This is a genomic window from Streptomyces sp. NPDC050211, from assembly GCF_040656035.1.
Taxonomy (GTDB): Bacteria; Actinomycetota; Actinomycetes; order Streptomycetales; family Streptomycetaceae; genus Streptomyces.
Genome location: NZ_JBFALC010000002.1, coordinates 1 through 57671, shown reverse-complemented (window position 1 = coordinate 57671; position 57671 = coordinate 1). Strand labels below are relative to the sequence as shown.

Here is a 57671-nt window from a genome sequence, read left to right as displayed (position 1 = left end):
CCGAGCGAGATCCCGAGTGCGAGCCGGATACGACGCCGATCGAAGGAGGCCGCCCGGCGCACACGCGCAGGCTTTTCGGACACCGAGCCGCCCACCGCGCCGTCCACCGGCCCCGCCGCCCGCCGCCGTATCTGCGGCAGCGCAAGCGCCAGCGGGAAGACGACGAGCACCGGGATGCCGACGAACACCCAGCGCCAGCCGAGGTGTTCGGTCACCGCGCCCGACGCGAGCGGACCGACGATGGACGGCACGACCCAGCTCGCCGCGAACGCCGCCATGATCGCGGGCTGCAGCCGCCCTGGGTAAGCGCGGCCCACGACGACGTACAGCGCGACGATCACCAGCCCGCCACCGAAGCCCTGCACGGCCCGCCCCAGGATGAACAGCCACATCGCGCCCGCCGTGCCGGACAACAGCAGACCGGCCGCGAAGGAGGCGATGCCTGTCGTCAACGCCCCGAGCGGCCCGCGCCGGTCCGACCACTGACCGGAGAGCACCATGCCGAACAGGCTCGTCGTGAAGTACCCCGAGAACGCGAACGCGTACAGCGGCACCCCGTCCAACTCCCGCGCCGCCACCGGCATCGCCGTCCCGACAGCGGTCGCCTCGAAGGCGATCAGCAGCACGACGGAGACGATCCCGACACTGAGCGCACGATAGGAACGGCTCAGAACGGTCTCGTCGCGCTCGGCGCCCGAGAAGGAGCCGTCGGGATCAGCAACGTCGGTGTCGCTCGGTTCGAGGGCGGTCATGGTCGCCAGCGTAAGGGCCACAACCCACGTTGACCCCTGTCGAGAGAACGGCCCCACCTCAGCCCTTGGTCGTACGACCGCCCCCACGCCCCCGTTTCATGAACGCGGTATGGCAGTCCCGTTGCACCACCCCCGTTTCCCTTGAGCCCCTCCCCCACAGCGCCCTACGGTCGACACATGAAGCAAGGCCGTGTGCCCGAGTGGTTGAGGGGCTCGCCTGCAAAGCGAGTTACGTGGGTTCGAATCCCGCCACGGCCTCCAGGAAGGTCCCGCTCAGATCCCGTCTCGGTTCTCTTCGCGCCGCAGCAGCCACAGGGTGAACGCCAGTGTGGAGAGGTCCGTGTTGAGTGGGTGGGGCAGGGCGTCCCGTTCGCTCCAGTACAGGACCGTCCCTGTCACGCCGTCGATCACGAGGCTGGTGTCGTCCGCGATGTGGCCGAGGCGTATCAGGTGGTCCGCCCCGGGCGGGAGTACGAAGTCGCCGTCACGCTCGTCCGTCGCGTACTCGGCGAGGGTTCGTGGGGGGACGTCCGTGTCCAGGGTGAATCGGGTGGCCTCTTCGGGCAGGCCCACGTCGCGTAGGAAGCGGCGGGTGGGTTCGTGGGTGATGGTTGCGGGGAAGTCGACGTCCTCGAAGTGGACGATCGCTGCGGTGCCGAACTCCTCGTCCAGTAGCCGTGGCGGCAGGTCGAGGGCCAGGCCGCTGCCGGGTTCGGCGATCCAGGCGAGGGGGCGGATCAGGGCGCCCATGCTGCGGAACGCCGGCATGGCAGAGCCTGTCCCCTCCTCCCAGACGGCCAGCAGCCGGCGGGAGGCCTCCGCCACCGCGCCCGGCCCGAAGCGTCCCGCGTAGGCCGCGAACTCGTGGCGCAGTCGCGCCAGTTCGTCGGCCGCCGACGCGAACCGCACCAGCGTGCGCAGCCGACCCTCCTGGCGCAGCTCGGCGAGCGACAGCAGTTCGTTGCCGACCAGCTGCCGGAGGCACGGCTCAGGCTGCGCGTCACCCCAGTCCCCATGGCCCGGCGGTGCATCCACCCCGAACGGATCCGGCTCGTCCTCGGTCAGGCCGGTCACCGCGATACAAGTCACGCTGGTCGTGCTCATGGAATCCCCCGTGCATGAAAGGTCGTTCAGTCCCCGAGTGGGGCGCGGCACCGTGCGGCAGCCGTCGTACGCGCGCGGTCACAGCCCGCCGTCCCCACATCCAGAACACTACGCCGCACCACTGACAACGGCCCGCAGCCCGGCAACGCCAAGGCTGTTGCGTCGCACACAGCCGCATACAGCCGGTCAGGAGAAGTAGATACCGCCCAGCACGACCACCACTGCCGCGAACACGAACACCAGCGCCCACACCAGCAATTTCCCTACGCTGGGCGGCGGTTCGTATCGCGGCGGACCGGGGTCGGGGGCCGTCACTGGCCGGTCACGACCGCGGCCTGCGGGCGGATCGGGAGGCGGTTGACGGGGCGGCCCGTCGCGGCGCGGACGGCGGAGGCGATGGCCGCCGGGGACGTCACCACCGGTACCGCGCTGGCGGCCTTCGCGCCGAAGGGGGCGACCACGTCGCGCTCCTCGACCAGTTTCACGATGCGGATGTCCGGCGCGTCCAAGGCCGTGGGCAAGGCGTAGCCCGTGAGGTCGGGATGGCGGATCAGGCCGCGTGCCGTGCGCAGGTTCTCCGTCAGAGCGATGCCCACGCCCTGTGTGACGCCCGCTTCGATTCGTGCCGTCAGCTGGGCGGGGTTCAGGACGCGCCCCACGTCCTGGGCTACGGCCAGTTCGACGACCCGTACCGAGCCGAGTTCGATGTCGACGTCCACGACCGCGCGGATCGCGCAGAAGGCGAGGCCCACGAAGGCGTCGCCCTGCCCGGCTTCGTTCAGGGGTTCCGTCGGGTGCGGGCGGCACTGGGCGGTGGCCCACAGTTCCTTGCCGTCCATCGCCTCGGTGACGGTGGTCGACAGGACTCCGTCGTACGACGTGATCTTGCCGTCGGTGATCTGCAGCAGCTCCGTGGACATGCCGAACTTGTGCGCCAGGGGCTGGAGAAGCTGCGTGCGGACCATCTTCGCCGCGCGCTCCACCGCGCCGCCGGACACCCAGGTGTGGCGGCCCCGGCAGCCCGCGCCCGCCGGTGGCTGGTCGGTGTCGACGGGGGCGACGTGCACCTCGTCGATGCCGAGCGTCTCCTGGACGATCTGCCGGGCGAGGGTGGTGAAGCCCTGGCCGGTCTCGACGGCCGCGCACAGGACGGTGGCGATTCCGTCATGGACCTTGACGGTCGCCGTGGAGACCTCGTCCGCGCCCTCCGCGCCGAGCATGTGGACCATGCCGAGGCCGTAGCCGACTCCCCGGCGCACCGCGCCCGGTTCGCCCGCGCCTTCGGGGCCGCCGGGCAGCAGCCAGTCCTCCTCGGGCGTGTCCTTGGGGAGCGCCGGAAGGGGGAAGTCCCGTACGGCCTGCAACAGCTCCGCCACCGGTGCGGGGCATGTCACCGTCTGGCCGGTCGGCAGGACGTCGCCCGTGGCGAGCGCGTTGCGCAGGCGCAGCTCCGCCGGGTCGACGCCGAGCTTCTTCGCCAGCTTGTCCATTTGGGCTTCGTAGGCAGCGGCGACCTGCATGGCGCCCTCTCCACGTACGTGGCCGGAGGGCGGGTTGTTGGTGCGTACGGCCCAGCCCTCGATGAACGCGTTCGGGACGACGTACGGGCCGCAGGCGAAGGACACCGCGGCGGCCAGCGCCTCCGAGGAGGTGTCCGCGTACGCGCCCGCGTCCAGGAGGATCTGCGCCTCCACCTTGACCAACTTGCCCTCGGCGTCCGCGTGGTGGCGGTACCGCAGCAGGGTCGGGTGGCGGTGGGTGTGGCCCAGGAAGGACTCTTCGCGCGTGGCGGTCAGTTTGACCGGGCAGCCGGTCTTCAACGCCAGCAGGCCGAGCGGGAGTTGGAAGCCCTGGTCCTCGCGGTCGGCGGTGGCACCGGGCACGCCGGTGACGACGACCTTCACGCGGTCGGGCTCCAGGCCGTAGCAGGCGGCGGCCGTGTCGCGGTCGCTGTGCGGGTCCGTGGACGCCAGATACAGCTCGACGCCGCCGTCCGGACGCGGCACCGCGAGACCCGCCTCGGCTCCTATGGGCGCGGGGTCCTGGCGGCCGATGCGGTACTGGCCCTCTACGACGATGTCGCCGGCCGCGTCCGGGTCGCCGTGGCGCAGCGGGATGTGGCGGATGAGGTTGCCGTCGGGGTGCAGCGCCTCGGCCTCGAAGGCCTGTTCCGGGTCGGTCACCGGGTCGAGTACTTCGTACTCGACGGTGACGGCCGCCGCGGCCATCCGCGCGGTGTCGGGGTGGTCGGCGGCGACGGCGGCGATGGGCTCGCCGTGGTGGCGTACGACCTCGGAGGCGAACACCGGGCGGTCGGCGCTGCCCCGGCCGTACCGGGGGGCGCCGGGCACGTCCTCGTGGGTGACGACGGCGCGGACGCCGGGCATCTCGCGCGCGTGGGACGTGTCGATCGACACAATGCGCGCGTGCGGGTGCGGTGAGCGCAGGACGGCCGCCCAGAGCAGGCCCTCGGCCCACAGGTCGGCCGCGTACGGGAACGTGCCCTCGGTCTTGGCGCCCGCGTCGGCGGGGTGCAAGGACACGCCGAGGCCGTGCGGGATCTCCTCGGGGGCGGGGGCTGCCTCCGCGGCCGTGGTCGCGGTGGCGGCTTCGTTGCTCACGCCGGGCCTCCGTCCTGTCCGTACGCCTGGTCGTGCGGCTCGAACGCCGACGGGTTGACGCCGCCGGCTCCCGGGCCCGCCTGGTGCGGGATACGTGCCTCGTTCGCGTCCGTCTCAGCGTCGGCCGCGCGGTGCGCCTCGCGTTCGGCCACGACCTCCTTGACGGCGTCCAGGACGCCGCGGTAGCCGGAGCAGCGGCACAGGTTGCCGCACAGCGCCTGGCGGGCCTCGAGTTCGGTCGGCGCCGGGTTGCCCTCCAGCAGGTCGTGCACGGTCATCGCCATGCCCGGCACGCAGAAGCCGCACTGCACGGCGCCGCACCGGGCGAGCGCCCGCTGCACGTCGGAGGGGTGTCCGTCCTCCGCCAGGCCCTCGACCGTACGGACCTCGCTGCCGGCCGCGGTGACCCCGGGCACCAGGCAGGAGGCGACGAGCCGGCCGTCGACCTGGACGTTGCACGCGCCGCACTCGCCCTGCGAGCAGCCGTCCTTGGCACCGGCGAGGCCGAGCCGTTCGCGCAGGACGTAGAGCAGCGATTCGCCGATCCAGGCGTCGGTGACGGGCCGGTCGACGCCGTTGACGCGCAGGACGTACGAGGCGAGCGGGTGTTCCTCGCCGGGCTGCGGGGGCGCCTCGTCCGGTGCCTCGGCCCCGGCGGACTCCTCACCGGCCTCCGCGTCGGCACGCGACTCCGACTCCGGCTGCGTCCCCCGCTCCGGCTCCCCGGGACGCTCCACGGCCCCCTCAGCGGCCTCTCCGGCCCCCTGGGCACCCTCGGACGCCTCGGCTGCCTCACGGGCCCTCTGAGCGGCCTGTGCGGCGGCTACGGCTCTCTCGTGCGCGGTCGGTGAGTCCGCTACGGCGGTTCCGTCCGCGGGCTGTTGGTCGTAGGCCCCGTCGGATGCGGGCCGGGCGGGTGCCTCGTCGTGCTGCGGGGCGTGCGCCTGCGTGTGCTGCGCGGCGTCCTCCCCGTGAGCGTCCGCGTGCGGCTGGGCGGGCGCCCCCGGGTGCTGCGGCGGGCGGTCCTCCGGGTGCTGCGAGGCATGGGGTTCCGGGTGCCGCTGGGCGCGCGCGTCCGTGTGCTGCCGGGCGCCTGCGTCCGCATGCGGCTGTGCGGCGCGCTCTCCGTGCTCCTCCGCATGCGGCTGTCCCGCGCGTTCTCCGTGCCCCTCCGCGTGCGGCCGAGCGGGAGCACCCCCGTGCTGCTGCGCCGGAGACCCCGGGTGTGGCCTCGTGTACGCCTGCGCGGACACCTCGCCGTGCGTCTGGCCGTGCGTCTGGCCGGGTGCGTCCACCGCGGCGTCGGCGGGAGGCGCGGTGTTCGCCGCGTCCCGCGCCCACGGCTGCCCGGCGGCCTCCGTCGCCCAGGGAGCGGCCGCGCCGCCGGGGAGCGTGGCCGGCGGTGTGCCGCCCCACTGCTCGACCAGGGACGACGTGGTGAACTCGCCCGATTCGTCCGGAAGCTCGCCTCCGGCGACGGGGATCGACCACTGCCCGGTCACATCGTGGCCCGGCGCCTCTGCCGTGTGCTCCGCCGCTCCCGCCGATCCGTCGACGGTCCCGAAGTTCCACTGCCCGGTCGCCCCAGGGTTGTACCTGAACCGGTCGCTCCCGGTGTCCTGGGGCACCGCGTTCGGGTCGGGCCACTGCACCGCCTCGGCGGGCGCCGGCCAACCGCCGGTGGCGGCGGGGTCGGCCGCTATCTGCGGCGGCACATAGCCGTGGCCGGGCGCGGCCAGCGGGCTGTCGGCGGAGGCCAGGAGGGCGTCGATGCCCCCTTCGGGGAGTTTCACGAAGGCGGTGGCGCCGTCGTCGTAGTCGCCCTGGGGCAGCGGGTCCCAGCGGCTGCCGCCCTGGGGCGTGCCCTCTCCGTGCTGGTCGTCGGTCACGACAGCGCCCTCCCCAGTGCTCGTCGGGCCAGCGCGGCGACGGTGCGCCGCAAGTGCAGTACGGCGGGCGGAAGCTGTTGTACGGAGCCGTCCTCGGCCGGAACCGGATCGGGGATGCAGGCAGCGGCGACGTACTCCCCGAAGGCGGCCAGCGCTTCGGGGACGATCGCGCGGCTGTTGTCCCAGTCGATCAACCGGGCGACCCACTGCTCGGCGTCCAGGGGCCTGAGCGGCATCGGCGCTATGGCCCCGACGGCGCACCGCACTCCGCGCCGGGCGGGGTCGAGGACCAGCGCGACCGACGCGACCGCGCGGCCGGGGCCGGTGCGGCCGGTGGCCTTGAGGAAGACCTGCGGGGCGTGCAGCAGGGGCACGCGCACGTACCCGATGAGTTCGCCGCCGCGCAGCATCTCCACACCGGCCAGCAGGTGCGACACCGGGATCTCCCGGCGGGCTCCGCCCGGGCCCGCGATGATCAGCGTCGCCTCCAGGGCGGCCAGTACGGGTAGCGCGTCCCCGGTGGGGGCGGCCGTGGCGATGTTGCCGCCCAGGGTGCCCGCGTTGCGGATCTGCGGCGGGCCCGCCGCGCGCGCCGCAGCGGCGAGCGCCGGGATCAGGGCGGCGAAGTCGGGGCGGCCCATGCGCGCATGCGTGAGGCCCGCGCCGAGCAGCGCGTGCCCGTCCAGGTACTGCCAGCCGCGGATCTCGCTGATCTTGCCGAGGCCGACCAGTGCGGCGGGCCTGAGCTGTCCGGAGTTGACGGCGGTCATGAGGTCGGTGCCGCCGGCCACGGGAACGGCGGCGGGCATGGCCGTGAGGGCCGCCACGGCCTCGTCCAGCGTCGTAGGCAGCGTGACGGCCTGCGCCGCCTGCGGTGCGCTCGTGGTCAAACCGGCTGCCCCTTCCCGCTGCCCCACCTGGTCCCACCTGTGTTGCCGTACGGTACGTGCTGACAGGGCGGACGTGGCAACTCTGGCACATCTTCGCAGGGCCCGAACGCGGGGGTCCGCTAGGAGGCATTCGCCCCTCTCACCAGCGAGATGGTCCGTTTTCGCACGACATCAACCGTGCGCGCGAATTGCCACTCTTCGGTGACACTTAGGGGCTTTTCCCATGACCTGTTCCCATGCGTGTTCCCATGCATGGCCCCATGGGCGCTCCCTTGCCTGTTCGGCTACCTGTTCGGCGGCGCCCCCTCGATGGGACGGCCCAGCACACCCGGCCGCCGCTGCCACGGCAACGGCCCTGTAGGCGGCCGGTAGGCGACTCCCAGGGCGTCAAGTCGCCGGTAGTGGACGGCCATCCGCCGCTCGAAATCGGCGAAGTCCCGTTCCGCGGGGGCGGGCAGGCCGACGCTCCAGGCCACCTCGGCGAAGGCCGCGAGCCTGGGGAACGTCTGGTAGTCCACGCGCGCGTGGTCCTCCATCACCTCGGTCCACACGTTGGCCTGCGTCCCGAGGACGTGCCGGGCCTGTTCCGGCGTCAGCTCGGGTGGAACGGGTTCGAACCGGTAGACGTCCTCCAGGGTGCGGACGTAGCCGATGGGGACCGGCTCGTCCGCACCCGCGTCCTGGCGGTGGTCCAAGTACACCTGCTGTTCAGGGCACATGACGACGTCGTGACCGGCCCGGGCGGCGGCGATTCCGCCCGCGTAGCCGCGCCAGGACGACACCGCGGCGCCCGGCGCCAGACCGCCCTCCAGGATCTCGTCCCAGCCGATGAGCCGGCGCCCGCGCGCGGAGAGCCACCGGTCGAAGTGCCCGATGAACCACGACTGCAGTCCGTCCTCGTCCGCGAGCCCGAGTTCCTTGATACGGGCCTGGACGAAGGGCGACTCCCGCCACTGCTCCTTGGCACATTCGTCGCCGCCGATGTGAATGAACTCGGAAGGGAACAGCTCCAGCAGTTCCTCGAACACCCCCTCGTAGAAGCGAAGGGTGTTGTCAGAGGGTGCGAGTACGTTCAGAGAGACGCCCCAGTTGTCCCAGACCGTGAGGGAGGTCGTGTCGATGACGTCGGTGTTGCCGAGTTCCGGGTACGCGGCGATGGCGGCCTGCGAGTGTCCCGGTACGTCGATTTCGGGGACGACGGTGATATGCCGCTCGGCGGCGTACGCGACGATCTCGCGGATGTCGTCCTGGGTGTAGAAGCCCCCGTGCGGCTTCTCCTCCCACAGCGGAGAGGCCCGGTGGCCGAATTTCGTGCGGGCCCGCCAGGAGCCGACCTCCGTCAGCCGGGGGTACTTCCTGATCTCGATGCGCCAGCCCTGGTCGTCCGTCAGATGGAAGTGGAAGACGTTGAGTTTGTGGGCGGCCATCAGATCCAGGTAGCGCAGGACACCGTCCTTGGGCATGAAGTGCCGGGCCACATCGAGCATGAGGCCGCGCCAGCGGAATCGGGGGGAGTCCCGGATCTCCGTCAGGGGCAGCCGCCACGTACGGCCGGGAAGGGGTGCGCGCCGGAAAGCGTCGGGGCCGAGAAGCTGGCGCAGCGTCTGGGCGCCCCAGAAGACGCCGGCGGGCGAGCCGCCCTGGATGTGGACGCCATGGGGGGCGATGACGAGGCGGTAGGCCTCGGCGTCGAGGCCGGGCCGGACGGACAGCTGGAGGACGTCGTACTGGCCCCCCTTCTTGGGCGGCAGCGCGAGCCCGGTCGCCGCGCCGAGCGTCGCGCGCAGCCATCGCGCGGTGCCCTCGGTGCCCGGCCCGGCCTCGATCCCGAAGCCGTCGCCGAGTTCGTAGAAGCGCTCGTTCCGCTCCATGTGTTGAGGTACAGGAACCAGTTCAGTCACGTCAGTCCTTTACCGCTCCGCCCAGCCCCGACACCAGCCGTCGCTGCACGAGCACGAAGAAGATCAGCACCGGAATCGTCATCACCGTGGACGCCGCCATCACACCACCCCAGTCCGGCTCGTCCGGCTTGTAGAAGACCAGCAGGGCCATCGGCAGGGTCGACTGGGAGGTGTCGCTGATGATGAAGGACTTGGCGAACAGGAAGTCGTTCCAGGCCGAGATGAAGGAAAACACGCTGGTGGCCACCAGCCCCGGGAAGACCAGCGGGAAAAGGATCTGCCACAGGAATCGCGCCCGGCTCGCTCCGTCGATGTACGCGGCCTCCTCCAGCGCCTCCGGAACGGCTTTCACGAACCCCCGTAGCATCCAGATCGCGAAGGGCAGCGAGAAGGCGATGTGCGGCAGGATCAGCGAGCCGAGCGTGTTCAGCTGGCCGAAGTCCCGCATGAGGAAGAACAGCGGGATCGTCAGCGCCTCCACGGGCACCATCTGGGCCACCAGAAACATGATCAGCAGGGTGGTCCGGAAACGGAAGCGGAATCGTGTCACCGCGGTCGCGGCGAGAAACGCGATGAGCGCCGAGGCGACCACGACCGTGCAGGCCACCAGCAGGCTGTTGACGAAGTAACGGCCGAATTCCTGCTGTCCGAAGACCCGCCGGAACGAATCCAGCGAGGGCGCCAGCGTCCACGGCCGCGGCTCGGTCGACTCGATCTCTCCGGCCGGTTTGAAGGCGCTGAGCACCATCCAGTAGAGGGGAAACGCGACGACGGCCGCGATCAGCAGCGCCGACACCTCGGCGGCCAGCCGCCAGGGACGCCGTACCAGACCACGTACGAGATTCACAGCTCCTCCCCCTGTCTGCGCAACAACCGCAAGTACACGAGCGTGACCGCCAGCAGGATCAGCAGCATCACCACGCCGATCGCCGAGCCGAGGCTGTACTGCGAGGACGCGAAGGCCTTTTGATACGCGTACACGTTCAGCACGAGGTTCTGGCCCGCGATGCCGCCGCCGTTCGTCATGACGTAGATCTGGGTGAAGACCTTGAAGTCCCAGATCACCGACTGAATGGTGACGACCACGAGGATCGGCCGGAGCATGGGCGCCAGCACCGAGCGCCAGATACGCCACTGCGAGGCCCCGTCCAGAGCGGCCGCCTCCAGCACCTCACCGGGCACCGCCCGAATCCCGGCGTACACCGTCACCATCACGAACGGAAAGGAGCACCACACCACTTCGAGCAGGACGAGGAAGAACGCACTGACGCGTTCATACGTCCATGAGTAGTCCCCCAGCCCCAACACCCGGTTCACCGGCCCGAAGTCCGGATCGAACAGCAACAGCCACACCGTCGACCCCGTGATCGCCGGCGTAGCCCACGCCCCCAACGCCGCCAGCATCAACACCAGCCGCGGCACGGCCCGCACCCGCGTGAGCAACACGGCCAGCGCACAGCCGACAGCAAGAGTCGACACGACGCACGCCGCCGCGAACAGCACGGTCGCCAGCAGCACCTGCCAGAACTGCGAGTCGGAGAACAGCTCCGCGTAGTTCCCGAACCCCTCAAAGGTGGTCGGTTCCCCACCACTGACCTGGGCCTGCGTGTACTGAAAGAACGAGATCAGCCCAAGCTGATAGATGGGATAGACAAGCAGCCCACCGAGTACGACGAGAGCAGGAGCGAGATAGAGCCACGGCGCCTTAGAACTCCGTGCACGAGGACGCCCATAGGGGCGCGGGGAACTGCGCGACAAGCCACGATCAACCCGCACACGCACACGCTCCCCACCCCCCGACCTGGTAGGCGCCGTCACCCCACAGACCCAAACGCCTCGTCCATCTTCTTCGCCGCATCCCCAGCCGCCGCAGCCACACCCTTCTTACCGCTGACGACCTCCTGGAACATCGTCGGCAACACCAGCGCCGAATCGATCTCCGCCCACGCAGGCGACGCGGGAACGAACTTCGTCCCCGCAGCCAGCGTCTGCGCGAACGGCTTCACATACGGCTCCTCCGCCGACACCTGCTGCCGCACATCCGCAAAGGTCGGCAAGAACCCCATCGCATCGAACATCGACGCCTGCGTCTTCTTCGAAGCAAGCTGTTCCATCAGCTCGACGGCCAGCGTCCGATGCGAAGTGGACTTCAGCACACCGATGTTGTTGCCCCCGGCGAACGCCGGCGCGATCGACCCCGCCTCGACACCCGGCAGCGGCACCACCGCGTACTTACCCTTCGCCTTGCCCGCCTCGACGGCCGTGTAGCTGAAGTCGCCGCCGATCGCCATGCCCGCCTTGCCGGCCGCGAACGCGGTGATCGTGTCGTTGCCGCCGAAGCCGGCGCACTTGGCGGCGGGGCAGTTGTCGTCGCCGAAGAGGGAGGTGTAGGCCTTGATGCCCTTCTGGGCGGCCGCGCTGTCGATGGCGGAGGCATACGATCCGCCCTTGCCGGTGGCGAGTTCGCCGCCGTTGGCCCAGATGAACGGCATCGCGCCGTACGTGTAGGCGCCGCCGACGACCAGGCCGTACAGCTCGGGCTTCGCGGCGCGGATCTCACGGGCCGTGGAGGCCAGCTCGGCCATGGTCTTGGGGACTTCCAGGCCCAGCTCGTCGAAGACGTCCGTCCGGTAGTACAGGGCGCGGACGCCGACGTAGAAGGGAGCGCCGTAGACCTTGCCGTCCACCGTGACCGACTGCTTCGCCGTGGGGTCGGTGTCCTTCGCCTCGGTCCAGTCGCCGAACTCCTTCGTGACGTCGAGGAGTCCGCCGTCCTTCACATAACCGGCCGTGTCGGTGTTGCCGTACTCCATGACGTCGGGAGCGGACTTGGGGTCGTTGAAGGCGGCCTTGACGCGCTGGGCGCGGGTTTCGATCGGGATGTACTCGACCTCGACCTTCGCGCCTTCGTGCGCCTTCTCGAAGTCGGTGACGACGGCGTCGACGACCTTCTGCTTCGGCTGGTTGCCGACCTCCTGGAAGAGCCAGACCCGCAGCGTGCCGGTCTTCTCGTCCTTGTCGGAGGAGGAGTTGTCGGACGTCTGGGGTGCGCAGGCCGTGACGACGAGGCCGGCGAGGAGGAGCGCGGGGAGTCTGCGGGAGAGCTTCATGGAGTGATCCTCCGGGGTGCGTTGCAACATACGCAATGATGGTTTCGCTCTGCACAACACAACGGAGGCTAGGGACTGCATGAACACGACCACAAGAGGTCTCAACCACTCTGTGACCAGCAAACGCACCCTGTGCAACGCGCGGACAGCACAAAGGCCCCCAGGGCACGCAAAACGTGCGCTGGGGGCCTTACCTGTCTACGACCGGCCGGAGAGCTACTTGTCGCCCTTGCCCTTGTCGTCGCCGGCGCCCATGGACTCGTAGATCTCCTTGCACATGGGACACACCGGGTACTTCTTCGGGTCGCGGCCCGGTACCCAGACCTTGCCGCACAGCGCCACGACGGGGGTGCCGTCGAGGGCGCTCGCCATGATCTTGTCCTTCTGGACGTAGTGGGCGAAGCGCTCGTGGTCACCGTCGCCATGGGACACCTGCGGCGTCGGCTCTACGAGGGTCCCCGTACCAGTCCCGCGCTGCGGCTGGGTCTCAGGCTCAAGAGTGCTCATAGGCCCAAGGGTACTGAAGCTCACATGTATCAGTTGAGCGAAGGGTCGTCCGGATAGGTGGCGACCATCGCGAGCTCGTTGCGCTGGCGGCGCAGGACCTCGCGCCAGAGTCTTTCCGGGGATGGGGAGGACACGTCGCCGGGTTCCGACTCCACGACATACCAGGCCCCCTCCACCAGCTCGTCCTCCAGCTGGCCGGGGCCCCAGCCGGCGTAACCGGCGAAGATGCGCAGGGAGCCGAGGGCCGAGGCGAGCAGTTCCGGCGGGGCCTCCAGATCCACGAGCCCGATCGCGCCGTGCACCCGGCGCCAGCCCAGCGGCACATACCCGCCCGCGGGCTCGCCCGGGATGACGGCCACGCCGAGCGCCGAGTCCAGAGACACCGGCCCGCCCTGGAAGACGACACCGGGCTCCCCGGCGAGATCCGCCCAGCCCTCCAGGATGTCGCCCACGTCCACCGGGGTGGGGCGGTTGAGGACGACACCGAGCGAGCCCTCCTCGTCGTGGTCGAGAAGGAGCACCACCGCGCGGTCGAAGTTCGGGTCCGCCAGGGCGGGCGTTGCCACGAGCAACCGCCCTGTGAGCGAGGACACCTCGGTCATGCCAGACATGATCCCGCATCTTCCCTTCGCGCGGGGAGGCAATGGGGGTTCGGGAGTGAATGCAGCTCAGGGCTCACCGATGCGTTCCAGGCGCACGACTCGGCCGGTGACCCCATGTGCCCGTGGGTGAACGGTTCGTGTTGTGACAGAGCTATGACGGAGCTGGGTGGTACTTGGGCTTACGGAAGGGGGGTCGGCGGCGATTACTCTGTCTGTCCGGCCCTGCCCAACTCATCGGAACGCGAGATACATGACCGTCAACGACGATGTCCTGCTTGTCCACGGCGGAACCCCGCTGGAGGGCGAGATTCGTGTCCGCGGTGCGAAGAACCTCGTACCGAAGGCCATGGTCGCCGCCCTGCTGGGCAGCGCGCCGAGTCGACTGCGCAACGTTCCGGACATCCGTGACGTGCGTGTCGTACGCGGCCTGCTGCAACTGCACGGGGTGACGGTCCGTCCGGGTGAGGAGCCGGGCGAACTGGTCCTTGACCCGTCGCACGTGGAGAGCGCGAATGTCGCCGACATCGATGCCCACGCGGGTTCTTCGCGCATCCCCATCCTGTTCTGCGGTCCGCTGCTGCACCGCCTCGGGCATGCGTTCATCCCCGGCCTCGGCGGCTGCGACATCGGCGGCCGGCCCATCGACTTCCACTTCGAGGTGCTGCGGCAGTTCGGCGCGAAGATCGAGAAGCGGGCGGACGGGCAGTACCTGGAGGCTCCGCAGCGGCTGCGCGGCACCAAGATCCAGCTGCCGTACCCGTCCGTCGGCGCGACCGAGCAGGTGCTGCTGACGGCGGTGCTCGCGGAGGGCGTCACGGAACTCTCCAACGCCGCCGTGGAACCGGAGATCGAGGACCTGATCTGCGTCCTGCAGAAAATGGGCGCCATCATCGCGATGGACACCGACCGCACCATCCGCATCACCGGTGTGGACAGGCTCGGCGGCTACACCCACGCGGCCCTCCCGGACCGCCTGGAGGCCGCGTCGTGGGCTTCCGCGGCCCTGGCGACCGAAGGCAACATCTACGTCCGCGGCGCCCAGCAGCGCTCGATGATGACGTTCCTCAACACCTACCGGAAGGTGGGCGGCGCCTTCGAGATCGACGACGAGGGCATCCGCTTCTGGCACCCCGGCGGCCAGTTGAAGTCCATCGCGCTCGAAACGGACGTCCACCCGGGCTTCCAGACGGACTGGCAGCAGCCGCTCGTCGTGGCGCTGACACAGGCGACGGGCCTCTCGATCATCCACGAGACGGTCTACGAGTCCCGCCTGGGCTTCACCTCCGCGCTCAACCAGATGGGCGCGCACATCCAGCTCTACCGCGAGTGCCTCGGCGGCTCGAACTGCCGCTTCGGCCAGCGCAACTTCCTCCACTCGGCGGTCGTCAGCGGCCCCACCAAGCTCCAGGGCGCCGACCTGGTCATCCCCGACCTCCGCGGCGGCTTCTCCTACCTCATCGCCGCACTGGCAGCCCAGGGCACATCCCGCGTCCACGGCATCGACCTCATCAACCGCGGCTACGAGAACTTCATGGAGAAGCTGATCGAGCTGGGCGCGAAGGTGGAGCTGCCGGGCAAGGCGCTCGGGTAACCGGCGTTCGCTGCCGGGCAAGGCGGCTCGGGTAGCAGTAGTTCGTACGACGATGGGGCGGCCCCTGGTGGAGGGGCCGCCCCATTGGCGTTACTCAGGTGCCGTACACCGTCCCGTGGTGTACAGGCAAGGTCACTACTGGCCCTTGGCCGCTTCCTTGAGCTTGGAGCCCGCGGAGACCTTCACGCTGTAGCCGGCCGGGATCTGGATGGGGTCGCCGGTCTGCGGGTTGCGCGCGGTGCGAGCGGCACGGTGGGTGCGCTCGAAGGTCAGGAAGCCGGGGATGGTGACCTTCTCGTCGCCCTTGGCGACGATCTCGCCGACGGTCTCGGCGAACGCGGCCAGAACGGCGTCGGCGTCCTTGCGGGTCACCTCGGCGCGGTCGGCCAGCGCGGCCACCAGCTCACTGCGGTTCATGTTGTTACTCCCGTGTTCTTCTTGCCGTATGAGGCGTGCCACGCGGCGGAGCCGCATATCGGGCACTGCGAAGTCGATGCTGCCAGGGCCCTCGGACATTCCCCGGACCCGGGTCCGCCGTCGGACCCTCGCGCCCAGGGAGGCATCCTGCCCCTACCTGCGGCGGGAAAGCCAATCCGGCACCCGTAGGAGTCGTGAGAACACCCTTGGGAGTCACACGAAAAGAGGGCCGAGCCTGGCCGCAACGATAAACGGCGGCCAAAGGCCCTGCGTTCCGCGACGCGCCGGGGCCCGTCGTGGCGATCCTCACAGCAGGCCACGCACCGACGAGCCTACGACGCCGTCGCGCCCGCCGCCTTGGCGGCCTCCCGTACGGCCCCCGCCACCGCGCCCGCGACCTTGTCGTTGAAGACGCTGGGGACGATGTAGTTCGGGTTGAGCTCGTCCTCGGTCACCACGTCCGCCAGGGCCTTCGCCGCCGCGAGCATCATCTCGGTGTTGACCGTGCGGGACTGGGCGTCGAGCAGGCCGCGGAAGACGCCCGGGAAGACCAGCACGTTGTTGATCTGGTTCGGGAAGTCGGAGCGGCCGGTGGCGACAACGGCCGCCGTCTGCCGGGCGATTGCCGGGTCGACCTCGGGGTCGGGGTTCGCGAGCGCGAACACGATGGCGCCGTCGGCCATGGCGGCCACGTCGTCGGCGTCCAGGACGTTCGGGGCGGAGACGCCGATGAAGACGTCGGCGCCGCGCACGGCCTCCTTGAGGGTACCGGTGACGCCCTCGGGGTTGGTGTTGTCGGCGATCCAGCGCAGCGGCGAGTCGGGAGCGGCGGCCACCAGGTCCTCGCGGCCGGCGTGCACGACACCGTGGATGTCGGCGACGACGGCGTGCTTCACGCCCGCGGCGATGAGCAGCTTCAGGATCGCCGTACCGGCCGCGCCGGCGCCCGACATGACGACGCGTACGTTCTCAACTCCCTTGCCGACCACGCGAAGTGCGTTGGTCAGCGCGGCCAGCACCACGATCGCGGTGCCGTGCTGGTCGTCGTGGAAGACGGGGATGTCGAGGGCCTCGCGCAGCCGTGCCTCGATCTCGAAGCAGCGGGGTGCGGAGATGTCCTCGAGGTTGATGCCGGCGAACCCGGGGGCGATCGCCTTGACGATCTCGACGATCGCGTCGGTGTCCTGGGTGTCGAGGCAGAGCGGCCAGGCGTCGATGCCGGCGAAGCGCTTGAACAGGGCCGCCTTGCCCTCCATGACGGGCAGCGCGGCCTTCGGGCCGATGTTGCCGAGGCCCAGCACCGCCGAGCCGTCCGTCACGACCGCAACGGAGTTGCGCTTGATGGTGAGGCGCCGGGCGTCCTCGGGGTTCTCGGCGATCGCCATGCAGACGCGGGCCACACCCGGCGTGTAGATCATCGAGAGGTCGTCACGGTTGCGGATCGGGTGCTTGGACTGCATCTCGATCTTGCCGCCGAGGTGCATCAGGAACGTACGGTCGGAGACCTTGCCGAGCGTGACGCCCTCGATGGTGCGCAGCTGCTCGACGATCTCGTCGGCGTGTGTCGTGGAGGTCGCCGCGATGGTGACGTCGATGCGGAGCTTCTCATGGCCGGAAGCCGTCACGTCGAGGCCGGTCACCGAGCCTCCGTGGGACTCGACGGCCGTGGTGAGCTGGGAGACCGCGGTACCGCTCGCGGGCACCTCCAGCCGGACCGTCATCGAGTAGGAGACGCTGGGCGCCGTTGCCATGGCCGACTTCCTCTGCTTTCACCGTGTGACGCTGGATGCGGTCCGATCGTCGCACCTACTGCCGGGTAGCTGGTAGCCGCCCCGGATTGCGGACTTTGTGTTCACAGCGAAAGAGGCTCACGTCACAGGGTGACGTGAGCCTCTCGCACATTCAGTGACACCGACCCGCCATGCTCGCCTCGCGGCAAGTGGTCGCTCGTAGCGACGAAGGTTGGGCCCGGGGGCTTGGATCGGGCCGGTGCCACACCCAGGCTAACAAACAGATCCCGTAAGGCCATTCCCGTCGCTGGAGTCCATCTGGATCAATCTTGGAGGAGGTCCGGAACCCCGTTCGCGTCCGGCTCGTCCCGCTCCCCCGACACCACCGTCAGCTGCTGGGTGGCCCGGGTCAGTGCGACGTACAGCACACGCAGGCCCGCAGGGCTCTCGTCGGCGATCTCCGCAGGTGAGACGACGATCGTCGCGTCGTACTCCAGGCCCTTCGCCTCCAGGCTGCCGAGCGCCACGACCCGGTCGCCGAGGCCGGTGAGCCAGCGGCGGGCCTCCTCGCGCCGGTTCATGGCGACGACGACGCCGACCGTGCCGTCGACGCGGTCGAGCAGCCGGGTGGCCTCCTCGCGGACGGTACGGCTCAGGGAGTCGCGGACGGCGGTGAAGCGGGGCTCGACGCCGGTGGAGCGGACCGCCCTCGGTGACTCGGCGCCGGGCATGGCCAGTGCCAGGACCTTCGCCGCCAGCTCGGCGATCTCGGCCGGGTTGCGGTAGTTCACGGTGAGCTGGAAGCGGCGGCGCGGGCGGGAGCCGAGGGCCTCGTCGCGGGCCTGGGCCGCCTCCTCGGGGTCGGACCAGGAGGACTGGGCGGGGTCGCCGACGACCGTCCAGGTGGCGTGCCGGCCGCGGCGGCCGACCATGCGCCACTGCATGGGCGTGAGGTCCTGGGCCTCGTCGACGATGACATGCGCGTACTCGACGCGCTCCTGCGCCAGCCGCTCGGCCCGCTCGCGCTGCGACTCCTCGCGCCCGGGCATCAGCTCCTCGAGCCCGGTGAGCTGGTCGAGCGGGTCCAGCTCGCGCTTCTTGCGGGGGCGGGCGGGGGTGCCGAGGATCGCCTGGAGCTCGTCGAGCATGGCGATGTCGTGCACGCTGTGGCCGTTCCGCTTGAGCGAGCGGGCCACCTTGCGGATCTCGCCGGGGTTGAGGATCCGCCGGGCCCAGCGGCCGAGACGGCGTTCGTCGGCCATGGCGGCCAGGACGTGCTTCGGCGTGAGCTCCGGCCACCAGGCGTCGAGGAAGGCGATGAAGGCGTCCTCGGACACGATGTCCTCGTCGAACGACGACCGCAGCTCGGCGGCCAGCTCGGGGTCCGTGTGCCGGGTCGCGGCGCCCGACTGCTCCCACAGCGCGTCGAGCAGCAGCTTGCGGGCGCGCGGGCGCAGCAGGTTCACGGGAGCGGTGCCGCTGAGGGCGGCATGGCGGATACGTTCCAGCTCGGCCGCCTCCAGTTCGAGCCGGCGCCCGAAGGCGACCACGCGCAGCCGGGTGGGCGGAGCGGCGGGTGCCCCGTTCTGTCCGGGCGTGGCGTCGTCACTTCCGTCGCTCTCCTCACCGAAGGCGAGCTGGCCGGAGGCGGGACGACCGGAACCGTGGCGGCCGGAACCGTGACGGCCGGCGGCGCTCGGGCCCGCGGCGGCATCCCGTCCCAGCTCCAGCGCCCCGCGCGCCGCCTTCCGCAGCACCTTCAGCATCCGGTACGAGCCCTTGGCGCGGGCCACCGACGGGGAGTCGTACAGCGTGGCCTCGGTGCCGTCGACGAGGGAGCCGATGGCGCGGATGGCGACCTGGCCCTCCTCGCCGAGGGAGGGCAGGACGCCCTCGGTGTACGCGACCAGCAGCGGGGTCGGAGAGACGATGAGGATGCCGCCCGCGTACCGGCGCCGGTCCTGGTACAGCAGATACGCCGCCCGGTGCAGCGCCACCGCGGTCTTGCCGGTGCCGGGACCGCCCTCGACGTACGTCACGGAGGCGGCGGGGGCACGGATGACCAGGTCCTGCTCGGCCTGGATGGAGGCGACGATGTCGCGCATGGTGTGGCTGCGGGCCTGTCCGAGCGCGGCCATCAGGGCGCCGTCACCGATCACCGGGAGTTCGTGGCCGTCCAGCGTGGCCTTCAGCTCGGGGCGCATCAGGTCGTCCTCGACGCCGAGGACACGGCGGCCCTTGGAGCGGATCACCCGGCGGCGTACCACCCGGCCCGGATCGACCGGGGTGGAGCGGTAGAAGGGTGCGGCGGCCGGGGCACGCCAGTCGATGACCAGGGGTGCGTAGTCCTGGTCGAGGACGCCGATCCGGCCGATGTGCAGGGTCTCGGCGATGTCGGCCGTGCCGTCGTCGCGCACGGCGCCGTCGGCGGGCTCGACCGCGGTGTACGCGCCGTCGGGTCCCTTCTTGCCGTCCTTGCCGAGCAGCAGGTCGATACGGCCGAAGAGGAAGTCCTCGAATTCGTTGTTCAGGCGGCTGAGGTGGATCCCCGCCCGGAAGACCTGCGCATCACGCTCGGCGAGTGCGCCGGGCGTGCCGACCTGGCCGCGCTTGGCGGCGTCGTTCATGAGGAACTCGGCCTCGTGGATCTTCTCCTCGAGCCGCTGGTACACCCGGTCCAGGTGTTCCTGTTCGACGCCGATCTCCCGGTCGCGCACGGAGTCGTCGCGTACGGAATCCTGGGCGGAGGAGTCGAGCGCGGTTTCCTGTTGAGCCTGAGCGGCCACCGGGCCCCCTTCTGACGTGCTGGGCAGCCGTCAAAGGTACGCGAAGGGGGCCCCGGAAAGCTATGCGTCTACCTCGACAAGCCGCTTGCCTTCGAAGGTCATGACCTCGAAGTGGTCGATCTCGTTCGGTGCGAAGGCGGCGCCGCCGTGGACGTAGAGCGGGTTTCGGGCCTGCTCGGTCTTGGCGTTCTCGATGCCGTAGCCCCAGTTCGGGACCGACCATGAGGTGATCGTCTCACGTTCGCCGTTCTTGCCGACGGCGATGAGAGAGCACTTCAGAGGCCCTTTGACGTTCTTGAGCTCGAGGACGGCGTGGGTGCCCCAGGCCTTCGCCTCCAGGCCGACGCTGGCGCTGACCTTGGTGGTCGGGTCGGTCGCCGAGATCTTGTCGGACATGTGGTCGAAGGCTTCCTTGGCGGGGCTGGCCGCCAAGGTCTCGTTGCCGCCGCTCGTGCCCTCGTCGCCGGCCGTCGTCGCCACCGCGGCGACCGGGCCGCCGATGATCAGCGCCGCCGCTGCCGCCACCATGTAGAAGGAGCGGCGACGGGTCATGGCGCGTCGCTCGGCGACTTCGTTGACCAGCTTCTCCGCGAGCCGCGGGGAGGGCTTGGCCGACAGCGACTCGCCGATGGCGGGCGTACCGGTGCCGGGCAGGTCCGCGAGGGCTGCCAGCATCGGCTCCATCCCGGCGAGTTCGTCGAGCTGCTGGGCGCACCACTCGCAACCGGCGAGATGCGCCTCAAAAGCGGTTGCCTCTACGTCGTCGAGAATCCCGAGAGCGTAGGCGCCGACGGTCTCGTGCTCGTTCGGGCCCGGAGATCCCTGCATAGGGCCAGACATACCCGGACCACCCGAGCCGAATCCCTGATGTCCCCCGTACACACTCATCACGCCGTCACCCCCCGCTCCTCCAGTGCCAGCTTCATCGATCGCAGGGCATAGAACACCCGTGAGCGCACCGTGCCACTCGGTATGCCGAGCGTCTCGGCCGCCTCATTGACCGTACGCCCCTTGAAATACGTCTCCACGAGCACCTCCCGGTGCGCGGGGGTCAGGTCGTCGAGCGCGTCCGACAGCGTCATCAACCACAGCGCCTTGTCGATCTCGTCCTCCGCGGGGATGACCTCCAGCGGCGACGGATCGACCTCCTGCGGCCGGGCCTGCCGGCTGCGATGGCCGTCGATGACGATGCGGCGTGCGACCGTCACCAGCCAGGGGCGTACAGATCCGGTCGCTCGATTGAGCTGACCGGCGTTCTTCCAGGCACGGATGAGTGTCTCCTGCACGACGTCCTCGGCGCGCTGCCGGTCTCCGGCGACCAGCCGAAGGACATAAGCGAGCAGAGGTCCGGCGTGCTCTCGGTACAGCGCACGCATCAGCTCCTCATCTGGTTCCGAGGGCTGGGACATGCGATGTCGGGCCCTCGATGCACGTTCATTGGCCACGACGGAATCCTTGCGCACGCCCACCTCCGATGTCCGGGGGTTCCCCCAGTCGGTCGCTCGACAACCGGTACGGAAGCCAACACCGGTGTGTTCAAAGTGACGTGACAGTTTTCTCAGCGGTGACGTGACGAGGGGGACATGGCCGCACATTCCCCCCGCCTTGTCTTTACATTCCCGCCACAATGGCAAGATCGAGGCCTTTGCCAGCGGCATGCGGCAGGGTCACGGAGTGTTGTCGAAATCACGTCGAAATTACTACGACAGCCGTTTCACATACGGAACTTATCGGGCGCTAGGCGCGGGCGAGTGCCGCGCGGCGGCGGTGCCGGGCCACCCGTTCGCGGTTTCCGCAGACCTCACTGGAGCACCAGCGCCTCCTGCGACCCCGGGAGGAGTCGACGTACACAATGGGGCAGTTGTCCCCTTCGCACTGTCTGAGACTCGCTCGCGCGACGGGGTCGGTGAGCAGTTCGACGGTGTCCCGGGCGATCGCACCGAGCAGCGCGGAGTACTCCGGCGGGTCCAACTCCCGCACCAGCGTGCCGTCTTCGCGACGCAGGGCGCGGGGGGCCGGGGGCGCGGTGCGGGCGAGTTCGTTGACGCGGGCGAGCGAGCGGTCGTACGGCGGTGTCGTGGGCGACAGCCTGCCGTGCACCAGCCGGCCGATGTGGCCGCGCAGTTCACGGAAGCCGACCAGCCAGGAGGCGTCGGCGTGGGTGAGGGGCGTGCCCGGTGGGACCAGTCCCGAGCCGGTGATCCAGGCGTGCAGCACCTCGACGGAGTCGAGCTTTTCGCCGGGGTGTGTGGTCGCGGTCGCGAGGAGATCCAGGCAGATGCGCCCGGCGTCGAACCGCAGCTCGTACGCGGACGAGGATGCGCTGCCCGTGACCGTACCCAGTGCCATGTGCCTGTCACCCACCTGTGCCGTGATGTGCAGTCGTTCGACTGCGGCGCCGTCGTGGCTGGTCGCGCAGTTCCCCGCGCCCCTTCTCGGCGTCGGGGGAACCGTTCCTTTAACAGTGCCTTCCCTCTCACGCGGCCGGAACCCCTCGTACCGGACCGGCGTGGACGTCTGCGTATGCCAATGCGCTTCTGGGGCATGGTCCGTCCACGGTGCGGGCCGTTGACTGAGGGCATGACGCAGAACAGCACTGGTACTGGCACTGGATTTGTACTGGGGGCGGCCACGGTCGCTATGGGGCTGATCGCCGGGGCCTTCTATGTCTTCGCGTGCGGTGTGATGCCGGGGCTGGCCCGCAGTGACGACCGGGCGTACGTCGAGGTCATGCGGGACATCAACGACGCGATCCAGAACCCCGTGTTCTTCCTTAGCTTCATGGGGGCACTGCTGCTCGCGGCGGTGTCGGCGTGGCAGTTGCGCGCGGCGCCCTGCCGGGCGTGGGTGTGGGCGGGCCTCGCGGCGTACGCCCTCACCTTCCTCGTCACGGTCGTGGTGAACGTCCCGCTGAACAACGACCTTGCCGAGAGCGGCACTTCGGCGTCGGTCGCGCGGGAGGAGTTCGAGGACATGTGGGTGGCCTGGAACGTCGTACGGGCGCTGTTGTCGACGCTCGCGCTGGCGTTCCTGGTGCGGGCCCTGGTGGTGTACGGCCGCGGCCGTCAGGCGTCGGCGTACTTGGCGTCGGCGGCCGGGTCGAGGGCGAGCCGGTAGCCGCGTTTGACGACGGTTTGGATGAGTTTGGGCGCCCCCAGTGCCGTACGCAGCCGGGCCATCGCGGTCTCCACGGCGTGCTCGTCGCGGCCGGCGCCGGGCAGCGCACGCAGCAGTTCGGCGCGGGCGACGACCCAGCCGGGCCGCCGGGACAGGGCCCGCAGCAGGGACATTCCGGCGGGCGGTACGGGTTTCAGCTCGCCGTCGACCAGGACCGCGTGGCCCCGGATCTCCACCCGGTGCCCGGCGATCGGCAGGGCCCGCGCCCGGGCCGGCAGCTCCTGGCAGAGCAGCTGGACGAGCGGGCCGAGCCGGAAACGTTCCGGCGAGACCGTGTCCACGCCACGGGCCTGGAGCGGCAGCGCGGTGACCGGGCCGACACAGGCGGGCAGGACGTCGTGGTGCAGGGCGGCGAGCAGTTCGGCCAGCAGACCGCGCTCCTCGGCGCGGGACAGCAGGGACGCGGCGGCGGGCGCGCTGGTGAAAGTGAGCGCGTCCAGGCCGCGTGAGACGGCGGCGTCGAGCAGCCGGTCGACCGGCCCGATGTCCTCCGGCGGCATCCACCGGTAGACCGGCACCCCGACGACCTCCGCGCCGGCGGCCCGCAGCGACTCGACGAATCCCGGCAGCGGCTCGCCGTGCAGCTGTATGGCGATACGACGCCCCTCGACCCCTTCTTCCAGGAGCCGGTCGAGCACCTCGGCCATGGACTCGCTGGACGGCGACCAGTGCTCGGTCAGCCCGGCGGCCCGTATCGCACCCTTGACCTTGGGTCCGCGCGCGAGCAGCTCCACGCCGCGCAGCTTGTCCAGCAGATCCTCGCCGAGGCCCCACCCGTCGGCGGCCTCGATCCAGCCCCGGAAGCCGATCGCGGTCGTCGCGACCGCGATGTCCGGCACGTTCTCGACGATGTCCTTGGTGGCGGCGAGCAGCTCACTGTCGTCGGAGAGCGGCACGATCCGCAGGGCAGGGGCGTGCAGAACCGCGGCACCGCGCCGCTGGAGCAGCGCCCCGAGTTCATCGGCCCGGCGCGCGGCGGTGACACCCACGGTGAACCCGGCAAGGGGCCCGTGTTCCGGTCGCTGCTGTTCGTCGTACATAAACTCTCGTCCCGCACTCGAGTCGTTGCACCGTATGACCCAGGTGAGGCCACGGCCTTGCATGAGGCACTGCCCCACATCAGGCACTACCTCAGATCAGGCGCTACCTCACATGAGGCATTTCGGCTCTTCTGCCTGCATGCCGACCGAGCCTGTCAACGGTGCGTGACAGGCTCGGTTCGGCTGGATGTCGCTGGTGTTACGTCACACCTCGGCGTAGTTGAGCTGCGGTTTCGCCTCCGATGCGGTGGCGGTGGCGGGAGCCTGCGCGGCCGGGCGACGAAGGTATACGGCCCAGGTGACCACGAAGCAGACGCCGTAGAAGGCGAGGAAGGCGACGAAGGCGCCGGTGCCGGAGCCCACGCTCAGGAACGACTGCCGGAAGGCGAGGTTGATGCCGAGCCCGCCGAGCGCGCCCACCGCGCCGATGAGACCCATGGAGGCACCGGAGAGTCGGCGGCCGTAGGAGGCGGCTTCCTCTCCCTCAAGGCCCATGGCGACGGCCTTGGCCTGGAAGATGCCGGGGATCATCTTGTACGTCGAGCCGTTGCCGAGCCCCGTCAGGATGAACAGCGCGATGAACGCGGTGGTGAACAGGGCCAGCGACTTCGACATCGAGGCGGAGATGATCACGGTGGTCGCGGCGGCCATGCCGACAAAGTTCCACAGCGTGATCTTCGCCCCGCCGTACTTGTCCGCGAGCCAGCCGCCGAAGGGCCGGATCAGCGAGCCGAGCAGCGGGCCGATGAAGGTGACGTACGCGGACTCCAGCGGCGTACGACCGAACTGCGTCTGAAGGACGAGGCCGAAGGCGAAGCTGTAGCCGATGAACGAGCCGAAGGTGCCGATGTAGAGGAAGGACATGATCCAGGTGTGGGGGTCCTTCGCGGCCTCCTTGGCGGCGCCGGTGTCGTTCTTCACGGACGAGATGTTGTCCATGTACAGCGCGGCGAGGACCGCGGCGACGACGATGCAGGGGATGTAGATCCCGAGCAGCACGCGCGGGCCGGCGCTGGCGCCGATGACCGCGAGGCCGACCAGCTGCACGACCGGGACACCGATGTTGCCGCCGCCGGCGTTCAGGCCGAGCGCCCACCCCTTCTTCCTGAGCGGGAAGAAGGCGTTGATGTTGGTCATGCTGGACGCGAAGTTTCCGCCACCGATGCCGGCGAGCATCGCGCACAGCAGGAAGGTGGTGAAGGACGTCCCCGGCTCCATCACGATGAAGGCGGCGATGGTGGGAAGCAGCAGCAGTGAGGCCGAGACGATGGTCCAGTTCCGGCCACCGAAGACCGCGACCGCGAAGGTGTAGGGGACCCGGACGAGCGCGCCGACCAGCGTCGCCATCGACACGATGACGAACTTGTCGGCCGGGGTGAGCCCGTACTCGGGGCCCATGAACAGCACCATCACGGACCACAGGGTCCAGATCGAGAACCCGATGTGCTCGGAGAGTACGGAGAAGATGAGGTTGCGGCGGGCCACCTTCTCTCCGGTCTCGTTCCAGAAGGTCTCGTCCTCGGGATCCCAGTGATCGATCCAACGGCCTCCCCTGCTCTGGGCGGGGGCCTGGCTAGGGGCTGTCATGACGCCTCCACGGTGCTCCGGGGCTCGGGCGGTTCTTTGCGGTGCTGAGCGGTATGAGTCCTGAAGGTAGGGAGGGCGCGTTTCCTGTCTGTGGCGTCGGGTGACCGGAAAGGAACTTTGCTCTCACCCCGGCGAAGGGCGGGATGAGAGGTTGTACGGCGAAACGAACGCGGACGCCCGCTACTGACGGCGGCGCGGCCCGTCCCCTCCCCCGAGGGAGGACGGACCGCGCCGGTCATCCGCTCACCTCACCTGCTCACCAGAAGACGCGCAGGTACGGCCACGACTTCGAGCCGGGCAGACCGTCGACGTCGAGGACGTGCCGTCCGTACTCCTCGTTGACGTCGGCCTGGAACTGCTTCATCGCGGTCTTGGACTTGTTGCCGAAGACGCCGTCGACCGTGCCGGTCGGGTAGCCCATGTCCTTGAGGATGCACTGGGCCTCGATGCCGGCCTTGCTGACGCCGCTGGACGACGGGACGACGGTGTTGCCGCTGTAGTAGCCGGCCTGCTTCTTCCCGCCGACGTTCTTGATGGTGCAGGAGTACGCCTGCGCGGAGACACCGCTGTCGGCGGACCCGCTCGCGGCCACGGCGGTGACCGGGGCGACGAGGACGCTGCCGAGGGCGGCGGTGGCGGCGAGGAGGGCGATGCGCTTGCGTGTCGCGGTCATGAGATCCCCGTTTCGTTTCGGTTCGCTTCACTTCGGGTGGGCTGTGCTGCTCACCGAGATTGCGGGATGCCGGGCAGGGGTTTCTACGGCAGCCGCGGAAGTGACGTACTCATGGGATGCCCCGTGCGCTGACCTGCGGAGATGAGGGTCGCAGGGACGGCACGGCGGGACGGTGGCCGATTCCGGACGGGGGCGGGAACCGACTTCCGGGACGGTCCGTGGTTGCTGACGTCCGTGGTTGCTGACGGGGGAAGGAACAAAGGGACGACGGACGACAGGAACGACGGACGACAGGGACCACGGACGCGGACGGGGTGGGGCATGTCGCGTTGGAACGAACTGCCGGAGGGACTGGACCCGCGGGTCCGGCAATTGGTGGTGCGATTACGCCGCCTGAAGGATCACAGTGGCCTGAGCCTCAGGCAGCTGACGGCGAAGACGGGCTACAGCTCGTCGTCGTGGGAGCGGTATCTGGGAGGCCGGTCGCTGCCGCCGCAGGAGGCCGTGGAGGCGATGGCGCGGATCGGGGGTGACGATCCGACGCGGTTGCTAGCGCTGCATGAGGTGGCCGCGGAGGCGTGGGCCACGCGGCGGGCGACAGCCGGCCCGGAGACCGAGGTCACTGCCGCGAGAGTACGTTCCCTCGCGCGCCGGCTCCGGGTGCTCCGGCGTCCGCTCCCGCTGCGGAGGCGGCCGGTACGGATCGCGGTGCTGGCGGGGACCGCGGCCGCGGTGCTCGCCGTCTTCTCGGCCCTCATGATCGTGACCGCCGGCGACGGTGAGACCCGGGCGGCATCGCACGGCTCGTCCTCCGCGTCGCGGTCGGCACCGACGTACACCTGCCGTGTCGAGCAGATCGACGGCCACTGGTACGCGGGCAACAGCCGCACCCGCGACGCGGTCCTCACCAAGGGCATGGCCGGGCCGGAGGTGGCCGAGGCGCAGTGCCTGTTGCGGCGGGCGGGGGCCGCGCCGGGGGACATCGACGGGATCTACGGCCCGCTGACGGAGCGCGCGGTCGAGCGGGTGCAGCAGCGGGCGGGGCTGGTGGTGGACGGGATCATGGGGCCGCATACGTGGGAGGCGCTGCGGCGATGAGTGGGGGGACTCAGCGGCCGGCTCCATCACCATCACCATCACCGGAACGCGCTCGGCTGACGGCCGCCCTGCGGGAACTGAAGGCGCGCACCGGGTTGAGCCTGGCGGGCCTGGAGGACCGTACTCCGTACAGCAAGTCGTCCTGGGAGCGCTATCTCAACGGCAAGACGATGCCGCCACGGCAGGCGGTACAGGCGCTGTGCCAACTCGCTGGTGAGCCGGAGGGGCGACCGCTGGCGTTGTGGGAGATCGCGGAGGCGGAGTGGAGGGGGCGGGCGAGGGAGGCGGGGGCTCGGGTTCCGGCTCCGGCTCCGGATGGGGCTGAGGTCCCGAGGGCCGGAGGCAGGGGTGTGTCGGTGGCGGTGATCGTGACGGTGGTGGCGTGTGCCGTGGCGGTCGGGGGCGTGGCGCTGGCTCTCTTCCTACTGCTGGGCGGGGAGGAAGAGCCCCAGGTGGCGACGGTGTCCTCCTCCCCCACGGGGCCTCGATGCCGGGGCGCCGAGTGTGAGGGACGGAACCCGATGCACATGGGGTGCGGCCGGGGCCCCGACACCCTCGCCTCGTATCGCACGGCCACGGGCGCACGGATGGAGCTGCGTTACAGCGAGGCGTGCGGGGCGGGCTGGGCCCGGGTGTGGGACACGCGGGTCGGCGACCGGATCGCGATGACGGCGGAGGGCGGACACGCGCGTACCGCCGAGGTCGTCGACGAGGTGGACGCGCAGTCCTACGTCTATACCGCCATGTCCGAGGCCCGTCCCGGGACGGTGGTACGGGCCTGCTTCCGGCCTGCGGCGGATGGCGGGGAGAGGGAGTGCTTCGACGATCGGGTGGGGTGACGCTCACTGCTTCATGCCGTGCCGGAACGGCGGAGCTCGGGGAAGGCTTCCTCCCATGTCTCACGCACGCCACGACCCAGCATCTTGCGCAGGATCGGCCAGTGGCGGACGAGATGTTCGCGGTTGAGGTAACGCACGAAATCATCCCTGGACCCGTTGTTGAGGACGATCCGGTACAGACCCAGCAGCAGCTTCACGTCACCGAGGTCGAATGCCCGCAGCCCGGACCACGCGAGCTCCAGCGGAAGCTCGACGGACCCGCGGCGATCATCCACGGGTCAGCCCTGCGGATGCGCTTCGGTGGCCCCGACGTGAAGCGCGGCCAGCTCAAGCATCTGCTCGACATGAGCGAGCTGCCGAACGTCACCGTCCGGGTGATCCCCTTCGACACGGAGTACTACCCGAGCACGGGCCAGTCTTTCGACTACATCGTGGGCCCGGTTCCGCAACTCGACACCGTGCAGCTCGACACCCACCATGGCGGCTGCGGATTCCTCGACGCGGAGGCACAGTTGAGCAAGTACCGCGCCGTGCTTGACCACATGGAGTCCTGCGCCCTCGGCCCTGCCGAGTCACGCGACTTCATCCAGAGCCTCATCCAGGACATCTGAGAGAGACCGACCGTGCAGACCCTCCACTGGCAGAAGTCCACTTACAGCGGCGACAGCTCGAACTGCGTCGAGATAGCCACCACCCCCACCATCATCCACATACGCGACTCCAAAACCCCCACCGAACCTCACCTCACGTTCCCACCCACCACTTGGGCGGACTTCCTCTCGCACGCGGCGGACGCGAGGCGCTGAGCACGAAGCACATTCGCTCGGTGATCGGGTCGCAAGTTCTTTCACGTTCCGGGCCAAGGGCACCTATCTGGGGCAGTACTAGGCTCCAAAACCTGAGCATTCTCGGCCAATTCGTACCTGTTGCACCGTCTGTTCGTATCTCTTCACGCGCGGGCATGTGACGGATCTGTGATTCCAGCGCATCGAATGTTTTGCGTCAGGCACCTTAGGTTCAGACTGGTCGGCATCTGTGATCTGTCTGAAGGAGGACATGTGGCCGAGAGTCCGGATTCGGGCAGGCAATTCGACGACTCCGAACTTCTGGAGATGTCCCAGGGAGACCCGGCGCAGGCGAGACTGCTGCGCAAGTCCCTGGAGACCCTCGCCGCCGGGCACGGCGGCGATGCCCTGAAGGAGATGGCACAGGAGGTCCTCTCCGGGCGGGCGAGCCTGCGGGACGCCGCGAACGTGTCCGCGTACGCCGACCAGCTGATCGAGCAGGCGGCGCCCATGGCGGAGAAGTGGGCCTCACTCTCCGAGGCGGAGCGCGAGGAACTGGCCGCAGAGGGCAGGCGCGCGATCGCGGCGGAGCAGGAGCAGATCGACGAAGAACAACGCGCGGCGCCCGACGAGCGCGCCGGCAAGAAGTCCCGGCATGACGGCCGTGGCTGGTCACTGTACTGACGGGGGCGGGAGCAGACCGTGGGTTTTCGAGTAGAGCCGGACGCGATCCAGGGGTTCTCCACGCTCGTGGGGCGCGGCGCCGAGGGCGCCACGAAGGCCGTCGAGTACACGAGCAACAACGCGAAGATCGACACGATGGTCGGAGGGCAGCTCTGGGATCTTGTCGCGGGCGATCACGACAGTTACGTGGAAGCCGCCAAGAAGGCCCTGGGCAAGGTGCAGAGCGTCCTCACCGCGTCGCAGAAGGAACTGTCCCAATCCGCCAAGTACTACCGCGAGACGGACACGGACGAAGCCGCGAAGATGGACGCCACCTACCCGGGCTCCAAGGGCGGTGGAGGCGCACCGTCCGGCGGCGGCAACGGAAGCGACTTCGCCGACGCGCAGGACGCCGCGGCCGCCCTGAAGGCACCGGCGGGCGACAGCGACAACCCTCTGGTCAAGTACGCCCAGGGGCACGCCGACGAATACACGATGAACCCGGTGCAGAAGACCCTCGGCACCGTCCTCGACCTGGGCAGCCCCTCCACCGTGGCCGTGGAGGCGGTGAAGCTGCTCTTCGGCGTCGACATCTTCGGCGAGATCAACAACTGGGTTCTGGGCGACTGGAACAAGTACAAGGACTGCGCCGAAGTCTGGGGAAACCTCGGCTCGTTCTGCGACGCGGTGGCCGCGAACCTGAAGAAGGGCACCACGAACGTCGGCGTGACCTGGGAGGGCAACGCCTACGACGCCGCGAAGGTCTACTTCGACGAGTTCAGCAAGAAACTCGCCGACTTCAAGGAGAGCTTCGACTCCCTGAAGACCTGCTACGACCAGGCGGCACAGATGGTGTTCCAGCTCGCCGAGGTCCTCAAGGCCGGGGTCGTCTTCCTCGCCGACATGGCGATCATCTGGATGGCCAACATGGCCGCGGCCACGGCCGTCAACGCCATCCCGGTCGGCGGGCAGGTGGCGTCCGCCGCCATGTTCGCCCTGGCCGCCGCGCAGGCCGTCATGATCATCGAGAGGTACGCCGCTCTGGTGAAGGCATTCGACGCGACCATGATGGCCATCACCGGGCTCGGGGCGGTGCTGTCCACGGCGATCAACGGCTTCTCGGCGGCCGACGGCTTCCCCGAGGCCAGCTCCGCCGGCTACGACAACCGAGTGGTCGCCTGAGATGCCCTACCCCTCCTCAAGCGAGAACCTGGAGCTGTTCCTCACCCGCGCCCGGATGCTGTCCGCGGTGGCCGTCCCCGCATACCTGGCCCTCCTGCTCTTCCTCACCAGCGAGGAGGGCTGGCGCTGGAGCTTCCTGGTGTTGTGCGTCCTGCCGCCCGTCGCCGCGGTGGCGGGCTTCGTGGGGAAGCGGGACATCCGACCCGGGCTGGCGGTGGCGGCGCTGGTCCTGGCGTTCGCGCCACTGCCGCTGATCGGCGGGCTCGAGGCGTTGTTCTAGCACCGCGAGGTTCTAGTACCGCGAGGTGCTGTTCACGCCTCGCGGCCGACGGATACGCGCGCCGCGACTCCCGACAGGTCGTGGGCCCACACGCTGTTGCGGTCGGTGACCTAGCGGCTCAGGGCGTGGTGCGGCCACAGGCCCGCGGCGACTCGTCGGCTGCGCTCGTTCCACTGGCGGGCCGCGGGGACGTCGGCCTTGTAGTGGTTGAGGGCGTAGCCGCCGGTGTGGATGCGGAGCAGGGTGAAACCGCCCGGGTAGTCGGGAAGACACCGGGCGCGGACGCGTAGGCGTCGACGATCGCACGGGCCTGGCGGCGCTCCAGCTGCTGGCCGCGGGTCACCGTGAGGACGAAGTCCCGCACGGGCACCGCGGTCGTCGGTCCTACCACCTGGTGGGCGAAGCGCATTGCCGTGGGGTGAGCGTGGTTGGACGTTGGGGCCCTGCTCCCGAAGGAGGGTCCCAGCGTCCATGGCTCACGCCCGATGCGCCCTGCCCCTGTCCCCGCCAAACTTGGAACCATCCGGCCACAACCTCGGCTTCCGCTTCGCGGCGATGTCCTCGATCCAGCCCACCCCCACGATCGCCAGTCCGATCAGTGGCCACACCAGCAGGAACATCCACAGCATGTACGTCGCGTCGAGCGCCGCCATCGCGCTCTCGCCCTGCATGAACGGCAGCTCGTACGCGCGGTCGATGATCGGGACCGTGGCCATGATGAGCATGTTGTGCCAGAGGTAGATCGTGACGGCGCGGTTGTTGGACAGGGTCACGAGCTTGTCCCACCTGGCGAGGCGGCCGGGGAGTTGCTGCCAGGACGGGGAGTAGACGAGGAGGATGACGACGAAGCCGAAGGACCAGGTGGCCTGGGCCAGGGGGATGTCGTTCAAGTCCCAGCCGTCGGGGCCCAGGTGGCCGGATGCCCACCACAGGCCGAAGGCCATCAGCAGCGTCGAGCAGGAGACGGACAGGTAGCGGGGGATTTTTGCCAGCAGGCCCTCGTGGTGGGCGATGCCGAGGACCCAGCAGCCGCCGTAGACCGCGAAGTCGGTGACCGCGTTGCCCGTTTCGCCGGGGATGGTGACAAGTCCGGTGCCCACTACGGCCGTCAGGCCGAGCGGGGCGAGCAGGGTCGGCCAGGGTGCCTTGCGGAATGCCCACAGCAGCAGGGGCGATGCCACCACGAACCACAGATACGCCCGCAGGTACCACAGCGGACCCGCCGTCTGCACCGCCCAGGTGTCCTCCACCAGGCCCGTCGGGGAGCCGATCTGCCAGGGAAAGGGCGGGGCGCCGATCGGGACGACGTAGTTGACCAGTTTGAGGAGAGTCCAGACGGGGCCCTCGTCCGAGGCCTTCGTCGGGTTCCAGCCGTCCGCGAACATCAGGACCAGGATCACCGCGCTGAACGCCCAGAGCGGGGGCAGAAGGCGCCGGATGCGGCCCTTGATCACTCCCCATGCCGGGCGGTTCAGCGAGCGGGCCATCAGGGCACCCGCCAGCGCGAACATCACGCCCATGGAGGGGAACAGGACGGTCAGCCAGGCCCAGCCGAACAGGTGGTACACGACCACTCGGACCAGGGCTATGGAGCGGAGGAGGTCGAGGTAGCGGTCCCGGCCGGGTTTCGCGGCAGTGGGTGCCGGCTGCTCTGCCGTGCGCTGCTGCGGAATGCCGTACGACGTGTTCACGCCCGTCGCCGTCGGCTCGTAACTCTGCGTCATCCCACCGGCCTCCGATCGGCCCCGCCCTGGGGCGCCCGCGGTTTCGGCACTCCGCCGCCCGGCGCTTCGACGACCCCGGTGCGGCGCAGCTTCTGCCAGCGCAGGCGGCCGCCGGTCAGGGCGGTGATCCAGGACTGGAGCAGGACGACGTACATGAGCTGCCGGTAGAGGATCTGCTGGAGGGGCAGGGAGATGAGGTGGGTCATGCGTTCGCGGTCGAGGCGGAAGGCGTAGGCCGCGCAGACCGCCTGGATCGCCAGGACGCCCAGCCAGGCGCCGATGGTCTTCGTCGTCGGGCCGAAGATGATGCCGTAGAGGAGGAAAACGTCGATCAAGGGGGCCAGGAGCGGGGCCAGGACCATGAACAGGGACACCAGGGGCAGGCCGACGCGGCCGAAGCGGCCCGACGGGCCCCGCTCCACCAGCGCTCGGCGGTGCTTCCAGATCGCCTGCATGGTGCCGTACGACCAGCGGTAGCGCTGGGACCAGAGCTGCTGGACCGTCTCCGGGGCCTCGGTCCAGGCGCGGGCGTTCTCGGCGTAGACGACCCGCCAGCCGTCGCGGTGCATCGCCATGGTGATGTCGGTGTCCTCGGCGAGCGTGTCGTCGCTCATGCCGCCGACGCGTTCGAGGGCGCTGCGCCGGAACGCTCCCACCGCGCCCGGGATCGTCGGCATGCAGTGCAGGATGTCGTACATACGGCGGTCGAGGTTGAAGCCCATCACGTACTCGATGTGCTGCCAGGCGCCGATGAGGGAGTCGCGATTGCCGACCTTCGCGTTGCCCGCGACCGCGCCCACGCTCGGGTCGCCGAAGGGCTGGACGAGTTCGCGGACCGTGGCCGGTTCGAAGACGGTGTCGCCGTCCATCATCACGACGATGTCGTAACGGGCGTTCGCGAGACCCCGGTTGAGGGCGGCCGGTTTGCCCGCGTTGAGCTGGCGGACCACCCGGACGTTCGGCAGGCCCATCGCCTCGACGATGCGGGCGGTGCCGTCGCTGGAGCCGTCGTCGACGACCACGACCTCGATGGGATGCTCACTGGCCATCAGTGAACGGACGGTGTTCTCGATGCACTTGGCCTCGTTGTACGCCGGCACCAGCACCGACACCGGTTCGGTGACCGGCGGTCCCCAGCTGAAGTCGCGGCGGCGCACCCGGCGGGCGTGGATGCCGGAGAGCAGGAGCATCAGGACGAAGCGGCTGATGACCAGGAAGCCGATCACGGCCAGGCAGACCACGAGTACGTCCGTGATCCGCTCCGAGGCCTGGACCAGGAAGACCCACGCCTTGCCCTTCCACCGGTCCAGGCCGGTGACCTGAGTGTGCGCGCTGGGCGCGTCGAGGGCCTCGGTGAGGTTGTCGAACTCGTAGCCCTGAGCCTTGAGATCGGGCAGGAACCGGTCGAGGGCCGCGACGGTCTGGCTGCGGTCGCCGCCGGAGTCGTGCATCAAGACGATCGCACCCTTGCCGTCCTGCGGGGTGGCGCGGCGGATGATCTCGTCGACGCCGGGCCGCTGCCAGTCCTCGCTGTCGGTGTTGTTGACGATCGTGATGTACCCGCGGCTGCCGATGTAGTCGGTGACCGGCCAGGACTTGTTGTCCATGGCGTCGGCGAAGGAGGAGTACGGCGGCCGGAAGAGGGAGGTGCGGATGCCGGCCGCGCCGCTGATCGCGAGCTGGTTCTGGGACAGCTCCCAGTCGATGCGCTGCTTCGACTGGTAGGAGAGGTCGGGGTGGTTGAAGGTGTGCAGGCCCACCTCGTGGCCCTCGTCCACCATCCGCTTGACGAGGTCGGGGTAGCGCGAGGTCATCGTGCCGGTGACGAAGAAGACCGCGTGGGCGTGGTGCTCCTTCAGCACGTCCAGGACCCTCGGGGTCCAGACCGGGTCCGGACCGTCGTCGAAGGTGAGGACGAGACGGTGGTCGGGAACGCGCAGGCTGGTGGTGCGGCCGCTGCGAGTGTCGATGACCGGGCCGCCCTTGAGGATCTGCTCCGGCACCCGGTCGGTGGCGGCGGGCGGCTGGACGCGGTGGTCGGCAAGGATCTCGCTGTGGACATACCCCCGCAGCATCAGCATCGCCATCAGCGCGACCAGGACGAGCGAGGGGAGCAGCAGGCGCATGGGCAGGCGGCGGCGCCGGGAGCTGTCACGGGCTCCGGTCGCGGGCCCGGGACGGCGGGTGCGGGATGCCATCAGGTGATGTTCTCCGGGGACGGGGTGGGAGCGGAGGTGCCGCCCGGCTCCTGGGCGACGGGGCTCGGGTCGCTCGCGCCGTCGGCCACCGCGCCCGGGGGGTCGACGGTCGCGGAGGCACTGGCCGAGGGCGAGGGCTCGCCGCCGCCGGTCGGGCTCGGGTCAGGCGAGGCGGAGGCCGACGGGTCGTCGGACGGCTCCGGGTCGGCGGGGTCGTCGGACGGACCGGTGCCCGGGTTCTGGGGCGTCCGGGTCGCCGAGGGCTCGGGGTCGGCGGACGTGCCGGGGTCCACGACGCCGGCGGAGGCGCCGGGCGCGGTGGCGGACGCCCCGAGTGAGGGCGGTACCTCGACTCCCGCGGACTCGGTCACGCCGGGTGAGACGAGACCGGTGCCGGTGGGTTGCGCCGACTGGGCGGGCAGCGGCGGGGTGTCGACCTTGCCGGCCGGCTGGTCGTCCTTCTGGCCCGGCACGGGCAGCCAGGGCGCTTCGGAGTTGCCGGACATCAGGGTGGCCAGGATGACCACGGCGTAGACCGCGCAGGCGATGCCCACGGCCATGCCGATCCGGCGGTACCTGCGGCTGCGGCGGCCCGACTCGTCGACGAACACCGGTCCGTCGGAAGAGGAGGAGGACGAGGAGGACGAGGAGGACGAGGAAGCCGTGGAAGAGGGGCCGCCCGTGCCGGACGGTCCGCCCTTCGCCGCGTGCAGGCGCAGGTTGTCGAGCTGCAGTCCTATGCCGTCGAGCTGGACCGTCACCTCGTGCGGGTCATGGGTGTGCCCGTCCGTCTCGCCGGACTCGGCCCAGGGGTCTCTGGGAGCGGTGGCCGCACCGGCTCTGCCGGCCCGAGGCAGCACCTCGGTCTGCTCGGCGGGCGAAGCCGACGCTGTCTCCTGGCTCGCTCTCATCCCCCGGGTTTCCGGAAACGCCTGCGTGCCGGTACCCGGCCGCCCATCGCCGGGCCCCGCTCCCGCCCCCGGCAACGCCCGAGTCCCGGAAGCCGCGTCAGGCCACTCCGGTTGGGCGTCTTCCCGCCAATTTTTCACGCGCACGCACATCCCCCCACGGACCGTTCTGGGCGCGCACGACTCCGAGCACCAGTCGACCGAACCGGGCCCCCACCCGGCCCGAGCGCCCCCCTTACCACACCGTGCTCAGGGCATGAATGTAGCGCACCGCGGAGGATCCATGTTCGTCCCGTGTCAGATATGCGTACTTACTGTGTGCACGTCAATGGCTGGAATCCACCCATCGGCGGGCCTCCGCAGCCATCCCTCCTCGGCGGCGAGCTGGGCCGCGGCCCGTCGAAGTGCGTCGAATCCTGGGTGCACCAGCCCCTTTCGCCACACCAAACTGACGAGCGAGAGGGGAACGGGGTCGATGAGGGGCCGTACCACCGTCGAAGGCATGGCCGGAAAATCCACCACGGCGAGGATCGGGTTACGCATCTTGGCCATGATCCGCTGGAACTCCTCGTCACCCACCGCAAGCGGAGCGGGCGCGGCGACCTGGATGCCGCGCCCCTCGAACAGCCGGTGAGCAAGATCGGTCCACTCCGGTGTCCGTGGATTTCCGGCGCCCGCGTACACCGTCTCGCCCGCAAGCGCTTCGAGTGGCACTGCCTCATTTCCGGCCAGTCGGTGATTCTCGGGCAGGACGACCGCCATCGGCTCGTACCGCACCGGCTGGTGGTCGAGCTGGGCCCGCAGCGCCGGGTCCAGTCCCGCGTACCGCCCGAACGACGCGTCCAGCCGCCCCGCGATCAACTCCCCCGCCGCGCCGGTCAGCCCGCTCTCGAAGCGGGCCATCAGCTCCTGCTCGGGGGCGAGTTCACGCGCCCGGTGCAGCACCCGGCGGCCGGTGACGAGACCCGGCGAGTTCAGGTCCACCAGCAGCGGCCTGGCCTGCCCGAACGCCGCCAGCAGCGCCTCCTGCGCCGCGAGCACCCGACGCGCGTACGGCACCAGCCGCTCACCGTCGGCCGTCAGCGTCACCTGGCGCGTGGTCCGTACGAACAGTTCGGCGCCCAACTCCCGCTCCAGGCGCCGTACATCACGACTCAGCGCCTGCTGGGCGACGTAGAGCCGGGCCGCGGCGCGGGTGAAGTGCAGTTCTTCGGCAACGGTGACGAAAGCACGGAGCAAGCGGGGATCAGGCATGACGGGAACTTACAACGCAGATGCGTGAATCGGCCCACAGAAGGTGTTGGACCCCTTGATCGCTCAGGGGCGACGGTTGCTCCATGTCCAGCCCCTACCGCCACCTCTTCACCCTCCCCGGCACCCGAGCCTTCACGATCGGGAATCTCATCGCCCGGCTTCCCATGGGCATGTTCAGCGTGAGCGCGATCCTGATGATCGCCGGTTCGCGGGGGTCGTACGCCCTCGCCGGCGCCGTCACCGCAACGGGCCTCGCGGCGACCGCCGTGACCGCCCCCTGGACCGCCCGGCTCGTCGACCGGCACGGGCAGGCCCGGGTCGCCGTACCCGCCACCACCCTCGCCGCGCTGGGCAGCCTCGCGCTGCTGCTGTGCGTTCACTACGACGCCCCGGACTGGACCCTGTTCGCCGCGTACGCCGCGACCGCCACCACCCCCAACCTCGGCGGCATGTCCCGCGCACGCTGGGCCCACCTGCTCAAGGACGACACCGACGCCCTGCACACCGCCAACTCCTTCGAGCAGGCCGCGGACGAGCTGTGCTTCATGCTGGGCCCGGTCCTCGCGGCCTTCCTCTGCGGCACGTTCTTCCCGGAGGCGGGCACGCTGACCGGCGCCGTCCTCCTGCTCACCGGCATGCTGCTGTTCGCCGCCCAACGCGCCACCGAACCGCCGATACAGCCGCCGATACAGGGGCGGAAACCGGCGAAAGCCCCCCTCCGCACCCCCGGCATGCCCGCGCTCCTCGCCGCGTATCTCGCCCTGGGCGCGGTCTTCGGCTCGATGGAGGTCGTGACGCTCGCGTTCGCGGACGCACAGGGTCACAAGTCGGCGGCGGGCGCGATCCTCGGTCTCCAGGCGGCCGGTTCCTGCGCGGCGGGCCTGCTGTACGGCGCGATGAAGCCGACCGGGCCGGCGGAACGCCGCTACCCGTACTGCATAGCCGCCATGACCGCCCTCATGACCCTCCCGCTGCTCGCCGCAGCCCTCACCGGCTCGCTCCTCGTGCTGGCCGGCGCCCTGCTCGTCGCCGGTATGGCCACGGCGCCGACCATGGTCACCAACATGACCCTGATCCAGCAGCACACCCCGGCCGACCGCCTCAACGAGGGCATGACGCTCGCGGTGACCGCGCTGCTCGGCGGTATCGCGTGCGGCAGCGCGCTGGGCGGCTGGACGACGGAACACCTGTCGGCGACGGCCGGCTTCTGGATACCCGTGGCCGCCGCGACGGCGGCGTTGACGATCGCGCTCTCCAGAGCGCGTCCCGGAACACTCCCCGGACCACTCCGCCGAACGCTCCCCTGAGCGCTCCACGGAACCAATTCGCGTCCACCCCATTGACGCCCTCACAGCCCCCACATACCTTCGCCCGTCGAAGCGCTTCGACGTCCCGCATCGAATCGATTCGACGACCGCTGTCGAACGACCGCTGCGTGACCCTCACGATCCATCAAGCACGATCCATCAAGATCCACAAGATCCATCCGGCTCCGACTTCCCTGGAGGCACGGGATGTTGACGACACGAAGGCGTGTGGTGGCGACGGCGGTGATACTCGCCGGGTCACTGCTCCTGACCTCCTGCGGAGACTCCGACAGCGGGTCCTCAGGAGACGGCAAGACGCTCAAGCTGTGGCACTACGAGGCCCCGAACAGCGCGATGGGACTGGCCTGGAACGAGGCGATCAAGGAGTTCAAGGCCAAGCACCCGGGCGTGAAGGTGGAGTTCGAGGAGAAGGGCTTCGAGCAGATCCAGAAGACCGCCCCGATGGTCCTCAACTCCTCCGACGCCCCCGACGTCATGGAGTACAACAAGGGCAACGCGACCGCGGGCCTGCTGTCCAAGCAGGGCCTGCTCACCGACCTGTCCGAAGAGGCCACCAAGCGCGGCTGGGACAAGAAGCTCAGCGCGAGCGTCCGCACCACCAGCGTGTACGACGCGAACGGCGTCATGGGCTCCGGCAAGTGGTACGGCGTACCCAACTACGCCGAGTACACGATGGTCTTCTACAACAAGGACCTCTTCGCCAAGTACAAGATCCCCGAGCCGAAGACGTTCGACGAACTGACCGCCGCGATGGACACGTTCGTCAAGAACAAGGTCACCCCGCTGGCCAACGGCGGCGCCGAGTACATCGCCCACCAGTACCTCTACCAGCTGGCCCTGTCGAAGGCCGACCGCGCCTGGGTGGACTCGTACGAGCTGTACAAGGGCAAGACCGACTTCCACGACCCGGCCTGGACGTACGCCGCCGACACCTTCGCCGACTGGGTGAAGAAGGGCTACATCAGCAAGACGTCCAGCAATGTGAAGGCCGAGGAGACCGGGGTCTCCTTCATCCAGGGCAAGGCGCCGATCCTGTTCTCCGGCAGCTGGTGGTACGGCCGTTTCGTGGACGAGGCGAAGTTCGACTGGGGCACCTTCCTGTGGCCCGAGTCCAACCTCACGCTCGGCTCCGGCGGCAACCTGTGGGTGGTCCCCAAGGGCGCCAAGAACAAGGAACTCGCCTACGACTTCATCGACATCACCATGTCGGAGAAGATCCAGAACCTGCTCGGCAACAAGGGCGGCGTCCCGGTCGCGGCCGACGCGAGCGCCATCACCGACCCGAAGTCCAAGTCCCTCATCGATAACTTCAACACCCTCTCCCAGCGGGACGGCCTGGCCTTCTACCCCGACTGGCCGGTCCCCGGCTTCTACGACGTCCTCGTCTCCGAGACCCAGAAGCTGATCACCGGCAGCGGGCAGCCGGACGGCTATCTCGACGCTCTGCAGGAGGCGTACGACAAGGGCGTGCCGAAGCAATGACGGTGACCGTCGAGCGGCGGGTGGCCGGCAAACAGACCCACGCCGGTCACCCGCGCCGCCCCCGTGACTCGTACGCCCTCTTCCTGCTGCCCGGTGTCCTCGCCTTCCTGGCCGTGATCATCGTCCCGTTCCTGATGAACACGGGCGTGAGCTTCACCGACTGGCAGGGCGTGGGGTCCCCGGAGTGGTCCGGGCTCGCCAACTACCGGGAGCTGCTGGACGATTCCGAGTTCTGGGCGTCGTTCCGGCACAGCCTGTTCATGGTCGTCGCCATGGCGGCCGTACCGACGGCGGCCGGACTGGTGCTGGCCGCCGCGCTGTTCGACTATGTCGGCAAGCACTTCGGATCGAAGACGGTCGCCGTCCTGCGCGCCTGCTTCTACCTTCCGCAGGTGCTGCCGATCGCGGTCGCGGGCATCGTCTGGAGCTGGATCCTCGCCCCGGACAACGGCTCCCTCAACGAACTGCTCAAGGCGATCGGCCTGTCGAGCTGGCAGCAGGACTGGCTCGGCGATCCCGACATCGCGCTCTACAGCGTGATGGGGGTGATGGTCTGGGTGCAGCTCGGCTTCCCGCTGGTCATCTTCATGGCGGGCCTCCAGCGCGTCGATCCGCAGCTGTACGAGGCGGCCGAGCTGGACGGCGCCGGCTGGTGGCGCCGCTTCTGGCACATCACGCTGCCGCAGATCCGCCCGGAGATATACGTCGTCCTGACCTGGTGCACGATCGCCGCGCTCAAGGTCTTCGGCGCGGTGTACGTCCTGACGAAGGGCGGGCCGGGCGGCGCCACCAACGTGCCGTCCTACTTCTCCTTCACCACGTTCTTCGAGAAGACGCAGGTCGGCTATGGCGCCGCGATCTCCACGGTCCTGACGGTGATGATCCTGCTGCTGTCGCTGATCGGCCTGAAGCTCCAGACCCGCGCGGAGGAAAGGGAGGGATCATGACCGGCGCCCTGCGTCGCTACCCGGTCCTCGTCGCCCTGTGCATCGCGGCCCTCTTCATGATCGTGCCGTTTCTCATCGTCACGCTCAACGCGTTCAAGTCACCGGCCGAGTACTCCCAGAACGGCCCGCTGAGCCTCCCCGAAGGCCTCTACCTGGACGGTCTGAAGGACTTCTGGGAACGCGTCGACTACACCCAGAAGCTCGTCAACTCCCTGCTCATCAGCGGCGGGGTGGCGGTGTTCGCGGTGATCCTGTCGATCCTCAACGCGTATGCGATCGGCATCGGCCGCATCAAGGGCCGCACCTGGGTGCTGGCCTTCTTCGTCCTCGCGAACATGCTGCCGCAGGAGGCGCTGGTCTACCCGATCTACTACCTGAGCAAGGAGGCGGGGCTCTACGACACCCGGCTCAGCGTGATCATCGTGTTCACGGTGATCCAGGCGGCGTTCGGCACGTATCTCCTCTCCTCCGTCCTCAGCCAGTTCCCCCGGGAGATCATCGAGGCCGCCCGGATCGACGGCGCGAACAAGTGGCAGATCCTGTGGCGGATCGTCGTCCCCGTCAGCCGCCCAACCCTCGGCGTGCTGCTGGTGTTCTTCTTCATCTGGACCTGGAACGAGTTCCTGCTCCCCCTGGTCATGCTGATCTCCAACGACAACCAGACGGTGTCGGTGGCCCTCGGCGTCCTCCAGGGCCAGCGTCTGATGGACGCCACCATGACCAACGCGGCCGCCCTCCTCGGCGTGCTCCCCGCCCTCGTCTTCTTCCTCGTCTTCCAGCGAACGCTCACCCGCGGCATCGCCGTGGGAGCCGTGAAGTAAGGGACCCCCACGTGAAGTTCACCGACGGCTACTGGCTGCTCCGCGAAGGTGTCACCGCGGCCCACCCGGTCGAGGTGCTCGACGTCACCGCGACGGACGGCGCACTGGAGATCCACGCGCCGACCCAGCCCATCCGGCACCGCGGCGACCTGCTGAAGGGACCGGTCGTGACGATCAGCGCCCACACACCGATGCCCGACGTCATCGGCCTCACCTTCACCCACTTCGAGGGCGAGCAGCCGCGCGGCCCCCAATTCGACCTCGCGAGGGAGGAGACCGCCGCCCACACGGAGTACGACGAGGAGAACGCGACCCTCACCTCCGGCGCGCTGTCGGTCCGGGTGGCCCGCACCGGCCCCTGGCACGTCGACTTCCTCGCCCACGGCCGCACCCTCACCTCCAGCGGCCCCAAGGGCATGGGCATCATGCGGGACGGGGAAGGCTCGCACTTCCTGCGGGAGCAGCTGAACCTCAAGGTCGGCACCTCCGTCTACGGCCTCGGCGAGCGCTTCGGCCCGCTGGTCAAGAACGGCCAGGTCGTCGACATCTGGAACGCCGACGGCGGCACGGCGACCGAACAGGCCTACAAGAACGCCCCGTTCTATCTGACGGACGCCGGCTACGGCGTCTTCGTCGACCACCCGGGCAAGGTCTCTTTCGAGGTGGGCTCGGAGACCGTGTCGAGGGTCCAGTTCAGCGCGGAGACGCAGCAGTTGACGTATTACGTCATCTACGGCCCCTCCCCCAAGGACATCCTCCGCAAGTACACGGCCCTCACCGGCCGCCCGGCCCTCCCACCCGCCTGGTCGTTCGGGCTGTGGCTGTCGACGTCCTTCACGACGTCGTACGACGAGGAGACGGTGACGTCGTTCATCGAGGGCATGCGGGAGCGCGAACTCCCGCTCTCCGTCTTCCACTTCGACTGCTTCTGGATGCGCGAGTTCAACTGGTGCGACTTCCAGTGGGATCCGCGGGTCTTCCCGGATCCGCAGGGCATGCTGTCCCGGCTGCACGCGCGAGGCCTGCGCGTCAGCGTCTGGATCAACCCGTACATCGCCCAGCGCTCCCCGCTGTTCGCGGAGGGCAAGGCGCTCGGGCATCTGCTGAAGCGGCCGGACGGCAGCGTGTGGCAGTGGGATCTGTGGCAGCCGGGCATGGCCCTGGTCGACTTCACCTCCCCCGCCGCCCGTGACTGGTACGCGGCCAAGCTGGAGGCGCTGCTCGCACAGGGCGTGGACTGCTTCAAGACGGACTTCGGCGAGCGGGTGCCGGTGGACGTGGCCTGGTCCGACGGCTCCGACCCGGAGCGGATGCACAACTACTACACGTACCTCTACAACCGCACGGTCTTCGACGTCCTGCGCAAGCACAGGGGCGAGGAGGAGGCGGTCGTCTTCGCCCGGTCGGCGACGGCGGGCAGCCAGAAGTTCCCCGTGCACTGGGGCGGCGACTGCGAGGCGACGTACGAGTCGATGGCCGAGTCGTTGCGGGGTGGCCTGTCCCTCGGGCTCTCCGGCTTCGGGTTCTGGAGCCATGACATCGGCGGCTTCGAGGGCACGCCGACGCCTTCGCTGTTCAAGCGGTGGCTGGCGTTCGGACTGCTGTCGTCGCACAGCCGGCTGCACGGCAGCTCGTCCTACCGGGTCCCGTGGCTGTTCGACGAGGAGTCGGTGGACGTGCTGCGGCACTTCACCCGGCTGAAGCTCAGCCTGATGCCGTATCTGTACGAGGCCGCCCGCACCGCCCAGGCCGAGGGGACGCCGGTCATGCGGGCCATGGTGCTGGAGTTCCCGGACGATCCCGGGTGCGCGCATCTGGAGCGGCAGTACATGCTCGGGCCGGACCTGCTGGTGGCGCCGGTCTTCGACGATGAGGGGTATGTGACATATTACTGTCCCGAAGGCATCTGGACCCACTTCGTCAGCGGACAGACGGTCACCGGCCCGCGCTGGGTGCGCGAGAAGCACGGCTTCATGAGCGTCCCCCTGCTGGTCAGGCCCGGTGCGGTGATCCCGGTCGGCGCGGTGGCCGACCGGCCCGACTACGACCACGCCGACGGGGTGACGCTGCGGGCCTACGGGCTGGAGCGGGGCGCCCAGGTGACGGTGCGGGTCGGGGAGGTGGCCTTCACCGTCGTACGCGAAGGGGACACGCTGCGGGCGTCGTGCAGTGATCCTTCGGCGCCGTGGGCGCTGGCCGCGGGCGAGCGGGTGGTGCGGGCGCCGGCCGGGACCGGCTTCCTGACGGTGGAGCTGGGCTGATGGTGAAGATCACTGATGTGGCCCGGCACGCCGGGGTCTCCCCCAGCACCGTCTCCTACGCGCTCAGCGGCAAGCGCCCGATCTCCGAGGAGACCCGGCAGCGCGTCGAGGCGTCCATCCGCGAACTGGGCTACCGGCCGCACGCGGGCGCCCGGGCGCTGGCCAGCAGTCGCTCCAACGTGCTGGCCCTGGTAGTCCCTTTACGGGCCGGCATCCACGTCCCGGTCGTCATGCAGTTCGCGGTGTCGGTGGTGACGACGGCACGGCGGTACGACCATGACGTGCTGCTGCTGACGCAGGAGGAGGGCGAGGAGGGGCTCAGAAGGGTCGCCGACACGGCGCTCGTCGACGCGCTCGTCGTGATGGACGTCCAGCTCGACGACGCCCGGCTGCCACTGCTCCGCTCGCTGGACCGGCCGTCGGTGATGATCGGGTTCCCGGCCGAGGCGGACGGCCTGACCTGCATCGACCTCGACTTCAAGGCCGCCGGCGAGGCATGCGTGGAGCATCTGGCGCGGCTCGGCCATCGGGTGGTGGCGCTGATCGGGTCGCCGCCGGAGGTGTACGTCCGCCAGACCGCGTTCGCCCAGCGCGTGGTCCAGGGCTTCACCGCCGCCGCCGACCGGGGCCGGCTCTCCTCCTCCGTCCACCCGTGCGAGGCCACGCCCGCAGCCGCCCGCGCGGTCGCCGAGCAACTGCTGCGGGAGCACCCCGCGTTGACCGGGGTCGTCGTTCACAACGAGGCGATCCTGGAGCCGCTGATCGACGCCTTCGGCCGACTCGGCCTGCGCGTCCCCGCCGATCTGTCCGTCACCGCCATCTGCCCCGACGAACTCGCCGATTCCCTCCGCATCCCGGTCACCTCGGTCGCCCTGCCCTCCGCCGAGGTGGGCGCCCGGGCCGTGGAGCTGCTGATGAACAAGCTCGGCGGCAAGACGGTGCCCGAGGCCACGCTGCTGCCGCCCCGGATGACGGAACGCGCGAGCACGGCGCCGCGGAACGCGCCCTGACCCCCGTATGTGCAAGGCCCTACCTGAAGGAGCCGTGGCATGAGAGGCAAGACAAGACGCAGAACCACGCTGGTGGTGGCGCTGGCCCTGGTCGCAGGGCTCGGCGCCACCGTCCCCGCCCACGCCGAAGACCCGGCCTATCCCTTCCGCAACCCCGCGCTCCCCGTCGAGAAGCGCGTCGACGATCTGCTCGGCCGACTCACCCTGGCGGAGAAGGTCTCCCTCCTCCACCAGTACCAGCCCGCCATCCCCCGCCTCGGCATCCAGCCCTTCCGCACCGGCACCGAGGCCCTGCACGGCGTCGCCTGGCTCGGTAAGACCACCGTCTTCCCGCAGGCCATCGGACTGGCCTCGACCTGGGACCCGGCCCTGATGGAACAGGTCGGCTCGGCGGTCGGCGACGAGGCCCGCGGCTTCCAGCAGGAACGCCCGGCCGGCTGGGGCCTCAACCTCTGGGCACCCGTGGTCAACCTCCTCCGCGACCCGCGCTGGGGCCGCAACGAGGAGGGCTACAGCGAGGACCCCGAGCTGACCGGCGCCCTGTCGACCGCGTACGGCGAGGGCCTGACGGGCGGCGACCCCGACCACCTCAAGACGGCGCCGACGCTCAAGCACTACCTCGCGAACAACAACGAGTGGAACCGCACGACCACCTCCTCCGACCTGCGTCCACGCGTCGCGAAGGAGTACGACGAGGCCGCCTTCAAACCGGCGATAGAGGCGAACGCGGCAACGGGCGTGATGTCCTCGTACAACCTGGTCAACGGCCGCCCGGCGACCGTGAATCCGGACCTGAACGACGTCGTACGGAAGTGGACCTCGTACGACCTCCTGAACGTCACCGACGCCTTCGCGCCCGGCAACATCCCCGGCTCCCAGCAGTACTACCCGACCCTCGCCGAGGGCGACGCGGCCACACTCAAGGCCGGCAACGACAGCTTCACGGACAACGACACGAACTCGGGGGTGACGATCGCGGCGATCAACTCGGCCTTGGAGCAGGGCCTGCTGGAGGAGTCGGACGTCGACGAGGCCGCGTCCCACATCCTGTCCGTGCGGGTCCGGCTCGGCGAGTTCGACCCGGGCGGCGGCAAGTACGGCTCGATCGACAAGTCCGTCATCAACAGCCCGGCCCACCAGAAGCTGGCGCGCAAGGCGGCGACCGAGGGCGCGGTGCTGCTGAAGAATGACGCGGCTCTGCCCCTGAAGAAGTCCGAGAAGGACGTCGCCGTCGTCGGCCCGCTCGCCGACACCCTCTACACCGACTGGTACTCCGGCACCCTTCCCTATGCGGTCACGCCTGCCGAGGGCATCGCCGCGAAGCTTTCCACCGATGTGACCAGCAGCGAGGGCGTCGACCGGATCGCGCTCAAGAACGCGGCGACGGGGAAGTACATCACCGCGGGTACGGACGCGGACGGCGAGGCGCTGAAGGAGGCCGAAGCCTCGGGTACGGCCGGACAGTTCGACGTCTTCGACTGGGGCGGCGGCGTGGTGACCCTGCGCTCCGCGGCCAACGGCAAGTACGTCGGCTACAACTGGTCGAACTTCGTCAATGACCAGGTACAGCCGAACGGCTGGTACGTGCAGCAGCAGTTCAAGATGGAGGAACAGGGCGACGGCACGTACCTGCTCCGCTACGCCGGCTACGAGACCGAGGAGTCCTGGTGGACCAACCCGGTCTATCTCGGCCCGACCGGTGAGGACGGCACGCTGGGCCTGGTGGCGAAGGACGCCGCCGCGCACTACACGAAGGACGTCGTCCGCAGCGGCGTCGACGAGGCCGTGGCCGCGGTGAAGGGCAAGGACACGGCGGTGGTGGTGATCGGCTCCAACCCGTCGATCAACGGCCGCGAGGCCCACGACCGCACCGACATGGGCCTCGCCCCGGCTCAGGAAGCCCTGGTCAGGGCGGTCCACCGGGCCAACCCGAACACGGTCGTGGTCGTCGAGAACAGCTACCCGACCACCCTCGGCGCCCTCCAGCGGGAGGTCCCGGCCGTCCTGTGGACCTCCCACGCGGGCCAGGAGACGGGCAACGCGCTGGCCGACCTCCTGTACGGCGACGCCAACCCGTCGGGCCGCCTCACCCAGACCTGGTACCGCTCCGAGGCGGACCTCCCGTCGATCCTCGACTACGACATCATCAAGTCCGACCGCACCTACCAGTACTTCACGGGGCAGGCGCTCTACCCCTTCGGCCACGGCCTCTCCTACACCAACTTCCGCTACGGCGCCCTGAAGAAGACCGACGGCGGCTACGCCCTGACCGTCACCAACACCGGCCGCCGCACCGGCGACGAGGTCGTCCAGCTCTACGTCCACCAGCGCGTCTCCCGCGACAAGCAGCCGCTGAAGCAGCTGGAGGCGTTCCAGCGGGTGTCGCTGAAGCCCGGCGAGACCAAGACGGTCAAGCTGAAGGTGACACCCAAGGACCTCGCTCACTGGGACGTCACCCGCTCCAAGTGGGTGGTGGAGAAGGGCACCTACGACGTCCTGGCCGGCGCCTCCTCCGCGGACATCCGCGCCCGTACGGCGTGGCAGGTGTCCGGCGAGACGATCCCGGCGCGTGATCTGTCCCGTACGACCCGCGCCGAGAACTTCGACGACTACGAGCGCACGCGTCTCGTCGACGAGTCGAAGGCGCGCGGTACGGCGGTGGGCACGGCGGCCGACCGGGCGTGGCTGAAGTTCGGTGACGCCCAACTGGGGTCGGGCGCCACCAAGTTCACCGCACGTGTGGCTGGCGCGGCAGGCACGGTCGAGGTCAGGCTCGGCTCCCCGACCGGCACACTCGTCGGTACGGCGGTGACGGACGGGACGCCTTCGCCGTACGACTACGAGACGGTGACCGCCGATCTCGCGCGCGCGGCGAAGGGCCGTACGGACGTGTATCTCGTGCTGAAGGGAGAGGGCCTGCGCCTGGCGACGTTCAGTCTGCGCTGACGGGCACCTGGCGCAGGCCCACCCTCAGCAGCGGGCGGGCTTGCGCCACGCGCACTCGAGGTCGGTGCCCCGGGTCGCCTTCGGCTGAACCGCCGTCGCGGCCTCTTCCGTCGACTTCGCGAGCGTGACCACGATGGCGTCCTCCAGCGGCTTCACGGAGGACGCCAGATAGTTGTTGAGGACGATACTGAAGACCAGCTCGCGTCCACCGGCGTCCGTGACATACCCCGACAGGGCCGAGGCCCCCGTCAACGACCCCGTCTTGGCACGGGCGTTGAGCGCGGCGGCCGTTCCGCACATCCGGGAGCGCAGGGTGCCGCCGACGAACCGGTCGGGGTCGCAGGCGACCGGCAGCGAGCGCAGCCAGTCGGCGTACCAGGGCTCGGCACGTACGGCGAGGAGGAGCTCGGCGAGCTGTGCCGCGGGGAAGTTGTCCATCCGCGACAGCCCTGACCCGTCGACCTGGCGGACCTTGCCGGTGTCGACGCCGATGCCCTTGAGATATCCGCTGACGGCGGCCAGCCCGGCACTCCAGCTTCCCTGCTTCGACACCTCGTATCCCATGGCCTTGGTGAGGATCTCGGCGTGCATGTTGTTGGAGAGCTTCATGAACGGGACGAGTAGATCTTTGAGGGCCATGGAGTCGTGCGAGGCCAACTTGCTTGCGGATGCGGGCGTTTGACGCCCCAGCCGAGTCGGCCCGACGACCTTGACCCCGTGATCCGCGAGCGCGTCCCGGAAGACGGCGGCGGCGTATCCGGTGGGCTCCCACACGGTGACCCACTCCTTGGCACCGGAGCCGCCCACGGGTGTCGTACCGCTGACGACGATGTCGTTGGTCCCGTGCTCGCGCTCGACGGTCAGGTCGTTCGAGCCCCCGGCCGCGACGGTGGTGGCGCGCACATCGATGTCGACATAGTCCGTGTCGGGCGTGACGGCGACGACGGGCTCGTCCCCCGCCTTCGCACCCGGCGTCACCGTGACGATCACGCTCCCGGTGTCGTAGTCGGTGTCCGGCGCCACGCTCAGCGCGCTGATCTGCGCGGAGTAGTACGAGGACTCGTCGTCGGCGGCCCAGGAACGCCCGAGCCGCTGGGCGTCGAACCGGGTGTCGTCGGCGATCAGCCGCCCGTCGACGCGCTTGACACCGGCCGCGGCGACCTGGGCGGCGAGGCGGTCGTAGTCGGCGGCGAGCAGGGTCGGGTCGCCGGTGCCGCGCAGATACAGGTCGCCGCGGAGCACGGACCCGGACCGCCGTCCGGCCGCCAGGACATCCGTGGTGAACCGGTACCCGGGGCCGAGGATCTCCATCGCGGCGGCCGAGGTGGGCAGCTTGGTGTTGGAGGCCGGCATCAGCCGCGTGCTGGGCAGATGCTGGTACAGCGGCTCACCGCTCACCGCGTCGGCGATCACGACACTCGCCACCCCGCCCTCCATCCGGGCGTCGCCCAGGATGGTGTCGACGGCCTCCGGCAGACCGGTGCGGTCGGAATCCGCACCGGCCTGCGCGCCGGGCCCCAGGACGGCGGCGAGCGCCGCCACCAGGGCCCAGATCCATACGCTTCTACGGGAGTTGAGACGTCTCCCGGACCATCTCACGGGTGTGCTCATGCCAAGGGAGCATCCCGGATACCGGAGCCGGGCAACAGACCGCCTCAGCCGCCGAGCCCCCAGGCCCGCCCCATCCGGTACGCGGCGCACAGGTCGACGTCGAGGATGTACGCCCCGGCACTCCCGCACTGCTCGGCCCCGCTGCCGGGGTCGACGGGCTGTCCGTGGCCCATGCCGGTGATGCTGTAGGTCTCGACGGCGGTGTTCCCGCCCGAGTCCCGGAAGACCTGGTGCGGATATCCGGCGACGGTGTCGCTGACGTCGGCGGACTGGTCGGTCCCGTGGACGTCGGTCCACTGCTTCACCAGGTCGGTCATGTTGACGGGCTTGACGGTGTAGTCGGCGGTGCCCTGGAAGGCGACCAGGGTGGGCCAGGGCCCGGTGTACCCGGGGCGGGCGGCGCGTACGCGGTCGCCCCACTGGCCCGGGGTCTGGGTGGCGCCGACGTACATGCAGACGTACGGCGACCCGGCGGCCTGCGCGCAGCCGTACGGCAGCCCGGCGACGATCCCGCCCGCCGCGAACTTCTCCGGGTAGGCCGCCATCATCACGGCGGTCATCGCGCCCCCGGCGGAGAGCCCGGTGACATACACCCGCGAGCCGTCCCCACCGACGTCGGCGAGCTGCCGGTCGACCATCTGCGCGACGGACGCGGCCTCGCCCTGGCCGTGCGCCATGTCGCCGCTCTGGAACCAGTTGAAGCAGGACTTGACGTTGTTCGCGCTCTGCTGCTGCGGCAGCACCACCGAGAAGCCCCACCGGTCGGCGAGCTGCGTCCACCCGCTGCCGGTGCCGTACCCGGACGCGTTCTGCGTACAGCCGTGCATCGCGACGACGACCGGCCGCCCGGCGGGCAGCCCGTCAGGGACGTACCGGAACATCCTCAGCGCACCCGGGTTCGACCCGAACCCGGTGACCTCCTGGAGGGAGGCGGCAGCGGCTCTGCCCGGAGTCAGAAAACCGGCGAGAAGGGCGACCAGCAGGGTCGCCAGGACAGTGATACGACGTGCGGCTCTGGTCTGTGTCATGCAGCGGGACGGTAGAACCGCGAACCACCGGCCGATATGTCGCCGGACAACACAACGAGGGCCCGGCGGATGTGTGACCGCCAGGCCCTCGTGTACATGGGAATCGTGGAGATGGCGGGAATCGAACCCGCGTCCAACGGTGCAGAATCAGGGCTTCTCCGTGTGCAGTTCGCTGCGATTTTCTCGGCCCCGGCGATCACGCGAACAAGTCACCGACGGGCCCAGTCACTGTTTGATTTCCCATCGAACCCCGTGACCGGGCTCGATGGTTTAGTTCCCTAGATTATGCCAGGATCCGGGCCGGGAACACTCCCGGGCTGACACCCTTTATGGGCCTTCACTCACTGCTTATTAGGCAGCGAGGGCGAAGGCGCGGGAATCGCTCTTGGTATTGGCGATTATTGGTTGCGACATATGGTTTACGAGATCATTGCCGCTTCCTCGACACGCTTCCCCTGCTTCGACAGCCGCTGTCGAAACCGATCATCCCCATGTTGATTTTTCAAGCCGGGTCTTTCGACCCGTGCGCCCTCTGTGGGGTGCAGATGCCATCGTACGTGACCAACGCACGTCGATGCCACCGTATTCCCCGCGCCTCAGGCGCTCCGCTGCCGCCGCTTCGCCGCCGCGATCGCCCGCTCCGACTCCCGCCGGTCCTGCTTCTCCCGCAGGGTCTGGCGCTTGTCGTACTCCTTCTTGCCTCGCGCGAGGGCGATCTCGGCCTTCGCCCGGCCGTCCTTGAAGTACAGGGCGAGGGGCACGATGGTGTGACCCGTCTCCTGGGACTTCGCCTCCAGCTTGTCGATCTCCTCGCGGTGCAGGAGGAGCTTGCGCTTGCGGCGCGCGGAGTGGTTGGTCCAGCTGCCCTGGTGATACTCGGGGATGTGGGCGTTGTGCAGCCACGCCTCACCCTGGTCGATCTGGACGAAGCCGTCGGTCAGCGACGTCCGCCCCTCACGCAGCGACTTGACCTCGGTCCCCATGAGGACGAGGCCGGCCTCAAAGGTGTCGATGATCGCGTAGTCGTGGCGGGCCTTCTTGTTCTGGGCGACGATCTTGCGCTTGCCGCCCTTCTCGCCGTCCCTGGCCTTCGCAGCGGCAGCGCCGCCCTGCTTGGGCTGGGACTCCTTGGGTACGTACATTCCCTTGCTCATAGTGCTGGCCATTTTCGCACTACAAGGGGGTCGGAGGGAAAGGCGATTACGAAGCGTCCCCGAGCCCGCTCAGCACGGTCTCCGCCTGCTTCAGCGCCCCGGTGTCGGCCTCGAGGTCGGGCGTGATGCCCTTGCCGTCGACGCCGCGGCCGGACGGCGTGCGGTAGTGCCCGACGGTCAGCTCGGCGACGGAGCCGTCGGGCAGCCGGGTCGGCATCTGCACGGACCCCTTGCCGAAGGTGCGGGAGCCCACGACGACCGCGCGACCGCGGTCCTGCAGGGCGCCGGTGAGCAGCTCGGCCGCGCTCATCGTGCCGCCGTCGACGAGCGTGACCAGGGGTCTGGTGGTGTCGCCGCCGGCCTCGGCGTGCAGGGCGTACTGGGTGCCGTCGACGTCGTACGTGGCGACGAGGCCGCCGTCGAGGAAGGCGGAGGCGGCGGTGACGGCCTCGGTGACCAGTCCGCCGGAGTTGCCGCGCAGGTCGAGGACGATCCCGGCGTCGGCGGGGGCCTGCCGTACGGCGTCGCGGACCACGTCGCCCGAGCCCTTGGTGAACGCGTCGATGGTGATGACGGTGACACGGTCGGCGAGATTCCGGACGGTGACCGAGTCCGTGGACAGACGGGCCCGGCGCAGAGTGAGGTTCCACGCGTGCGTGCCGCGTTCCAGGCCGAGCCGGACGGTCGTACCGGCGGCGGCGTCGGTCGCGTCACCGCGCAGTAAGGAGACCACCTCGGTGACGGGCCGCCCCTCGACGCGCGCGCCGTCGACGGTGCGCAGCCGGTCACCGGCGCGGATCCCGGCGGTGGCCGCGGGCGACCCGGCGCTCACCTTGGTCACCTCGATACGGCCGTCCCGCTCGCCGCGCGTCCACAGCCCGACGCCGGTGTACTCGCCGTCGAGGGACTCCTCGAACTCCTCGAACTCGCCCTGGGAGTAGACGGCGTCCCAGCGGTCGCCGCTGCGGCTCACGGCGCGTTCGGCGGCCTCCATCGGGGACTGGCCGGCGGCCATCGCCTCGGCGGCGGCCTCGGTGACCTCCTCGGGCCGGGCGGCGGAGGCGGTCGAACGGGGCGTGCCCGGCGTGGTCTTCCGGTCAGGTCCGGGCAGCGAGCCGGTCGCGGCACCGGCGACCAGCACACTCGCGAACACCAATGTCAGGGCGGCCCCGCGGCCGAAGCGGCGGGGCTGACAGAACAGGTCACGGCCTGACATGCCGGTGAGTCTAGGACAACGCGAAGGGCCGCACGGCCGGTTGACCGTACGGCCCTCTTGGCGTGCGTCACACCTTCAGGTACTTGCGCAGCGCGAAGAACGCGGCCAACGCGGGCATCAGCAGGCTTGTCGCGAGGATGAGCGGAAGCTTCGTCAGGACGGCGTCCCAGCCGATGAAGTTGATCAGATTCAGCTTCTCGGACAGGGCCAGACCGTGGTCGATGATGAAGTACCGCGCGACCACCAGGAACCCGCACGCGACCGCGCCGCCGATCAGCCCGGCGACGGCGGCCTCCATGATGAACGGCGCCTGGATGTAGAAACCGGAGGCGCCGACCAGCCGCATGATGCCGGTCTCGCGTCGCCGGCTGAACGCCGAGACGCGCACGGTGTTGACGATCAGCATCAGCGCCACGACCAGCATCAGCGCCATCACGGCCCGCGCCGCCCAGTTCATGCCGTTCAGCAGCCCGAAGAGGTTGTCCAGGATCCCCTTCTGGTCCTGCACGGACTGCACGCCGTCCCGCCCGTCGAAGGCGGTCGCGATGACCTGGTACTTCTCCGGGTCCTTCAGCTTGATCCGGTACGACTCCTGCATCTGGTCCGGCGTGAGCGAACTGGCCAGCGGGGAGTCGCCGAACTGCTCCTTGTAGTGCTTGTACGCCGCGTCCTGCGACTCGTAGCTGACCGTGTCGACCACGGACATCTTCTTCAGGTCGCCGAGGATCTGGTCCTTCTGGTCCTTGGTGACCGCGCCCTTGGCGCAGTTGGGGTCGGACTCGGCGTCGCTCTTGTTGCAGAGGAAGACCGAGACGTTGACCTTGTCGTACCAGTAGCCCTTCATGGTGTTGACCTGATCGCTCATCAGGAGCGACCCGCCGAACAGGGCGAGGGACAGGGCGACGGAGACGATGACCGCGAAGGTCATCGTCAGATTGCGGCGGAGACCGACACCGATCTCGGACAGAACGAACTGGGCGCGCATGGCGTCTCTTTCAGGCCTTTCCGTGGACGGGGGTGCGGGTCAGTGCTGGTAGCCGTAGACGCCGCGCGCCTGGTCGCGGACGAGGCGGCCCTTCTCCAGCTCGATGACGCGCTTGCGCATCTGGTCCACGATGTTCTGGTCGTGGGTCGCCATCACCACGGTCGTGCCGGTCCGGTTGATCCGGTCGAGCAGCTTCATGATGCCGACGGAGGTCTGCGGGTCGAGGTTGCCGGTGGGCTCGTCCGCGATCAGCAGCTTGGGCCGGTTCACGAAGGCCCGCGCGATCGCCACGCGCTGCTGCTCACCACCGGACAGCTCCCCGGGCATCCGGTCCTCTTTGCCGCCAAGGCCGACGAGGTCGAGCACCTGCGGCACGGACTTGCGGATCTCGCCGCGGGACTTGCCGATCACCTCCTGCGCGAAGGCCACGTTCTCGGCGACCGTCTTGTTCGGCAGGAGGCGGAAGTCCTGGAACACCGTCCCCAACTGGCGGCGCATCTGCGGCACCTTCCAGTTGGAGAGGCGCGCGAGGTCCTTGCCCAGGACGTGCACCTGACCGTGGCTGCACCGCTCCTCGCGGAGGATCAGCCGCAGGAAGGTGGACTTTCCGGAGCCGGAGGACCCCACCAGGAACACGAACTCGCCCTTCTCCACTTCCAGGGACACATCCCTGAGTGCGGGGCGGGTCTGCTTGGGGTAGACCTTGGAGACGTTGTCGAATCGGATCACGGATGCACCACGGTTAGCCGGGGGTAGATGAGCGTGACCATACGCGAACGGGGAGCATGAGCGCAGTCACGGGAGGGGATGCGCGAGGCTTGTGCGGTTTTGTGAGCGCCCCATAGGGGCGCGGGGAACTGCGCGACAAGCCACACACAACCCGCAGCCGCGAGATAATAGGCAACCACCCCTCTGAGAGCGACCCGCGCACCTTCCGGAGGAACCTGGCATGGTGGAGAGGGGAACGTTCTCGTACGTGAGGGCGTTCCAGGGGTGGAACCGCTGGCGAGGAGGCGAGGCGCATGACGTACGACCGGCTGGTGTGCGCGAACTGCGCGGCGCCCGTGAACGAGGGCCGCTGCCCGGTCTGCCGGGCGAACCGCCAGCGACTGCAGCAGGAGAACCCCTTCGCGGGGCTCAACCCGATGACGCTGATCGCCCTGCTGGCGATACTGATCGCGGCCGTGGCACTGCTGGCGCACCAGACTGCCTAGAGCGGCCTCGGCCCCGCACTCCACAAGGCACACAAGACATGTGAAGGGCCCGGAGCGACACCGCTCCGGGCCCTTCATCACTCACAGCGCATACGTTCCGTCTGCCCGCGGCTACCGTCAGGCAGCCGCACCGCCACGGCCGCCCATGAGGCGCGGCAGCACGCGGAAGCCGATGCCACCGGCGATCATCGTCGCGGCACCGATCAGCAGGAACGTGGTCTGAGCGGCACCGGTCTCGGCGAGCTCGTCACCGTTGCCCTGGGCATTGGTGTCGGTCGCGGCGGCCTCCGAGCCGGTGTCGGTGAGGGAGGACGAACCCTCCTGCTGCGCCGAGGAGCCACCGTCGGGGTCGGCGTTGTTGCCGCCACCGCCGGCGTTCCCGTTTCCGTTGCCATTCCCGTTGCCGTTCCCGTTGCCCGGGTCGGACGGCTCGTCGGTGGCCGGCGGCTCGGTGGGCTCGGGCTCCTCCGTCGGCTCGGTCGGCTCCTCGGTCGGGTCCGTGGGAAGGTCCGTCGGCAGGCCGGTGGGCGGATCGGTCGGCAGGCCCGTCGGGACCGGCGGCGTCGGGTCCGGCGCGGGCGACTCGTCGCCGCCGCACAGGATGCCGAGGATGCAGTCGTCCCCGGGCTCCTCCGCAGCCGAAGCGGCGCCCGCGGCGGTCAGCGAGGCACCGGCGGCGATCACGGTCGCGGCGGCGATGCGCGCGACGCGGATGCGCGTCTTGTTGGTCATCTGGTTGCTACCCCCAGTAGCTGATCGTCATTGAGGCGGCGCTCGGGGCTGTGATCAACGGGATAGCTGAACTCACGGCCCCCCGGTTCACATGCGCCCCAGAGACACGCATGCCACGCTTTACCCTTCCCATTTTTCAGAGCAACGTCAAGGTCGTTTACGGACGCGATGTCCAATTGCGGCGACTATGCGATGGGTTGGAGTCTGTGAGTGTGATGTAAAACCCGGACATGCAGGAACGCACAAGGCAACTGCCGCCGAGGTGGCGGCAGTTGCCTTGTCGACAAAGTTACTTCTCTTGCTGCTTGCGCCAGCGAATTCCGGCCTCGAGGAACCCGTCGATCTCGCCGTTGAACACGGCCTCGGGGTTACCGACTTCGAACTCGGTGCGCAGGTCCTTGACCATCTGGTACGGGTGCAGGACGTACGAACGCATCTGGTTGCCCCAGGAGTTGCCGCCGTCGCCCTTGAGCGCGTCCATCGCGGCCTGCTCCTCTTGGCGGCGCCGCTCCAGCAGCTTGGCCTGGAGCACGTTCATGGCGCTCGCCTTGTTCTGGATCTGCGACCGCTCGTTCTGACAGGAGACGACGATGCCGGTGGGAAGGTGGGTGAGCCGCACCGCGGAGTCAGTGGTGTTGACACCCTGACCACCGGGCCCGGACGACCGGTACACGTCCACCCGCAGCTCGGACTCGTCGATCTCGATGTGGTCGGTCTGCTCGACCACGGGGAGGATCTCCACGCCCGCGAAGGAGGTCTGCCGGCGTCCCTGGTTGTCGTAGGGCGAGATACGGACCAGCCGGTGTGTGCCCTGCTCGACGGAGAGGGTCCCGTAGGCGTACGGCGACTGCACGGCGAAGGTGGTCGACTTGATGCCGGCCTCTTCGGCGTACGACGTCTCGTACACCTCGGTCTTGTAGCCGTGCTGCTCGGCCCACCGCAGGTACATGCGCTGCAGCTTCTCGGCGAAGTCGGCGGCGTCGACGCCACCGGCCTCCGCGCGGATGTTGACGAGCGCTTCCCGGGAGTCGTACTCGCCGCTGAGGAGCGTCCGCACTTCCATCTCGTCGAGGGCCTTCTTGACGGCGATGAGCTCGGTCTCGGCCTCGGCGCGGGTGTCCGGGTCGTCCTCCTCCTCGGCCATCTCGAAGAGAACGGCGAGGTCGTCAATGCGACCGCGGAGGGCCTCGGCCTTCCTCACCTCCGCCTGAAGGTGGGAGAGCTTGCTGGTGATCTTCTGCGCCTCGTCCGGGTTGTCCCACAGGGACGGCGCGGCCGCCTGCTCCTCGAGCACGGCGATGTCTGCCCTCAGCTTGTCGAGGTCCAGAACGGCCTCGATCGACTCCATGGTCGAGGAGAGGGACTTGAGCTCTTCGGATACATCGACGACTGCCACACCCCCAGCGTAACGGCTCCGCCAACCGAGGAACGCCGGGTCACCGCCACTTACCTGTGCCCCAGCGTTGGCACCCCGGTCGGCACAATTCAGCCCGTCCGGCGTTTGAGGACGAGGCCGCAGGCCGATGGGGTGCAGGGGCGAAGCCCCGCGGGGGTCCAGGGGCGGAGCCCCGCGAGGGGTGCAGGGGCGCAGCCCCGCGAGGGGTACAGGGGCGAAGCCCCGGTGGGGT

Annotated in this window: 48 protein-coding genes, 1 tRNA gene, 1 other RNA gene and 2 pseudogenes (1 of these 52 running past the window's edge); 18 read left to right on the top strand and 34 right to left on the bottom strand. The window is 69.5% G+C overall.

Annotated elements, in window-relative coordinates; all coding sequences use genetic code 11:
- Positions 1–752 carry the start of an MFS transporter gene (locus tag AB0I98_RS02110; protein ID WP_362933900.1) on the bottom strand. It extends 760 nt beyond the left edge of the window, so 752 of the gene's 1512 nt are visible here — the first part of the coding sequence; its start codon is at positions 750–752; its stop codon lies beyond the left edge, outside the window.
- A gap of 186 nt (positions 753–938) precedes the next feature.
- On the opposite strand from AB0I98_RS02110, the gene AB0I98_RS02105 reads away from it, so the two are divergent.
- Positions 939–1013 (top strand) — tRNA-Cys (locus AB0I98_RS02105).
- A gap of 30 nt (positions 1014–1043) precedes the next feature.
- Here the strand turns inward: AB0I98_RS02105 and AB0I98_RS02100 are convergent.
- From AB0I98_RS02100 to AB0I98_RS02055, 10 genes and pseudogenes are all read right to left on the bottom strand, one after another.
- Positions 1044–1673, bottom strand: a pseudogene (locus AB0I98_RS02100) (SUKH-4 family immunity protein); the annotation flags it as partial.
- Between the two features lie 494 nt (positions 1674–2167).
- Positions 2168–4477 (bottom strand): molybdopterin cofactor-binding domain-containing protein, encoded by a 2310-nt coding sequence (locus tag AB0I98_RS02095; RefSeq protein ID WP_328440350.1) that lies wholly within the window; start codon positions 4475–4477, stop codon positions 2168–2170.
- The gene (locus tag AB0I98_RS02090) at positions 4474–6366 is read right to left on the bottom strand and encodes a 2Fe-2S iron-sulfur cluster-binding protein (protein ID WP_362933897.1); all 1893 of its coding nucleotides are present in this window, start codon (positions 6364–6366) and stop codon (positions 4474–4476) included. The genes AB0I98_RS02095 and AB0I98_RS02090 overlap by 4 nt, the downstream gene beginning before the upstream one ends.
- Entirely contained in the window at positions 6363–7256 is an 894-nt protein-coding gene (locus tag AB0I98_RS02085) for an FAD binding domain-containing protein (protein WP_210580014.1), read from the bottom strand. The genes AB0I98_RS02090 and AB0I98_RS02085 overlap by 4 nt, the downstream gene beginning before the upstream one ends.
- Before the next feature lie 284 nt (positions 7257–7540).
- The gene (locus tag AB0I98_RS02080) at positions 7541–9157 is read right to left on the bottom strand and encodes a beta-N-acetylhexosaminidase (protein WP_362933894.1); all 1617 of its coding nucleotides are present in this window, start codon (positions 9155–9157) and stop codon (positions 7541–7543) included.
- 1 nt (position 9158) lies between these two features.
- Positions 9159–10004, bottom strand: a complete 846-nt coding sequence (locus tag AB0I98_RS02075; RefSeq protein ID WP_362933891.1) for a carbohydrate ABC transporter permease — start codon at positions 10002–10004, stop codon at positions 9159–9161.
- Positions 10001–10915: a sugar ABC transporter permease gene (locus tag AB0I98_RS02070; RefSeq protein WP_362933888.1), complete on the bottom strand. Its 915-nt coding sequence runs from the start codon at positions 10913–10915 to the stop codon at positions 10001–10003. The genes AB0I98_RS02075 and AB0I98_RS02070 overlap by 4 nt, the downstream gene beginning before the upstream one ends.
- A 56-nt stretch (positions 10916–10971) precedes the next feature.
- Positions 10972–12267 carry an extracellular solute-binding protein gene (locus AB0I98_RS02065; protein WP_362934819.1) on the bottom strand — a complete coding sequence of 432 codons (1296 nt, stop codon included), beginning with the start codon at positions 12265–12267 and terminating at the stop codon, positions 10972–10974.
- 216 nt (positions 12268–12483) lie between these two features.
- Positions 12484–12774 carry a DUF3039 domain-containing protein gene (locus AB0I98_RS02060; RefSeq protein ID WP_362933885.1) on the bottom strand — a complete coding sequence of 97 codons (291 nt, stop codon included), beginning with the start codon at positions 12772–12774 and terminating at the stop codon, positions 12484–12486.
- Between the two features lie 29 nt (positions 12775–12803).
- Positions 12804–13376: a YqgE/AlgH family protein gene (locus tag AB0I98_RS02055; RefSeq protein WP_301981438.1), complete on the bottom strand. Its 573-nt coding sequence runs from the start codon at positions 13374–13376 to the stop codon at positions 12804–12806.
- Between the two features lie 250 nt (positions 13377–13626).
- Here AB0I98_RS02055 and murA point away from each other — a divergent pair, with 250 nt between their 5' ends.
- Positions 13627–14967 (top strand): UDP-N-acetylglucosamine 1-carboxyvinyltransferase, encoded by a 1341-nt coding sequence (gene murA, locus AB0I98_RS02050; protein WP_362933882.1) that lies wholly within the window; start codon positions 13627–13629, stop codon positions 14965–14967.
- Positions 14968–15102: 135 nt separating this feature from the next.
- On the opposite strand, the gene AB0I98_RS02045 is transcribed toward murA, so the two are convergent.
- The 6 genes from AB0I98_RS02045 to AB0I98_RS02020 all read right to left on the bottom strand — a co-directional run bounded on the left by AB0I98_RS02045 (position 15103) and on the right by AB0I98_RS02020 (position 22249).
- Positions 15103–15384 carry an HU family DNA-binding protein gene (locus AB0I98_RS02045; protein WP_054220032.1) on the bottom strand — a complete coding sequence of 94 codons (282 nt, stop codon included), beginning with the start codon at positions 15382–15384 and terminating at the stop codon, positions 15103–15105.
- Between the two features lie 332 nt (positions 15385–15716).
- Positions 15717–17135 (bottom strand): NAD-dependent malic enzyme, encoded by a 1419-nt coding sequence (locus AB0I98_RS02040; protein ID WP_362933879.1) that lies wholly within the window; start codon positions 17133–17135, stop codon positions 15717–15719.
- A 302-nt stretch (positions 17136–17437) separates the two neighbouring features.
- Entirely contained in the window at positions 17438–19900 is a 2463-nt protein-coding gene (locus tag AB0I98_RS02035; RefSeq protein ID WP_362933876.1) for a UvrD-helicase domain-containing protein, read from the bottom strand.
- Between the two features lie 60 nt (positions 19901–19960).
- Positions 19961–20788 carry a zf-HC2 domain-containing protein gene (locus tag AB0I98_RS02030; RefSeq protein WP_362933873.1) on the bottom strand — a complete coding sequence of 276 codons (828 nt, stop codon included), beginning with the start codon at positions 20786–20788 and terminating at the stop codon, positions 19961–19963.
- Positions 20788–21309 (bottom strand): sigma-70 family RNA polymerase sigma factor, encoded by a 522-nt coding sequence (locus tag AB0I98_RS02025; RefSeq protein ID WP_010039908.1) that lies wholly within the window; start codon positions 21307–21309, stop codon positions 20788–20790. The genes AB0I98_RS02030 and AB0I98_RS02025 overlap by 1 nt, the downstream gene beginning before the upstream one ends.
- A gap of 328 nt (positions 21310–21637) precedes the next feature.
- Positions 21638–22249, bottom strand: a complete 612-nt coding sequence (locus tag AB0I98_RS02020; protein ID WP_362933871.1) for a CGNR zinc finger domain-containing protein — start codon at positions 22247–22249, stop codon at positions 21638–21640.
- Between the two features lie 231 nt (positions 22250–22480).
- Here AB0I98_RS02020 and AB0I98_RS02015 point away from each other — a divergent pair, with 231 nt between their 5' ends.
- Positions 22481–23017, top strand: coding sequence for an anthrone oxygenase family protein (locus AB0I98_RS02015; protein WP_362933869.1), 537 nt, complete (start codon positions 22481–22483; stop codon positions 23015–23017).
- On the opposite strand, the gene AB0I98_RS02010 is transcribed toward AB0I98_RS02015, so the two are convergent.
- From AB0I98_RS02010 to AB0I98_RS02000, 3 genes are all read right to left on the bottom strand, one after another.
- On the bottom strand, positions 22966–24117 hold the full coding sequence (locus AB0I98_RS02010; RefSeq protein WP_362933867.1) for a uroporphyrinogen-III synthase: 1152 nt from the start codon (positions 24115–24117) through the stop codon (positions 22966–22968). The two genes, AB0I98_RS02015 and AB0I98_RS02010, sit on opposite strands and share 52 nt — an antisense overlap.
- A 204-nt stretch (positions 24118–24321) precedes the next feature.
- Positions 24322–25704 (bottom strand): nitrate/nitrite transporter, encoded by a 1383-nt coding sequence (locus AB0I98_RS02005; RefSeq protein ID WP_362933864.1) that lies wholly within the window; start codon positions 25702–25704, stop codon positions 24322–24324.
- Between the two features lie 256 nt (positions 25705–25960).
- Complete coding sequence (locus AB0I98_RS02000) at positions 25961–26377, bottom strand: peptidoglycan-binding domain-containing protein (RefSeq protein WP_362933861.1); 417 nt, start codon at positions 26375–26377, stop codon at positions 25961–25963.
- 321 nt (positions 26378–26698) lie between these two features.
- Here AB0I98_RS02000 and AB0I98_RS01995 point away from each other — a divergent pair, with 321 nt between their 5' ends.
- Positions 26699–27475, top strand: a complete 777-nt coding sequence (locus AB0I98_RS01995) for a peptidoglycan-binding protein (protein ID WP_362933858.1) — start codon at positions 26699–26701, stop codon at positions 27473–27475.
- Positions 27472–28314 carry a DUF2690 domain-containing protein gene (locus AB0I98_RS01990; protein ID WP_362933855.1) on the top strand — a complete coding sequence of 281 codons (843 nt, stop codon included), beginning with the start codon at positions 27472–27474 and terminating at the stop codon, positions 28312–28314. The genes AB0I98_RS01995 and AB0I98_RS01990 overlap by 4 nt, the downstream gene beginning before the upstream one ends.
- Positions 28315–28325: 11 nt before the next feature.
- On the opposite strand, the gene AB0I98_RS01985 is transcribed toward AB0I98_RS01990, so the two are convergent.
- Positions 28326–28589: a hypothetical protein gene (locus AB0I98_RS01985; RefSeq protein WP_362934816.1), complete on the bottom strand. Its 264-nt coding sequence runs from the start codon at positions 28587–28589 to the stop codon at positions 28326–28328.
- On the opposite strand from AB0I98_RS01985, the pseudogene AB0I98_RS01980 reads away from it, so the two are divergent.
- The 5 genes and pseudogenes from AB0I98_RS01980 to AB0I98_RS01960 form a co-directional block, all read left to right on the top strand.
- Positions 28578–28925, top strand: a pseudogene (locus AB0I98_RS01980) (DUF5753 domain-containing protein); the annotation flags it as partial. The gene AB0I98_RS01985 and the pseudogene AB0I98_RS01980 overlap by 12 nt on opposite strands.
- 12 nt (positions 28926–28937) lie before the next feature.
- Complete coding sequence (locus tag AB0I98_RS01975) at positions 28938–29120, top strand: DUF397 domain-containing protein (protein ID WP_362933852.1); 183 nt, start codon at positions 28938–28940, stop codon at positions 29118–29120.
- A 252-nt stretch (positions 29121–29372) separates the two neighbouring features.
- Positions 29373–29783 carry a hypothetical protein gene (locus AB0I98_RS01970; protein ID WP_362933849.1) on the top strand — a complete coding sequence of 137 codons (411 nt, stop codon included), beginning with the start codon at positions 29373–29375 and terminating at the stop codon, positions 29781–29783.
- 18 nt (positions 29784–29801) lie between these two features.
- Positions 29802–30944: a type VII secretion target gene (locus tag AB0I98_RS01965; RefSeq protein ID WP_362933846.1), complete on the top strand. Its 1143-nt coding sequence runs from the start codon at positions 29802–29804 to the stop codon at positions 30942–30944.
- A gap of 1 nt (position 30945) precedes the next feature.
- Positions 30946–31224: a hypothetical protein gene (locus tag AB0I98_RS01960; RefSeq protein ID WP_362933843.1), complete on the top strand. Its 279-nt coding sequence runs from the start codon at positions 30946–30948 to the stop codon at positions 31222–31224.
- 476 nt (positions 31225–31700) lie between these two features.
- Here AB0I98_RS01960 and AB0I98_RS01955 read toward each other — a convergent pair whose 3' ends face one another.
- From AB0I98_RS01955 to AB0I98_RS01940, 4 genes are all read right to left on the bottom strand, one after another.
- Positions 31701–32948: an acyltransferase gene (locus AB0I98_RS01955; protein WP_362933840.1), complete on the bottom strand. Its 1248-nt coding sequence runs from the start codon at positions 32946–32948 to the stop codon at positions 31701–31703.
- Complete coding sequence (locus AB0I98_RS01950) at positions 32945–35146, bottom strand: glycosyltransferase (protein WP_362933837.1); 2202 nt, start codon at positions 35144–35146, stop codon at positions 32945–32947. The genes AB0I98_RS01955 and AB0I98_RS01950 overlap by 4 nt, the downstream gene beginning before the upstream one ends.
- The gene (locus tag AB0I98_RS01945) at positions 35146–36057 is read right to left on the bottom strand and encodes a hypothetical protein (protein WP_362933834.1); all 912 of its coding nucleotides are present in this window, start codon (positions 36055–36057) and stop codon (positions 35146–35148) included. Before AB0I98_RS01945 ends, AB0I98_RS01950 begins: the two co-directional genes overlap by 1 nt.
- A gap of 294 nt (positions 36058–36351) precedes the next feature.
- Positions 36352–37308, bottom strand: coding sequence for a LysR family transcriptional regulator (locus AB0I98_RS01940; protein WP_362933831.1), 957 nt, complete (start codon positions 37306–37308; stop codon positions 36352–36354).
- 83 nt (positions 37309–37391) lie between these two features.
- Between AB0I98_RS01940 and AB0I98_RS01935 the strand changes: the two genes are divergently transcribed.
- The 7 genes from AB0I98_RS01935 to AB0I98_RS01905 all read left to right on the top strand — a co-directional run bounded on the left by AB0I98_RS01935 (position 37392) and on the right by AB0I98_RS01905 (position 48103).
- On the top strand, positions 37392–38615 hold the full coding sequence (locus AB0I98_RS01935; RefSeq protein WP_362933828.1) for an MFS transporter: 1224 nt from the start codon (positions 37392–37394) through the stop codon (positions 38613–38615).
- A gap of 207 nt (positions 38616–38822) precedes the next feature.
- Complete coding sequence (locus AB0I98_RS01930; protein WP_362933825.1) at positions 38823–40118, top strand: extracellular solute-binding protein; 1296 nt, start codon at positions 38823–38825, stop codon at positions 40116–40118.
- Positions 40115–41065 carry a sugar ABC transporter permease gene (locus AB0I98_RS01925; protein ID WP_362933822.1) on the top strand — a complete coding sequence of 317 codons (951 nt, stop codon included), beginning with the start codon at positions 40115–40117 and terminating at the stop codon, positions 41063–41065. Before AB0I98_RS01930 ends, AB0I98_RS01925 begins: the two co-directional genes overlap by 4 nt.
- Positions 41062–41886: a carbohydrate ABC transporter permease gene (locus tag AB0I98_RS01920; protein WP_362933819.1), complete on the top strand. Its 825-nt coding sequence runs from the start codon at positions 41062–41064 to the stop codon at positions 41884–41886. The genes AB0I98_RS01925 and AB0I98_RS01920 overlap by 4 nt, the downstream gene beginning before the upstream one ends.
- A gap of 11 nt (positions 41887–41897) precedes the next feature.
- Positions 41898–44147 carry an alpha-xylosidase gene (gene yicI, locus AB0I98_RS01915; protein WP_362933816.1) on the top strand — a complete coding sequence of 750 codons (2250 nt, stop codon included), beginning with the start codon at positions 41898–41900 and terminating at the stop codon, positions 44145–44147.
- A complete protein-coding gene (locus AB0I98_RS01910; protein WP_362933814.1) occupies positions 44147–45157 on the top strand; it encodes a LacI family DNA-binding transcriptional regulator in 1011 nt (336 codons plus the stop codon). The genes yicI and AB0I98_RS01910 overlap by 1 nt, the downstream gene beginning before the upstream one ends.
- 39 nt (positions 45158–45196) lie before the next feature.
- Positions 45197–48103, top strand: coding sequence for a glycoside hydrolase family 3 C-terminal domain-containing protein (locus AB0I98_RS01905; RefSeq protein WP_362933812.1), 2907 nt, complete (start codon positions 45197–45199; stop codon positions 48101–48103).
- Positions 48104–48127: 24 nt separating this feature from the next.
- Here the strand turns inward: AB0I98_RS01905 and dacB are convergent, their stop codons facing one another.
- From dacB to ftsE, 7 genes are all read right to left on the bottom strand, one after another.
- Positions 48128–49714 carry a D-alanyl-D-alanine carboxypeptidase/D-alanyl-D-alanine-endopeptidase gene (gene dacB / locus AB0I98_RS01900; protein ID WP_362933810.1) on the bottom strand — a complete coding sequence of 529 codons (1587 nt, stop codon included), beginning with the start codon at positions 49712–49714 and terminating at the stop codon, positions 48128–48130.
- A gap of 44 nt (positions 49715–49758) precedes the next feature.
- Positions 49759–50742, bottom strand: coding sequence for a PHB depolymerase family esterase (locus AB0I98_RS01895; RefSeq protein WP_362933807.1), 984 nt, complete (start codon positions 50740–50742; stop codon positions 49759–49761).
- A 103-nt stretch (positions 50743–50845) separates the two neighbouring features.
- Positions 50846–51233: a transfer-messenger RNA gene (gene ssrA, locus AB0I98_RS01890) on the bottom strand.
- A gap of 105 nt (positions 51234–51338) precedes the next feature.
- Positions 51339–51884, bottom strand: a complete 546-nt coding sequence (gene smpB / locus AB0I98_RS01885; protein WP_328372295.1) for an SsrA-binding protein SmpB — start codon at positions 51882–51884, stop codon at positions 51339–51341.
- A gap of 58 nt (positions 51885–51942) precedes the next feature.
- A complete protein-coding gene (locus AB0I98_RS01880) occupies positions 51943–53112 on the bottom strand; it encodes a S41 family peptidase (protein ID WP_362933805.1) in 1170 nt (389 codons plus the stop codon).
- 67 nt (positions 53113–53179) lie between these two features.
- The gene (gene ftsX / locus AB0I98_RS01875; protein WP_362933802.1) at positions 53180–54097 is read right to left on the bottom strand and encodes a permease-like cell division protein FtsX; all 918 of its coding nucleotides are present in this window, start codon (positions 54095–54097) and stop codon (positions 53180–53182) included.
- A gap of 39 nt (positions 54098–54136) precedes the next feature.
- Positions 54137–54826: a cell division ATP-binding protein FtsE gene (gene ftsE / locus AB0I98_RS01870; RefSeq protein WP_004000799.1), complete on the bottom strand. Its 690-nt coding sequence runs from the start codon at positions 54824–54826 to the stop codon at positions 54137–54139.
- A gap of 293 nt (positions 54827–55119) precedes the next feature.
- On the opposite strand from ftsE, the gene AB0I98_RS01865 reads away from it, so the two are divergent.
- Positions 55120–55311, top strand: coding sequence for a hypothetical protein (locus AB0I98_RS01865; RefSeq protein WP_210580151.1), 192 nt, complete (start codon positions 55120–55122; stop codon positions 55309–55311).
- 117 nt (positions 55312–55428) lie between these two features.
- Here the strand turns inward: AB0I98_RS01865 and AB0I98_RS01860 are convergent, their stop codons facing one another.
- Both AB0I98_RS01860 and prfB read right to left on the bottom strand, forming a co-directional pair.
- Positions 55429–56043: an LPXTG cell wall anchor domain-containing protein gene (locus AB0I98_RS01860; RefSeq protein WP_362933799.1), complete on the bottom strand. Its 615-nt coding sequence runs from the start codon at positions 56041–56043 to the stop codon at positions 55429–55431.
- Between the two features lie 289 nt (positions 56044–56332).
- Positions 56333–57439: a peptide chain release factor 2 gene (gene prfB, locus AB0I98_RS01855; RefSeq protein WP_362933796.1), complete on the bottom strand. Its 1107-nt coding sequence runs from the start codon at positions 57437–57439 to the stop codon at positions 56333–56335.
- Positions 57440–57671 lie beyond the last annotated feature (232 nt).

Coding starts and splice junctions, on each gene's coding strand:
- AB0I98_RS02065 (WP_362934819.1), bottom strand. CDS start 12,267: ATGAAGCTCTCCCGCAGACTCCCCGCGCTCCTCCTCGCCGGCCTCGTC.
- AB0I98_RS02060 (WP_362933885.1), bottom strand. CDS start 12,774: ATGAGCACTCTTGAGCCTGAGACCCAGCCGCAGCGCGGGACTGGTACG.
- AB0I98_RS02055 (WP_301981438.1), bottom strand. CDS start 13,376: ATGACCGAGGTGTCCTCGCTCACAGGGCGGTTGCTCGTGGCAACGCCC.
- murA (WP_362933882.1), top strand. CDS start 13,627: ATGACCGTCAACGACGATGTCCTGCTTGTCCACGGCGGAACCCCGCTG.
- AB0I98_RS02045 (WP_054220032.1), bottom strand. CDS start 15,384: ATGAACCGCAGTGAGCTGGTGGCCGCGCTGGCCGACCGCGCCGAGGTG.
- AB0I98_RS02040 (WP_362933879.1), bottom strand. CDS start 17,135: ATGGCAACGGCGCCCAGCGTCTCCTACTCGATGACGGTCCGGCTGGAG.
- AB0I98_RS02030 (WP_362933873.1), bottom strand. CDS start 20,788: ATGAGTGTGTACGGGGGACATCAGGGATTCGGCTCGGGTGGTCCGGGT.
- AB0I98_RS02025 (WP_010039908.1), bottom strand. CDS start 21,309: ATGTCCCAGCCCTCGGAACCAGATGAGGAGCTGATGCGTGCGCTGTAC.
- AB0I98_RS02020 (WP_362933871.1), bottom strand. CDS start 22,249: ATGGCACTGGGTACGGTCACGGGCAGCGCATCCTCGTCCGCGTACGAG.
- AB0I98_RS02015 (WP_362933869.1), top strand. CDS start 22,481: ATGACGCAGAACAGCACTGGTACTGGCACTGGATTTGTACTGGGGGCG.
- AB0I98_RS02010 (WP_362933867.1), bottom strand. CDS start 24,117: ATGTACGACGAACAGCAGCGACCGGAACACGGGCCCCTTGCCGGGTTC.
- AB0I98_RS02005 (WP_362933864.1), bottom strand. CDS start 25,704: ATGACAGCCCCTAGCCAGGCCCCCGCCCAGAGCAGGGGAGGCCGTTGG.
- AB0I98_RS02000 (WP_362933861.1), bottom strand. CDS start 26,377: ATGACCGCGACACGCAAGCGCATCGCCCTCCTCGCCGCCACCGCCGCC.
- AB0I98_RS01995 (WP_362933858.1), top strand. CDS start 26,699: ATGTCGCGTTGGAACGAACTGCCGGAGGGACTGGACCCGCGGGTCCGG.
- AB0I98_RS01990 (WP_362933855.1), top strand. CDS start 27,472: ATGAGTGGGGGGACTCAGCGGCCGGCTCCATCACCATCACCATCACCG.
- AB0I98_RS01960 (WP_362933843.1), top strand. CDS start 30,946: ATGCCCTACCCCTCCTCAAGCGAGAACCTGGAGCTGTTCCTCACCCGC.
- AB0I98_RS01955 (WP_362933840.1), bottom strand. CDS start 32,948: ATGACGCAGAGTTACGAGCCGACGGCGACGGGCGTGAACACGTCGTAC.
- AB0I98_RS01950 (WP_362933837.1), bottom strand. CDS start 35,146: ATGGCATCCCGCACCCGCCGTCCCGGGCCCGCGACCGGAGCCCGTGAC.
- AB0I98_RS01945 (WP_362933834.1), bottom strand. CDS start 36,057: ATGAGAGCGAGCCAGGAGACAGCGTCGGCTTCGCCCGCCGAGCAGACC.
- AB0I98_RS01940 (WP_362933831.1), bottom strand. CDS start 37,308: ATGCCTGATCCCCGCTTGCTCCGTGCTTTCGTCACCGTTGCCGAAGAA.
- AB0I98_RS01935 (WP_362933828.1), top strand. CDS start 37,392: ATGTCCAGCCCCTACCGCCACCTCTTCACCCTCCCCGGCACCCGAGCC.
- AB0I98_RS01930 (WP_362933825.1), top strand. CDS start 38,823: ATGTTGACGACACGAAGGCGTGTGGTGGCGACGGCGGTGATACTCGCC.
- AB0I98_RS01925 (WP_362933822.1), top strand. CDS start 40,115: ATGACGGTGACCGTCGAGCGGCGGGTGGCCGGCAAACAGACCCACGCC.
- AB0I98_RS01920 (WP_362933819.1), top strand. CDS start 41,062: ATGACCGGCGCCCTGCGTCGCTACCCGGTCCTCGTCGCCCTGTGCATC.
- AB0I98_RS01910 (WP_362933814.1), top strand. CDS start 44,147: ATGGTGAAGATCACTGATGTGGCCCGGCACGCCGGGGTCTCCCCCAGC.
- AB0I98_RS01905 (WP_362933812.1), top strand. CDS start 45,197: ATGAGAGGCAAGACAAGACGCAGAACCACGCTGGTGGTGGCGCTGGCC.
- dacB (WP_362933810.1), bottom strand. CDS start 49,714: ATGAGCACACCCGTGAGATGGTCCGGGAGACGTCTCAACTCCCGTAGA.
- AB0I98_RS01895 (WP_362933807.1), bottom strand. CDS start 50,742: ATGACACAGACCAGAGCCGCACGTCGTATCACTGTCCTGGCGACCCTG.
- smpB (WP_328372295.1), bottom strand. CDS start 51,884: ATGTACGTACCCAAGGAGTCCCAGCCCAAGCAGGGCGGCGCTGCCGCT.
- AB0I98_RS01880 (WP_362933805.1), bottom strand. CDS start 53,112: ATGTCAGGCCGTGACCTGTTCTGTCAGCCCCGCCGCTTCGGCCGCGGG.
- ftsX (WP_362933802.1), bottom strand. CDS start 54,097: ATGCGCGCCCAGTTCGTTCTGTCCGAGATCGGTGTCGGTCTCCGCCGC.
- AB0I98_RS01865 (WP_210580151.1), top strand. CDS start 55,120: ATGACGTACGACCGGCTGGTGTGCGCGAACTGCGCGGCGCCCGTGAAC.
- AB0I98_RS01860 (WP_362933799.1), bottom strand. CDS start 56,043: ATGACCAACAAGACGCGCATCCGCGTCGCGCGCATCGCCGCCGCGACC.